Genomic DNA, 56605 nt, shown 5'->3' on the forward strand with positions numbered 1-56605 from the left:
AGTTCAAAAATTTCGACGACGCCGTCGAGCTCGGCACCCGCAACATCAAGGTGGCGCTGAAGCGCCTGCGCCGCTGGGTGCGCGAGGGTGCGGAGGAAGTGTTCGACCTGCCCGGCACCATCCATGCCACCGCCGAGCACGGCTATCTCGATGTGCAGACGCGCCCCGAACGGCGCAACGCCGTGAAGCTCTTGATGTTCTTCGATGTCGGCGGCTCGATGGACGACCACATCAAAAGCGTCGAGGAGCTGTTTTCGGCCGCCCGCGCCGAATTCCGCCAGCTCGAATATTTTTACTTCCACAACTGCGTTTACGAGGGCGTCTGGAAGGACAACCGGCGCAGGCATGCCGAGACCATCCCGACCTTCGATCTGCTTCACAAATACGGCCCCGACTACAAGGTGATCGTCGTCGGCGATGCCTCGATGAGCCCTTACGAGATCGCGCATCCCGGCGGTTCGGTCGAGCATTGGAATCCGGAAGCCGGCAGTGTCTGGCTTGGCCGCCTCATCCAGCAATGGCCGAATGCGGTCTGGCTGAACCCCGAAAACCAGAAAAACTGGGGCTTCACCCATTCGATCGCGATGATCCGCGATCTCTTCGGCGGCCGCATGTTCCCACTGACGCTGGCCGGGTTGGAAGCCGCGACGAAGCAGCTCTCACGCAAGCATTGATATGAGAGGAAAACCGATGACCTGCTTTCTTTGCCCGCAATGCGGCGTCCAGTTCGCGGCAACGCAGACCCCTCCAGAAAATTGCCCGATCTGCGAGGACGAGCGGCAATATGTGCGCTGGGAAGGCCAGGCCTGGATCACGGGGGAAGAACTCTCTGCCGGGCATAGGCTTGTGATGAAGGACGATGCCGGCGTTCTCGCTTTCGGCATCGAGCCGCGCTTTGCTATCGGCCAGCGGGCGCTGCTGGCGCAGACGCCGCACGGCAATGTGCTGTGGGATTGCATCTCGATGGTGAGCGACGAGGCGGTAGCCGAAATCAACCGTCGCGGCGGCCTGGCCGCGATCGCCATTTCGCACTGCCACTATTATTCGGTGATGGTCGAGTGGAGCGAGGCGTTTGGCGGCGTGCCGATCTATCTCCATGCCGACGACCGCCAGTGGATCATGCGGCCGCACAACGCCATCGTCAGCGCGGCGGGCGAGACGCTGGCCATAAACCCGTCGCTGACACTCGTGCGTTGCGGTGGCCATTTTGCCGGCGGCCAGGTGCTGCATTGGAAACGCGATGGCGGTAACGCCCTGCTGTCCGGCGACATATTGCAGGTGACGCCGACGCGTCGCCATGTCAGCTTCATGTACAGCTATCCGAACTACATTCCGCTCAATGCGCCGGCCGTGCGACGCATCGCGGCGGCACTTGAGCCTTTCGAATTCGACGACATCTACGGCGCGTGGTGGCAGCAGAACATCATCGGCGGCGCAAGAACGGCATTTCATGCGTCGATCGCCCGCTATCTTCAGGCGATTGGGTAGGAACTCGGCTGAAAATGCGAGCAAAACACGTAACAAACGCCTATCTCTAAGCGAATATTGCTTGCAACCAACAACAAGCCGCCAAGGCTGAGGAGATCAAATGGACACCCACACCTACCCTGTCACCCGCACCGACGCCGAATGGCGCGCCCGCCTGACGCCCGAGCAATATGCGGTCATGCGCGGCCATGGCACCGAACGGCCCGGAAGCTGCGCCCTGCTCTACGAAAAGCGCGCCGGCACCTTTTCCTGCGTCGGCTGCGACCAGCCGCTGTTCGAATCCAAGCTCAAGTTCGAGAGCGGCACCGGCTGGCCGAGCTTCAATGATCCGGTGCCCGGTTCGGTCGAAAACACCGTCGACCGCAGCTACGGCATGGTCCGCACCGAATGCCACTGCGCCCGCTGCGGCAGCCATCTCGGCCATGTCTTCGAGGACGGCCCGCCGCCGACCGGCCTGCGCTATTGCATCAACGGCGTGGCGCTGAAATTCGAGCCGGCGCCTTAAGCCGCAGCTTGACCACCATCTTCAAAGGGCGGCTTCGGCCGCCCTTTTTCGTGTCAATCTTCTCAGACAACCACCACCAGGATCAGCCAAAGCGTAGCCCCGAGCGTCATCAACGAAGCCTTGGCGCCACTGGATTTTTCCGTGGTTCGCCAGACGGCAAAGGTCAGAAAGATGTTGTAGGGCACGGGCGCGAAATGCACCGCCAGGACGACGGCGAGCGGCAGCTTCAAGCCGAGCAGAATGAGCGCGGCCACCGACGAGGCGATGTTGATCGCCGTGCCGACAAGCACTAGATCGCGCCAGAACAACCGCTCGACCGGCACCGCGCCTTGCCAGCGCGAGTCGAAGAAGGATCCGATGCTTTGCACCAACACCTGATAGCTATCCCTCTCCCAGCACGTCGGTGACGGCGCGCTCGAAGCGCGAGCATTCCGTCACCAGCCAGTCGGCCATGGCCGGCCAGTTGTCCTCGGCATAGCAGTTCACCCGCCACATCGAATTGATGCCGAGGCCCTCGCAGCTCTGCTCCGGCCTGAGCTTCAGCCAGTCTTCGATTGCCGGTTGGAACGGCTTCAGCCGCGACCAGACCCCGGTCGCGCCGAACTTCTCGTTACGGCCGAAAAAGACGCCAACTTGGCTTTGCGCCGGCGCGACATACATGGACAGGACCAGAGCGAAGTCAGGCAGCCCGCGCTGCCAGAACCAGGGTCCGCGCCGCGCCATGGAAGCGCGTTCCTCCGGATGCCGTTCGGCGAACAGCGCCCAGAAGCTGCGTTGGCGGAATTCAGAGGCGCGGCGGGCGCCGAAGTCGAATTCGCTCATGGTTCGATGCCCGTTCCAGCATCATTCCTTGGCCCGAGACTGTTTCGAAATTCGCTCCGGCGATATCAGCCGGAGTAGAATTTCCAGACAGCCTTACACCATGCCGAGCGCGGCCTTGTAGAGATCGAGGATGGTTTCCTCTTCCTGGCGCTCGGCCTGGTCCTTCTTGCGCAGCCGGATGATCGACCGCATCGCCTTGGTGTCGAAGCCGGTGCCCTTGGCCTCGGCGAACACTTCCTTGATGTCGTCGGCGATGGTCTTCTTTTCTTCCTCGAGCCGCTCGATGCGCTCGATGAAGGCGCGCAACTGGCCGGCGGCAACAGTCTGGCTGGTATCTGTGATGTCGTCGGCCATGTTTTTTCTCCGCTACTTTTTAAGCACCGCGATTCTGGCGCGGTAAATTGGGAGCGGGTTCGATGCCCGAGCAGGCGCGGCGGGTCAAGCCATTATCGGCGCTTCGTGAACGGCTGCTGCCAGCCGTCCCCAGTGTGATGGATCCGCGCGTCAGCCAAACGCGATCAACAGATCCTTCGCATCGATCTGATCGCCGGCCTTGACCAGCACTTCGGCCACTGTGCCGTCGCGCTCGGCATGCAGGGCCGTCTCCATCTTCATGGCTTCGATCGACAACAGCACGTCGCCGGCCTTGACCGCTTGGCCGGCGGCAACCGAAAGGGCGGAGACCACGCCCGGCATCGGCGCGCCGACATGCGCCTCGTTGCCGGGCTCGGCCTTGCGCCGAGCCTTGGCCGCCGAGGCGCCATGCGCCCTGTCCGGCACCCGGACACGGCGCGGCTGGCCGTTGAGCTCGAAGAACACGGTGACCATGCCCTTCTCATCGACGTCGCCGATCGCAAGGCAGCGCACTACAAGCGTCTTGCCTTTTTCGATGTCCAGGAAGATCTCGTCTTCGGACTTCATGCCGTAGAAATAGGTCGGCGTCGGCAGCACACTGACCGGCCCGTAGGTTTCCTGCGCGGCGGCGAAGTCGGTGAACACCTTCGGATACATCAGCCAGGAGGCGAATTCGTACTCCGAGAGCTTGCGCTCCAGCTTCTGCTCGATCTCCTTGCGGCTGGCCTTGAGGTCGGCTGGCTTGAGCAGCGAGCCCGGGCGCTCGGTGATCGGCTTGCTTTCCTTCAGTGCCTTCTTCTGCAGCTTCGCAGGCCAGCCGCCGGGCGACTGGCCGAGATCGCCGCGCAGCATCGAGACGACCGAGTCCGGGAAGGCGATGTCCTTGGCTGGGTTTTCGACGTCGGCAACGGTCAGATCCTGGCTCACCATCATCAGCGCCATGTCGCCGACCACCTTGGACGACGGCGTCACCTTGACGATGTCACCGAACATCAAATTGACGTCGTGATAGGCTTGTGCCACCTCGTGCCAACGCGTTTCCAGCCCCAGCGAACGCGCCTGTTCCTTGAGGTTGGTGAACTGGCCGCCCGGCATTTCGTGCAGATAGACTTCCGAGGCTGGCCCCTTGAGGTCGCTTTCGAAGGCGGCATACTGGTTGCGCACCGCTTCCCAGTAGAAGGAGATTTTGCGGATCCATTGCGGATCGAGGCCGGGATCGCGCTCGGTTCCCTTCAGCGCCTCGACGATCGAGCCCAGGCAAGGCTGCGAGGTGTTGCCGGAGAAGGAATCCATCGCCGCGTCGATGGCGTCGACGCCGCTTTCCACGCCGGCCAGCACCGTCGCCGCCGACAGGCCTGACGTGTCGTGGGTGTGGAAATGGATCGGCAGGTCGGTCGCCTCGCGCAGCGCCTTGAACAGCACGCGGGCGGCAGCCGGCTTCAAAAGCCCGGCCATGTCCTTGACGGCGATGATATGGGCGCCGGCGGCCTGCAATTCCTTCGCCAGCCCGACATAGTATTTAAGGTCGTATTTGGCGCGCGCCGGATCGAGGATGTCGCCGGTGTAGCAGATCGCCGCTTCGACCAGCTTGCCCTCGGCGCCCACCGCGTCCATGGCGACGCGCATATTCTCGACCCAATTCAGGCAGTCGAATACGCGGAACAGGTCGACGCCACCGGCCGCTGCCTGGCTGACGAAATGTTGCACGACATTGTCGGGATAGTTGGTGTAGCCGACGCCATTGGCGCCGCGCAGAAGCATCTGCAGCAAAAGGTTGGGGGCCGCTTCGCGCACTTTGCTCAACCGCTCCCACGGATCCTCGGTGAGGAAGCGCATGGCGACGTCGAAAGTGGCGCCGCCCCAGCATTCCAGCGACAGCAGCCGCGGCAGCGCGCGCGCATAGGTGCCGGCAATGCCGGCAATGTCATGCGTGCGCATGCGGGTGGCGAGCAGCGACTGGTGACCGTCGCGCATCGTCGTGTCGGTGACAAGCACCTCTTTTTGCTCACGCATCCAGGCAGCGAATTTCTCCGGCCCCAACGCGTCTAGCTTCTGCTTGCTGCCATCAGGCACATTGCCGTTGAGATAGGGCACGACAGGCGCTGCCGCATCGGTCTTGGGCATCGGTCGGCCGCGGGTTTCGGGATGGCCGTTGACGCTGACGTCGGCCAGATAGTTGAGCAGCTTGGTGGCGCGGTCCTGCCGCTTCACCTGCGCGAACAGCTCCGGCGTCGTGTCGATGAACCTGGTCGTATAGGAATTGTCGGCGAAGCGCGGGTGGTTGATGATTGCCTCGAGGAAGGTGAGGTTGGTCGCCACGCCGCGGATGCGGAACTCGCGCAGGGCCCTATTCATGCGGGCGATCGCCTCGGCCGGTGTCGGCGCCCAGGCAGTCACCTTCTCCAGCAGCGGATCGTAGAAGCGGGTGATGACCGCGCCCGAATAGGCGGTGCCGCCGTCGAGGCGGATGCCGAAACCGGCGGCTTCGCGATAAGCGGTGATGCGGCCGTAGTCCGGAATGAAACTATGCTCCGGATCCTCGGTCGTGATGCGGCACTGCAGCGCGTGACCGTTCAGCCTGATGTCGGCCTGCGCCGGCACGCCCGACTCTTTCGTGCCGATGGCAAAGCCGTCCAGTATGTGGATCTGCGCCTTGACGATGTCGATGCCGGTCACCTGCTCGGTGACGGTGTGCTCGACCTGGATGCGCGGATTGACCTCGATGAAGTAGAATTTGCCTGTGTCGGCGTCCTGCAGGAATTCCACCGTACCGGCGCCGATATAGCTGGTCTCGCGCGCGATCTTGAGCGCATAGCCGCAAAGCTCCTGGCGCAATGCCTCGCTGAGATAGGGCGCCGGCGCCCGTTCGACGACCTTCTGGTTGCGGCGCTGGATCGAGCAGTCGCGCTCGAACAGATGTACAGCGTTGCCATGCGTGTCGCCGAGCACCTGGACCTCGACATGGCGAGCGCGCTCGATCAGCTTTTCGAGATAGACCTCGTCCTTGCCGAAGGCGGCCTTGGCCTCGCGCTTGCCTTCCATCACCTCGCGGGCGAGGTCGGCTTCCGCGCGGATGGCGCGCATGCCGCGCCCGCCGCCGCCCCATGATGCCTTGAGCATCACCGGATAGCCGACTGTCTTGGCGAGCTGCTTGACTGCTTCCATGTCGTCCGGAAGCGGTTCGGTTGCCGGCACCACCGGCACGCCAACCTCGATGGCCAGATTGCGCGCGGCGACCTTGTTGCCGAGCCGGCGCATCGTGTCGGGCTTCGGTCCGATGAAGGTGATGCCGGCCTCGGCGCAGGCATCTGCGAATTCAGGGCTTTCCGACAGAAGGCCATAGCCTGGATGGATGGCGTCGGCGCTGGACAGCCTGGCGACGCGGATCACTTCCTCGATCGACAGATAGCTTTCGATCGGCCCCATGTCCCTGGCCAGATGCGGCCCGCGCCCGACCTGGTAGCTTTCATCGGCCTTGAACCGATGCAGCGAATATTTGTCCTCCTCGGCCCAGATCGCCACGGTTTTGAGGCCGAGCTCGTTGGCCGCGCGAAAGACGCGGATGGCAATTTCGGACCGGTTGGCGACGAGGATCTTCGTGATGGCCAAGGAAGCAGGCTCCGGACAGGAGGGTGGGGCAGAGGCATGATTAACGCGAAAATGCTGCAGTGCAACCAAAATCGGGGAGAGGTTAAACCGATTTAAATGCGATTCTAGCACCACCGCTCGAAAAGATGCGTGCGATTGGCGTCGCGAGGTGACGCTAATTGTCGTGCCCGCACAAATTCGACCCGGCTAGCGGCTTATCCAGCCACCCTCGCTGCCGCCCTGTCACCAAAGAAAAAATGCCCGGCGCGAGCGCCGGGCATTCCATAGAGCTGTGTTCCAAATTACGACTTCGGGAACCAGGAGATCTTGCCGTCCGGACCCTTCTTCCATTCGTACATGATGTAGCCCGGGAGCTTCGGATCGCCCTTCGCGTCATAGGCGAGATCGCCCAGAACGGTCTTGAACGGGCCCTTCTCGTGCAGCGCCTTGGCCACTTCCACGGGGTCGTTCGACTTGGCCACGGCAGCGGCCTCGGCGATCACCTGCATGGCGGCGTAGGAGTAGAGAGTGTAGGCTTCCGGCTCGAAGCCCTGGGCGCGGAACTTCTCGACAAGTGCCTTGTTCTCGGGGATCAGGCGCGGATCGGGACCGAAGGTGTTGAGCGTGCCGATAACCGCATCGCCGGCGATCGCAGCCAGCTCGTCGGTGACGATGCCGTCGCCCGACATCAGGGTGGCCTTGAGGCCCTGGTCCGCCGACTGGCGGATGATCAGGCCGGCTTCGGTATGCAGGCCGCCCCAATAGATCAGGGTAACACCGGCGTCCTTCATCTTGGCAATCAGCGCCGAGAAGTCCTTGTCGCCGACATTGACGCCTTCGTACATGACTTCGGTCAGGCCGGCTGCGTTCATCGCCTTCTTGGTCTCGTCGGCAAGGCCCTGACCATAGGGGGTCTTGTCGTGGATGACGGCAACCTTGGCGTCCTTGAAGTTGGTCGCGATATAGCCGCCGGCGATGCCGCCCTGCTGGTCATCGCGTCCGCAGGTGCGGAACACGTTCCACAGGCCGCGCTCGGTGAATTTCGGGTTGGTCGCCGCAGGCGTCACTTCGACGATGTTGTTGTCGACGTAGACTTCCTGCGAAACCGGGATCGAGACGCCCGAGTTGAAGTGGCCGATCACGAATTTCACGCCGTCGCCGACGAACTTGTTGCCGACCGAAATGCCCTGCTTCGGATCCGAGACGTCGTCGCCGACTTCGAGCTTGATCTGCTCGCCGTTCATGCCGCCTGCTGCGTTGATGTCTGCAACGGCCGCTTCCGCACCCTTCTGCAGCTGCGCACCGAAGGCCGCATTCGGACCGGTGATCGGACCTGCGACGCCGACGATAACGTCAGCCCATGCATTGCCACCGAACGCGACAAGCGCGGTCAGGGCAACGGCGGACAAAAGTGATTTCTTCATTTAAACGCTCCCATTTACGAGGTGGGCGTGGATGAAACTTTCATGCGATGCCCACCCTTATCGCAGAAAGCGTACTTTGCCGATTTTCAGGCCCTTGTCACGCCGATTCATCCCCGGAACGGCGTTAATGATGAACGTCAACCTTTCGGTTTCCAGCTTAAGATCGAAGCCCGTTCGTAAAGCCAATTATACTGCGTCACCATCTGGTTCGTACGCGTGTATTGATAGCCGACAAATCCCAATATCATGAGCACGATTGTGTCCACGACATAGTATTGCAGCGAAAACATCGTGCCGCCGAACAAGGCATGATGGATGAACCTGATGCCTATGCCGAGACCCAGCAGATAGGCGAACAGCGCCGGCAGGCTGCGCCATGTCTGGGCGCTGGCCTTGCCGGTCATCCATGCCGCCCAGCCGCCGAGCAGACAGGTGACGAAGAAGAACTGCCAGATGGAAGGTTCCTCGTGAAGAATGCCTTGCATGATGAAGACTCCCTAGCATGATCCCGAAAAGTTGCAGACTTTTCGGACAAAGGTCATGCGACAAACAAACAAGTAGGAGCGGAATACCGTATGCATACATTCCGCTCCAAAATCAGTGATGGCCGCCTTCGAGATAGGCCGCCCGCACTTCCGGATTGGCGAGCAATTCCTTGCCTGTGCCGCTCATGGTCACGTTGCCGTTGACCATGACATAGCCGCGCGTGGCGAGTTTGAGCGCGCCGAAGGCGTTCTGCTCGACCAGGAACACGGTCAGCCCTTGCGTGCGGTTCAGCTCGCGGATGGCATCGAAGATCTGCTTGACGATCAGCGGCGCCAGACCCAGCGACGGCTCGTCGAGCAACAGCAGCTTAGGCCGCGCCATCAGCGCACGTCCGATCGACAGCATCTGCTGCTCACCGCCCGACAGCGTGCCGCCGCGCTGGGCAATGCGCTCCTTGAGGCGCGGGAACAGCGCGAACACCTTCTCAGCATCTTCGTCATAGTGCTTGAGATTGTCGAGACCGGCGCCCATCTGCAGGTTTTCCATCACCGTCATGCGCGGGAAAATGCGCCTGCCTTCCGGCGACTGCGCAATGCGCATGCGGGCGATCTCGTGCGTCGGCATCTGGGTGATGTCGGTGCCGGCGAAAGTGATTGAGCCGGCACGAGCGCGCGGCGCACCGAAGATGGTCATCATCAGCGTCGACTTGCCGGCGCCGTTGGCGCCGATCAGCGCGACGATCTCGCCCTGGTTGACGTGGACATCGACGCCGTTCAGCGCCTTGATGTTGCCGTAGTAGGTCTCGACGCCCTTGATGTCGAGCAGCGTTGTCTCGGCCATCACTTACGCCCTCCGCGCGGCTTGCCTGTCGGGGATTTGGTGGCCGCCGGTTTGGACTTGGCCGTTAGACGCTCGGACGGTGCTCTTGGCGCGGAGTTGGCTCTTGTATCGTATTGGGTGGCCTTTGAAGCTCCCTTCGACACTGTGACCCGCTCGCCCTGGCTGTGGCCGATCGTGTCGCTTACCGGGCCGGCGAGATAGGAAGACGATGTGCCTGGTCCGTGAGCCGAATCCGGCCCGATGTCCAGCTGCTCGATGACGTCTTCATCGCCAACCTCGGTCAGCACCGTCTCGACCTCCTCGTCGTCGACGCCGAGATAGGCGGCGATGACGCGCGGGTCGGTACGCACCGATTGCGGGCTGCCGTCGGAAATCTTGCGGCCATATTCAAGCACCACGACATGGTCGGAAATCTGCATGACCACCGACATGTCATGTTCGATCAGCAGGATCGAGGTACTGCTCTTGATGTCCATCAGCAGCGAATTCAGCGCAGCCGACTCCTTCGGATTGAGACCGGCCGCAGGCTCGTCGAGGCACAGAAGTTCGGGCCCTGTGCACATGGCGCGCGCAATCTCGAGGCGCCGCTGCGCGCCATAGGGCAGGTCGCCGGCCGGATCGTCGGCGCGATCGACAAGATCGGCCTTCTCCAGCCAGTGCTTGGCAAGCTCCACCGATTCAGCCGAGGCCCTGCGGTAGCCGCCGATCCCGAACAGGCCCAGGATCGTATAGCCGGATGCCTTCATCAGCTTGTTGTGCTGGGCAACCAGCAGATTCTCCAGCAGCGTCATGCCCGAGAACAGGCGGATGTTCTGGAAGGTGCGCGCCACCTTGGCGCGCGCCGGGATCTCATGATTGGGCAGCCGTTCGAGCAGGAAGCTCGAGCCGTCGGCCCGGTTGAGCGTAATCATGCCTTCCGACGGCTTGTAGAAGCCGGTGATGCAATTGAAGACGGTGGTCTTGCCGGCGCCATTGGGTCCGATCAGAGCGGTGATCTCGCCGCGCTTGGCCTGGAACGACAGATCGCCGATGGCGATCAGGCCGCCGAACTTCATCGAAAGATGCTCGACCTGGAGGATGGCGTCTTTCATACCCGGATTGGTCTTCTGAATGGAGGTCGCGCTCATCAGCCGTGCCCTTCCTTGGTGAAGGAGGAGGAGACCGCTTTTCGTTCACTGAGGAAGGCCGTCGGTTCACGGCTGCCGACAAAGCCGCGCGGCTTCCACAGCATGACGATGACCATCGCCATGCCGAACAAAAGCATGCGGTAAAGCTCCGGGGTGAAATCTTTTCCGAAGACACTTTTCAGGAAATCGAGTTCGCGCAGCGCCTCGGTGCCGCCGATCATCACCAGCGCGGCGACCGCGATGCCGACCAGCGAGCCCATGCCGCCGAGCACCACGATGGCCAGGATGATCGCCGATTCCAGGAAGACGAAGGATTCAGGGCTGACGAAGCCTTGCCGTGCGGCGAAGAAGGCGCCGGCAAAACCGCCGAACATGGCGCCGGTGGCAAAGGCGGTGAGCTTGGTGGTGGTGGTGTTGATGCCAAGCGAGCGGCAGGCAATCTCGTCCTCGCGCAGCGCCTCCCAGGCGCGGCCGACAGGCATGCGCCTGAGCCTGATGGTGACGAAGGCGGTCAGCAGCGCCAGCCCGAGAATGAGATAGTAGAGGAAGATCTTGTAGTAGGCGCTTGACTGGGCGATGTGCAGCACCTTGCCGATATAGTTCGGGTCGGTCGAATTAAACGTCATCAGGCCGAAGAAGGTGACCTTCGGGATGCCGGAGATGCCGGCCGAGCCGTTGGTGACTTCACGCCAGTTGATCAGCACCAGGCGGATGATCTCGCCGAAGGCCAGCGTCACGATCGCCAGGTAATCGCCACGAAGCCTGAGCACCGGAAAGCCGAGCATAACGCCCCAGAAGGCGGCCATGGCGCCGGCGGCGGGCAGCAGGATCCAGAACGACAGGCCGTATTGCGAACCGAGCAACGCATAGGCATAGGCACCGACCGCGTAAAAGGCGACGTAGCCGAGATCGAGCAGGCCGGCGAGGCCGACGACGATGTTCAGCCCCCAGGCCAGCATCACATAGATCAGGATCTGGATGCCGAAATTGTCGACCCACTTCAACGAGCCCTGCAGGCCGCCGGTTATCGACCACGCGTAGATCGACAGCACCACGACGACGAGGATCGGGTATAGCACCAGCGCCGCAATCCCGAGCTTGGTGAAATTGGCGTGGATGAAGGAGCGGAAATAGAAGATCACGCAAGCGAGCGCGTAAATGACGGCCAATGCGCGCAGGAACTGAAGGTAGCCGGCCAGATCGGGTCCCACCAACACCGGCAGGGCGCTGCCGAACGCAACGAGGACAACCGCCAGCACAACGGCGACGATGAAGGCCGGAAGCAGGAAGAAGCGCGACGCGACGCTCGCCGGCAACAGGCCGGTGGCGACATTGGTGATCTTCTGATTGGCCATGAACGGCTGGCCATATGCAATGTAGAAGAAGCGGCCAAGCATGGTCAGCACGACCACGGTGATGAGCAGCAACCAGCGCTGCACCAGGATCAGCTGGTTGCTTATGTTCTGGTCGGTCTTCAGGCCGATGAAGAGAATGAACAACCCCAGCGAGATGGCGCCGGCATAGAACGCTTCGCGCAATGCACGCTGCACGGGGGAGGCGACGGTGTCGCGCTCCGAGGATACGGAAACCGCCATTGTCTCAGACCTTTTCGACTTCTGGCCGGCCCAAAATGCCGGAAGGCAGGAAGATCAGCACGATCGCCAGGATCGAGAACGCCGCGACGTCCTTGTAGTCGATCGAGAAATACGCCGACCACATGCTCTCGATGAAGCCGATCAAAAGCCCGCCAAGCACCGCGCCCGGCAGAGACCCGATGCCGCCGAGAACGGCCGCGGTGAAGGCCTTGACCCCCGGCACAAAGCCGTCGGAAAAGGCGATGACGCCGTAATACATCAGGAACAACGTGCCCGCGACGGCCGCAAGCGCTGCACCCATGATAAAGGTGATCGAGATCGTACGGTCGACATCGACACCGAGCAGCGCCGCCATCTTGCGGTCCTGCTCGCACGCCCTTTGCGCCCGGCCGAGGGAAGTCCTGTTGACCAGGTACCAGAACAGCGCCAGCAGCAGGGCGGTGACGACGACGATGATGATCTGCTTCAGCGACACGCTGATGCCGTTGATGTTGTAGACTTGGCTGACCATCGGCGGGATCGGCTTGTTGCGCGGACCTTGCGTCACCTGGATGAAGTTCGACAGCGCGATCGACATGCCGATGGCGGTGATCAGCGGCGCCAGCCGGAACGAACCGCGCAGCGGCCGGTAGGCCACCTTCTCGATCGTCCAGTTGTAGAGGCTGGTGAGCAGCATCGCCACGATCATCATGATCAGCAGCGCCAGGACGACCGGGACCGAATAGAACAAGGAGCCGAGGATGAGGAAGACAACGAGGGCGGCGAATGCCCCGACCATGAAAATGTCGCCGTGGGCGAAGTTGATCATGCCGATGATGCCGTAGACCATCGTGTAGCCGATTGCGATCAGCCCATAGATCGATCCCAGCGTCAGCCCATTGATAAGCTGCTGGACAAAGTACTGCATGTGTACATGGCTCCCCTGGAATGTCGCCCATGCAGACGCATTCCTTTTCGTATTTCCCCTAGTCGTAAAGTTTCGAGCCCGGATTGCAACGTGATTTTTCAAACGTCGAGCGTGTTTTGCCGGCACGCCTTCCGATTGCCCGTTTTTTTGCTCCCGACCCCTGGACTATCGCGGACCCTATCATTGGCATAACGCAATGTCTTTGACGATTCAGCCGGACCAGCGACCTCATTTCGAAGAAATCCCGGTCAAAATTAGGTGATGAGACGAATCTTTGCGTTGTTGGCGGGTTTCGTTTTTTAGCCACATTCCGTACTGACCAGCTGCAACATGGGTTACTTCCGACTATGGCGGTGGATGCCTCGCCCAACGCGCTAACCTTTCGCTGACTGGTTTCGCCAAGAGGTCCCGCTCTGGGTCCAAGTCTTCGTCTCGGTGGATGATCGGCAGCCTACCGTATCACTTAACCACAAAACCGTGCGCGAACGGATCGCGGTCGTCGATGAATATGGTGTTCAGGCCGGTCATCCGCGCCCAGCCGCCGATCGAGGGAATGATGGCCGGCTTGCCGGCAACAGTGACGTCCTTCTCGACCTTGCCCTTGAACAGCGAGCCGATGATCGATTCGTGGACAAAACTGTCGCCGGCCTTGAGCTTGCCCTTGGCATGGAGCTGCGCCATGCGCGCCGAGGTGCCGGTGCCGCAAGGTGAACGGTCGATCGCCTTGTCGCCATAGAAGACGGCGTTGCGTGCGTCGGCCCCCTCCACCGTCGGCTTGCCCGTCCACAGCATGTGGGACAGCCGGTTGATGCCGGGGTTTTCCGGATGCACGAACGAGTACTTCTCGTTAAGCCGCTGCCGCACCACAGGGCTCCAGGCGATGAAATCGCCGGCGGAATAATCAGCCATGTCGCGAAAATTCGCCTGCGGCTCGACGATGGCGTAGAAATTGCCGCCATAGGCGACATCGACAGTGATCTCGCCAAGCTGCGGGCAGTCGACCGTCAGTCCCTCGGCATAAAGGAAGGACGGTACATTGGTGATGCGCACCTCCTCGACATAGTCGCCGACCTGTTTGTATTCGGCGATAACCAGCCCGGCCGGTGTGTCGAGCCGGAGCACGCCGGGTGTCTTCGGCTTGATCAGCCCATGTTCGATGGCCATCGTCACCGTGCCGATCGTGCCGTGGCCGCACATCGGCAGGCAGCCCGACGTCTCGATGAACAGGATGGCTATGTCGCAATCCTCGCGCGTCGGCGGATAGAGGATCGAGCCCGACATGACGTCGTGGCCGCGTGGCTCGAACATCAGCCCGGTGCGGATCCAGTCATACTCCGCCAGGAAATGCGCCCGCCGCTCCATCATCGTCGAACCCTCGAGCAAGGGACCGCCGCCGGCGACCAGCCGCACCGGATTGCCGCAGGTATGGCCGTCGATGCAAAAGAAGGATTTTTTGGCCATGATTTCCTCGGACTCAAAACCGTTGCGGGCTGAAGGGGGCAAGATCGATCGGCGAAGTCTGCCCGAGAACAAGATCGCGGATCAAGCGGCCGGTGGCCGCCGCCTGGGTCAGGCCGAGATGGCCATGGCCGAAGGCGTAGACAATGTTGGGCGCGGTTCGCGCCGTGCCGATCACCGGCAGCGAATCCGGCAGCGACGGGCGATAGCCCATCCACTCGCGGCCGCCTGACGCGTCCAACCCCGGAAGGAACTGTCTGGCTTTTTCCAGCATGGCCTTCGAGCGCGCAAAATTCGGCGGCCGGTCGAGACCGCCCAACTCGACGGCGCCGCCGACGCGCAAGCCCGTGTCGAGTGGCGTGATGACGAAGCCATGGCCGGAAAAGATCAGCATTCGCTGCACGTCGAAAGCGGTCTTCGGCAGTGTGGTGTTGTAGCCGCGCTCGGTTTCGAGCGGGATGGTGTCGCCAAGCGCCTTCGCCAGCAGATGCGACCATGCCCCGGCGGCCACGACAAGATGTCTTGCCTGCCTGGTCGTGCCGTCGGTCAGCGTCAGCGTCGCGCCATCAGGTTTGGCGGCGACGCGCTCTATGCGCGCCTTTTCGAAACGCGCGCCCAACCCTTCGGCATAGGCCCACACCGCCTTGCCGAGCAGTTTCGGATCGGCGACGGTCTTCCAGCCCGGCACGAAGGTGCCCTTGATGAAGCGCGGCGACAGTCCCGGCTGCAGCCGCGCCAGTTCGTCGCCTTCGACATGGCGAAAGTCGATGCCGAAGCGCTGGCGCGCCGCCCAGCCCGGCAGCCCGGCCTGAAACTCGGCCTCGCTTTCATAAAGTTCCAGCGAACCGTCCTCGCGCAGCATCGGCCGCGTGCCGGAACGGTCGAGCAGTCCCATCCATTCGGCCTCGGCGAGCTTCATCATGTCTGCCTGAGCAGCAAGGCTCGCCTCATATTTTGCCGGTGCGCCGGCGCGCCAGAAGCGGAACAGCCAAGGCAACAGTTTCGGCAGATAGGCTGGCGGGATGCTGAGTGGCCCGAGCGGATCGGCAAGCCATTTCGGCAAGTGCCGCATCATGCCCTTATGCGCCAGCGGCAGCACGTCGGAGAAGGCGAAGGCGGCGGCATTGCCGGAGCTCGTCTCCTCGCAGATGCCGGTGCGGTCGAAGACCGTGACGCTGCGCCCGGCCTCGGCCAGCATGGCCGCCGCGCAGATGCCGACAATGCCGCCACCGACAATGGCGATATCTACCCCTTCTCCCCGTTCACGGGGGTGAGGAGTGGTCCGCGAAGCGGTGGAAAAGCCGACTGCTTGGCTTTCCGAACGACGAACGCCCGGAGCGCCAGCGAAGGGCTGCGGGGCCCGAAGGGCGGATGAGGGGCGGCGGCCCTCCTCTGTGTCCCTGGAATTTCCTTGCACGTCGGCGCTGCCCCTCATCTGGCTGCCGCCATCTTCTCCCCGTGCACGTGCACGGGGAGAAGAAAGCCTTCAGAACTGCGGCAGCTTCGGCCGTACCGCCAGCGCGTCCTTGACGATCTTCTCGACCGCTTTGCGGCGCTCGCCCGACAGCGGCTGGCGCGGCATGCGCACGCGGTCATTTGTGTCGATCGCGAGCACTTCGGCAAGCTTGATGTTTTGGACCAGATAGGTCGAGACATCGAGATCGAGCAGCGGCCGGAACCAGCGGTAGATCGAAAGCGCCTCCTCGCGGCGGCCCTGCTTCATCAGCTGGTAGATGGCGACGGTCTCGCGCGGGAAGGCGACGACCAGACCCGCCACCCAGCCGATGGCGCCCACCGACAGCGCCTCGAAGGCGAGATTGTCGACGCCGGTGAACAAATCGTAGCGGTCGCCGAAGCGGTTGATGATCTCTGTCGAGCGGCGGATGTCGTCGGAGGACTCCTTGATGGCGACGAAGCGCTTGTCGGCGGCCAGTTCCTCCATCTGGTCGACGGTGACGTCGACGCGGTAGGCGAGGCGGTTGGAGTAGATCATCACCGGCAGGTCGCCGGCCTGAGCGACGGCGCGCAAGGCGGCGACCGTCTCTTCCGGGTTGGTGTGATAGATCGGGCTCGGTACCACCATCAGCCCGTTGGCGCCTTCCCGGCTCGCGCGCTTTGCGATGCTCGCCGCCTCGCGGGTGCCCGCCTCGTTGACCGTCAGCAGCACCGGCTTGTTGCCTGCAACTTTCTGGGCAGTCTTCAGCACCTCGATCTTCTCGTCATGCGACAGCATCGGCCCTTCGCCGAGCGAACCGCAGACGATGATACCGTCGCAGCCTGCCTCCATCTGCAAAGCAAAGCAGCGCTCCATCTCGGCATGATCGAGGCGGTCGTCATCAGTAAACTTGGTCGTGACGGCGGGGAAAACTCCGGTCCACATGATCGTCTCTCCATCTGATATATCAGCCGTATATCTATTTGAAAACCGGCTGTCAACGCGGAATTCGTTATGATATATGTGAGATATATCAGGAGCCCACCTTTGATATCCAGTGAGACAGCATACCCCGAGCCGGCCGCCGCCAAGGCCTACCATGTACTCGAGCATATGATCGTGACGTTGGAACTGGCGCCGGCGAGCTTTGTCACCGAAGGCGCCCTCATCGAGAAGCTGGCGCTAGGACGCACGCCGGTGCGCGAAGCGATCCAGCGCCTCGCCTGGGAAGGACTGCTGGATGTCAGGCCACGCGCCGGCATCGCCATTGCCCCGCTTCATCCCGGCGACTGGCTGCGCGTGCTGGATGCCAGGCGCGGCGTCGAGGTGGTGCTGGCGCGCTCGGCCGCCCGCTTCGTCACCCGTGAGGCCGCCGACCTGTTTCATGAGGCAGCCCTTGCCATGCAGAAGGCCGTCATCTCGGGCAATGTGCTGGCCTTCATCCAGGCCGACAAGGCGCTCGACGAGGCCTTGGCGATGGCCGCCGACAACCCGTTTGCGGCCCGTCTGGCCGCGCCCCTGCAGACCCACAGCCGCCGCTTCTGGTTCCGCTACAGGGCCGACACAGGACTGGCCGAATCGGCTGAGCACCACGTCGCGCTAATCCGCTCGATCCTGGCTGGTGACGAAGAGGCTGCCGCCAAGGACGCCAAACGCCTTATGGCACTCCTGCGCGGCCATGCCGAAGTGGCCGCCACACGCTGAACTCCGTCTCTGCTCCAGACTTCCGACCGGTCTTTATCAGGTGCCCGGCAAGACTGCGGCCATGGTCGCCCCGTCCCAGCCTTCGCCAGCCGTGATGATGCAGCTTTGGCCGTGTGTGTCGGTGGCCAGGATGGTCCAGGTGCCCTGGTCGGAGACGAATATCTCAAGCACCACATTCGGGTTCACCAGGCCACGAGCGGCTTGGTTTTCGTGGAACTTCTCGCCGAGCGCCTTGACCAAGTCGGTCCGCGCCGCGCATTGATCGGCTTTGGCCTCGGCGATGCCGGACATCGCGAACACCGCAAAGAATATCGCCGCCACAAGACGTCGTGTCATCTGACACCTCCTTGCGCCAGACGAGAACCCCGGCTGCAACCGGCGCTATTTTGATGGCCTGCACACGGCAGGAATGCAATTTAAGGCAGATGACAGGCTCTTGGTTCCATCGCTTGAACGTGATCGCCAATGTCGGTTTCGTACAAAGAAAGGCCCGGGACGTTGAACCCGGGCCTTCTTGCCGATCTTCGAAATCGTCCGGTCAGTTCATCGTCGGGATGACGAACTCGGCACCGTCCTTGACGCCGGAGGGCCAGCGCGAGGTCACCGTCTTGGTCTTGGTGTAGAAGCGGAACGCGTCCGGACCATGCTGGTTGAGGTCGCCGAAGGACGACGCCTTCCAGCCGCCGAACGTGTAGTAAGCGATCGGAACTGGGATCGGCACGTTGATGCCGACCATGCCGACCTGGACGCGCGAAGCAAAATCACGAGCAGCATCACCGTCACGGGTGAAGATGGCGACGCCATTGCCCATCTCATGATCGTTGGCTAGCTTGATGGCGCTCTCATAGGTCGGCGCACGCACCACCGACAGCACCGGGCCAAAAATCTCTTCCTTGTAGATGCGCATGTCGGCGGTCACATTGTCGAACAGGCAGCCGCCCATATAGTAGCCATCCTCGTAGCCCTGCATGGAGAAGCCGCGGCCATCGACGACCAGCTTGGCGCCTTCCTTGACGCCGGTGTCGACATAACCCTTGACGCGTTCCAATGCCTGCGCCGTCACCAGCGGGCCGAAATCGGCGGACGAATCCGTCGACGGGCCGACCTTGAGGCTTTCGACACGCGGGATCAGCTTTTCCATCAGCCGGTTGGCGGTGTCGTTGCCGACGGGAACGGCAACCGAGATCGCCATGCAGCGCTCGCCGGCCGAGCCGTAGCCCGCGCCGATCAGCGCGTCGACGGTCTGGTCCATGTCGGCATCGGGCATGATGATCATGTGGTTCTTGGCGCCGCCGAAGCACTGCACGCGTTTTCCCGCGGCCGTGCCGCGCGAGTAGATGTAATGCGCGATCGGCGTCGAGCCGACAAAGCCGATAGCCTTGATATCAGGATCGTCGAGGATGGCGTCGACGACATCCTTGTCGCCATTGACGACGTTGAGAACGCCAGCCGGCAGGCCAGCCTCGAGGAACAGTTCGGCGATGCGCATCGGCACGCCAGGGTCACGCTCGGAAGGCTTCAGGATAAAGGCGTTGCCGCAGGCCAGCGCCGGGGCAATCTTCCACAACGGGATCATCGCCGGGAAATTGAACGGGGTGATGCCGGCAACGACGCCAAGCGGCTGGCGCATCGAATAGACATCGATGCCGGGGCCGGCGCCGTCGGTGAACTCGCCCTTCATCATGTGAGGCGCACCGATGCAGACTTCGACCACTTCGAGGCCGCGCTGGATGTCGCCCTTGGCGTCGGCGATGGTCTTGCCGTGCTCGCGCGCCAGGAGATCGGCCAGTTCGTCATAGTCGCGAGCAACCAGTTCAAGAAACTTCATCAGCACGCGCACACGCCGCTGCGGGTTGGTCGCAGCCCATTTGATCTGTGCTTCCTTGGCGTTCAGCACAGCCGCACGCAGTTCCGCCGGCGACGCCAGCGCCACCGTGCCGCGCACCGAGCCGTCCATGGGCTGCATGACGTCCTGCTTGCGCCCGCTGGTCCCGGCGACATGCTTGCCGCCGATGAAATGACCGTATTCGATCATGGTTTCTCTCCCTGAGTTTGTGATGAAGCATTCAACGCCTTTGCAGGCGCGAAGGCAACGCGAGGGGAAACGCAACCGTTGTGCAAGAAATAGACAACGAAGGACGAGTGTGCATTAATTGCCGCAAATTACAGATTGCTGAAAGGCCCGAAGGTTGCGCTCCGTCACACCCCCCTCTGTCCTGCCGGACATCTCCCCCGCAAGGGGGGAGATCAGATGTGGCCGCCGCCTTCGCAAATCTTCAACGCAGCAAAAGAGACGCAGGTGGCGGAGCTGCCAATCTCCCTCCTTGCGGGGGAGATGGCCGGCAGGCCAGAGGGGGGTGGGCGGGAACGCCGCGTTCGCCGCTAGCCCGGACCACCCCCATGAACTGGGATGACGTCCGCATCTTCCTCGCCGTGGCCCGCGCCGGGCAGATCCTTGGCGCCGCCAAGCGGCTGGAACTCAATCACGCCACCGTCTCGCGCCGCATCGCAGCGCTTGAGGATGCGTTACGGACAAAACTGTTTCGCCGGCTTACCACCGGCAGCGAGCTGACGCCGGCCGGCCAGCGCTTTCTCGACATTGCCGAGCGCATGGAAGCCGACATGATCGCCGCGCGCTCCGCCGTGTCGGGCGAAGGCGACGATATCTCAGGCACCGTGCGCATCGGCGCGCCCGACGGGTTTGGCGTCGCATTCCTCGCCACGCGTCTTGGCGCGCTGACCGCGCTGCACCGCGAACTCACCATCCAGCTGGTGCCGGTGCCGCGTTCCTTCTCGCTGTCGCGGCGCGAGGCCGACATCGCCATCACCGTCGAGCGGCCGAGCGAAGGCAGGCTGGTGGCGGGAAAGCTGGTCGACTACACCCTCGGCCTGTTTGCCTCGCGGGACTATGCGCAGGCGCACGGCTTACCCGAGACCGCTGCCGAACTCGGCCAGCATACGCTGATCGGCTATGTCCCAGACCTGATCGTCAGCCCGTCGCTCGACTATGCGGCGGAGTTCAGCCCGGACTGGCGCACCAGCTTCGCCATCTCCTCAGCGCTGGGCCAGGCCGAAGCGGTGCGGTCGGGCGCCGGCATCGGCATCTTGCACACCTTTGTCGCCCGCTCGATGCCGGAGCTGATCCCCGTCAACATCGTGACGCCGATCCGCCGCGCCTACTGGCTGGTCTATCATGAATCGGTCCGGCCGCTGCGCCGCGTGCAGATCGTCGCCAACTTCATCACCAAGGCGGTCGAGAGAGAGCGCGGGCTGTTTGTCTGATGGCCGCGCCGCCTTGCCTTCGCCACAAAATCGGCCAGTGTGGCAACAAGCGCGATGTCGCCTATCATTAAGGATTGGCTGCGCCGGGTGGGACACTTTTTTGCAAAGCTGGTGCGGATCAAAATGCGAGCGGTGCTCGCCATCTTGCCGCTTGTCGCGCTTTCCGCCTGCGCCAATCCATGGACCGAAGTTCCGGAAGCCGAACTGCCCAAGCCGGTCCGTATCGCAATGGCCCGCCCGTCGCCTTTCGTCTTCGGCAATTATTGCGGTCCCGGCACCCGCACCGGCGACCTCTCGGCTCGCCCTGTCAATCGCCTCGACAGCGCCTGCCAAATCCATGACGCCTGCTACATCGCGCGCCATAATCATTGCGACTGCGACGGCGCGCTCGTCGCCTCGGCAAAGGCGATCCGTGATGACAAGACAGCGCCGAAAAAGATGCGCGGCGAGGCCGAGCTTTTGATCGCCACTTTCGCGCTTCCCGTCTGCAAGGTGTTTCCGCAAGGCTTCCTGCCGCCGCGCGATCCGGCTGAACTGAAGACGATGAACGGTGCGACCGGATGAACCGCGCCATCTGCCTGGCCTTGGCCGGGCTGGGGCTGGCGGCCCTTGCCGGTTGCGCCGCCCCGATCCGGCACAGCTGCGATTTCTTTCCCGATGCGAAGGATTGCGGCCGGCCGTCGCTATCGGCCGACACGCCGGGACCGCAGACTGCAGCAGCAGCGTTTTTCGGCGATGCCGGCGCCCGCGACTATGAAAGGCAGTTTCTGGCGCTGCTCGCCCACAACCAGATCGGCGCCATCGACAGGGCGAACGGCACCGGTCCGTTCGGACATGACCGCCACGCCATCGCCAACCGCGATTTCCAGGCCACCTACCGGACGCTGGAACGGCTGGCGAAGCCGGTTACCGCCGAACAGATGCCGGCAGTGAGCGGCACAGCCGGCGAAGGCCATTTCAACGGCCGTTGGCGCGTGTCGCGGCAGACGCTCTATGTCAACGCCGCCGCGCGGCCCTCCGCGCCAAAGACGTTCAGCTTTTCCGGCCTGCAGGCGCGCTCGGTCGAGATCGTGATGCGCCAGGCGGGAAAGCAGCCGGTTGAGATATCGGGCGCCTGCGACGGGGCGCTGGCGATTCGCGCCGGCGGTGGCTCGCGCAGCGTGGCGAGCGGTGCCGCCTTCCGCCTCCGCCTGTCGGCCGGGCAAACCGCCAGCCTGTTCCCCAGCGATGGTTTGAACCGCTGCAGTCTCAAGCTCAGCTCCAGTCTGGCGCCGGCAGGCGCCCCGCTCACCATCCTGCGCGAAGAGGTTGCCTATCCGGCGATAGCCGCGCTCGACAGCCGCTACGAGCGTTGTCCAGTGCCCGGTCCATCCGGCCTGGATGAACTCGCCCGCGTCTTCTATGCCGGCCGCTGGCTGTCGCAGAGCTGTTCGCTGCCGCTCGGGTCACCGCGCCTGTTACGCAAGTCGCGCGACGGCTTCAACGCCAAGGTCGAAGCGCTGCTCGGCGCGCCTTTACCCGACAGCGCCTTCGACAAGGCCGACCCCGAACTGCCGCTCGATTTCTCGCGCGCGCCGAAACTCAAGCTGGTCTATCTGTCGTCGCTGGAGTTCAAGGCCGATTTTTCCGGCCGCGTCATCGAGCGGCTGATCCGCCATCACGCAGCCCTCGGCACCAAAGTGCGCATCATGGTCACAGACGTGCTGGAGCGCGACAAGGACGATGCCCTGCTGCACCGGCTGGCGGCCGATTATCCCAATGTCGAGTTGCAGGAATATCGTTGGCGGGCCGACCACGGCGCGCCGGTCGACGAGCAACTGTCACAGCTGCACAAGACCCATCACGTCAAGATGCTGGCGACGCTTGCCGAGGATCCCGCCCGCTCGCGCGTCATCATCGGCGGCCGCAACATTCATGACGGCTTCCTGTTCCACAAGCCGATCGACCTGTCGCGCTATCCGAACCTCGAGCAATACGGCAAGACCGACGGCCTCTCGCTCAACTACTATTCGAACTGGAGCGATTTCGACATCGAGTTTGCCGACCCGGCCACGGTCGAGACGCTGGCCGCGCATCTCTCGACATTGTGGCTGCGCGACGCCGACACCAACATCGCAAGACCCTTCTCCATTCCGGTGCGCTCCGACAGCCGGCGCCCGCCGGGCACGGTGCGCCATTTCATTTCCGTGCCCTACGAGGACAACCATGCGCTCGAGACCTATTTCGTCGAGCTGATCGACACTGCCCGGCACCATATCGAGATCGTCAATCCCTACCTTAATCTGACGCCGAAGCTCAGCCTGGCCATCGAGCGGGCGCTGGCGCGCGGCGTCAGGATCGACATTGTCGGCCGCATCGACCTCAAGGGCGATATTGGCGGCAAGCTGCTGACCGCGCTCAACAAGCTGTTCGTGGAGAAATATTGCGACCGCATCAACATCCGCGAATTCAAGGCGCCCGATGTCGTGCTGCACTCCAAGATCATGATGATCGACGAAAGGCTGGTGACGATCTCGTCGGTCAATCTCAACAACCGCAGTTTCTTCCACGATCTGGAGAACGGCATGACGGTGCTCGACCCTGCCTTCTACGCCAGGATGCAGCCGGTCTATGACGACTATGTCGCCCATTCGAACCCGGTATCGACCAAGGTGACGATACCGTGGGCCTACCGATGGCTGTTCTCGAAGGGTTGGGTGAAAGAGGCGTTTTGAGGGGCTGGCGACGCTGAAGGAATGCCGTTCTGTAGCGATCCTTTACACCCCCTCTGTCCGGTAGGACAGAGGGGGTGCTGGCCCGCCAGCTTTAAAAAGCACCCCTACCTCAAATACCGCTCCGGCCCCAGCTCCCGCACATCGATATCAGGCACCTTGCTGGAGATGATGTCGGACAGCACCTTGGCCGAGCCGCAGGCCATGGTCCAGCCAAGCGTGCCGTGCCCGGTGTTGAGATAGAGGTTGGAGAACTCGGTGCGGCCGACCAGCGGCGGCCCGTCCGGCGTCATCGGCCGCAGCCCGCACCAGAAGGACGCCGCCTTGAGGTCGCCGCCATCCGGGAACAGATCGCCGACCGAATGTTCGAGGGTGCGCCGGCGCGATTCATGCAGCCTGAGATCGAAGCCGGAAATCTCCGCCGTGCCGCCGACGCGGATGCGGTCGCCGAGCCTGGTGATCGCCACCTTGTAGGTTTCGTCCATTACCGTCGACACCGGGGCGGCGACCGCGTCCTTGATCGGAACGGTGATCGAATAGCCCTTGACCGGATAGACCGGGATCGGGCGCCTGAGCAGGCGCATGAAGCGCGCCGAATAGCTGCCCAGCGCCAGCACATAAGCGTCGGCCGCGCGCGAGCGCTGGTCGGTGCCGACGCTGACGATGCGATTGCGGTTCTTGGAGAAGCGCCGGATCTGCGTACCGTACTCGAACGTGACGCCGCGCGCCACGCAGAGCTCGGCCAGCCGATCGGTGAACATCTTGCAGTCGCCAGTTTCGTCGCCGGGCAATCTCAGCCCGCCGACAAACTTTTCCCGCACGCCGGCCAGCGCAGGTTCGGCGCCAATGCAGCCTTCGGGATCGAGCAACTCGTAGGGAACGCCATATTTCTTCAGCACCTCTACATCGCCGCCGGTGCCGTCGAGCTGCTTTTGCGTGCGAAACAGCTGCAGCGTGCCCTTGGTCCGCTCATCATAAGCGATGCCGGTCGCCTCGCGCAGCGCCTTCAGCGTGTCGCGGCTGTATTCGGCGAGCGGCACCATGCGCGCCTTGTTGATGGCATAGCGATCCGCGGTGCAATTGCGCAGCATCTTGATGAGCCATGTCCACATATACGGATCGAAGGCCGGCCGCACCACCAGCGGGCCGTGCTTCATCAACAGCCACTTGATTGCCTTCAGCGGAATGCCGGGGCCGGCCCAGGGCGAAGCATAGCCCGGCGAGATCTCGCCGGCATTGGCGAAGCTGGTTTCCAGCGCCGGCCCTTTCTGGCGGTCGAACACCGTCACCTCGTGGCCGGCCTCAGCGAGATAATAGGCAGTGGTGACCCCGATAACGCCGCCGCCCAACACGAAGATCTTCATCGCATCACTCTCCACGACGACTTCCGTCAGAGGGCCGCCGCCTCCTGTCTGCCGGATTCTGCGGCGTCCGCCAAGGGGCGGCGTGTCGCGGCTCTATTCGTTGATATAGCGGCGGTGGAAGCGGGGGCCGAGACTGGTCAGGATTTCATAACCGATCGTGCCGGCATGACCGGCGGCGTCATCGACGCTCTGCGAGGGGCCCAGGAGTTCGACAAGGTCGCCCTCGCGCAGCCGGCCGGCCGGCAGGGCCGAGATGTCGAGTATGATCGAATCCATCGACACCCGCCCGACAAAGGGCAGTCGCACGCCGTCGAGCCAGGCAGCCGAAGCCGCGCGCCGGTGCCAGCCATCGGCATAGCCGAGCGAGATCGTGGCCGCGCGCAAGGGACCGCTGGCCAGAAACGCATGTCCGTAGCCGACGCCCGCGCCCTTATCGATGCCGCGTGTCTGGATGATCTTTGCCTCGAGCCGCACCACCGGCAGCATCGGGTTCGCCTCATCAGGCGTCGGATTGATGCCGTAGAGCGCAGCGCCAGGACGCGCGAGGTCGTACTGATAGCGCGGCCCAAGAAAGATGCCGGAGGAATTGTCGAGCGACGCCGGCGCCTTGGGCAGCATTTTGCGCAGCCGTTCGAACTCTTTGAGCTGCGCGTCATTGGCCGGATTGCCCGGCTCGTCGGCGCGGGCCAGATGGCTCATGACGAGGACGACATCGACGCCGGCGAAAGCATCGGCCGTAAGCGCCTCGACCTCTGCCGGCGCCATGCCCAGCCGCGACATGCCGCTGTCGACCTGGATGGCGGCCTTGAGCTTGCGGCCGGCCTTTTGGCCTGCCTCGCTCCACGCCTTCAGTTGCCCGGTGCTGTTGATGACGGGAACAAGGTCGGCGGCCACCGCTTCAGGTTCCGAGCCCGGCGGCAGGCCGTTCAGCACATGGATTTCCAGCTTCGGTCCGAGTGCGTCGCGCAGCGCGACACCCTCGGTGAGATGCGCGACAAAGAAGCTGTCGCAGCCTTCGGCAACCAGTGCCGCCGCCACTTGCCGCGCGCCGAGCCCGTAACCGTCGGCCTTGACGACGCCGGCGCAGCGCGCGCCGCCGAGCTTTGCCTTCAGCCGCCGGTAATTCTCCCTGACCGCGCCGAGATCGATGGTGAGAATGGCGCCGGCCGCCGCTTCGCTGATGGTATCTTTGGCTTTATGCATCGCAGATCCGACGAAGTCGGCGCTGCCCCTCATTGTCCTGCCGGATATTTCTCCCCGGCCCTGTACGGGGAGTTGAAGAGCGGTCCGCGTAAGGCGGACGAAAAGCCAACTGCTTGGCTTTTCGAGTGACGAAAGCCGGCAGGCAGGTGAGGGGCAGCCCATACGCTGCGCTAAGAGGCCATTGCCCGGCGTCGTTCATATGGATCTCGTGGCTGCGGGTGTCCCGATCAATAAAGCACGAATCAGGTGCCGTGCGAACCGTCACATCCAGCTAGGCAAGATGACGGAACGTCGCCACCACATCCTCATAGACGTTGCGTTTGAACGGCACTATCAGATCGGGCAGGTCCTGCATTGGCCGCCATGCCCATTCATCGAATTCGGCGGTGTGGCCGCCGGGCGGCGGATTGATCTGGATCTCGCTGGCCTCGCCGTGAAAGCGGTAGGCGAACCATTTCTGCGTCTGGCCGCGATAACGCCCCTTGAGGGCTATGCCGACCAGATCGGGCGGCAGGTCGTAATTGATCCAGTGCGGCGCCTCGGCCAGCAGCGTGACCGAGCGCATGCCGGTCTCTTCATAGAGCTCGCGCCCGGCCGCCTGCAGCGGCTCCTCGCCCTCGTCGATGCCACCTTGCGGCATCTGCCAGAGCTGCGTGGTGCCGGCGAATTCGCTGTCCGGCTCGGCGATGCGGTGCCCGACCCAGACCAGCCCGTCGCCATTGAGGATCATCAGCCCGACACAGGGGCGGTATGGCAGCGTCTCGGGGTCGATCTTTTTAGCCATCGGAGTTTAAAGCCGTTCTGAGATTCGCTCCGGCGAGGCAGTGGCGAATGATTTCGAGAACCGGAGCGGAGCGTACTCAAAGTAGGCTTGCCCCGGAAGCGGAAAACTTGGGTTCGTTCCAGTCACTGCCACCCGGCCCCGTTGCCGCCGTTGCGGTCGAATGGCAGAGTAATCCCATGAAAAATATTCAAATCATCGACGGCGCCTTGAACGCAACCTTCAGCGTGTTCGAGGCAACAGAGGAGGAGTACGCCGCCATCTTCCCGGATGGAAGAGACATGGAACTGGCCGAAGATTTATTTGAGCGGCTTGGTGAAGACGAGGCAGGTCGCGTGCTGGCGCCGCTTTGGGGTCGTCCCATCCTGAAACGCGATGTGCTCGGAATCCACGGCACCCTGTTCTACAACAACGAATATCGGCGGAGACACATCCCGCAATCAAAGCGCGAGGTCGACTGGGATGATGGTTCAATCAATCAGGCCCAGAGAGAGCTCTTTTCTCGGCATCGTTGAAAATCGCCACAAGCGCCGGTCAGCCCTTTTCCGGGTCGATGGCCACCGCCGAGATCGGCACGATCTCGATGCCGCGCTTTTTCGCTTCGACCGCCCAGAACGCCACGGTGTCGACGGTGAGGTCGAAAGCCGAGCCGATGCCGACGGCGGAGCCTTTGGCACGCGCGGTCGCTTCCAGCGCGTCGAGCTTTTTCAGGATGGCGCCGCGGTCCTGCACGGCGTCGATTGCCGTATCGCCGGCGACGAACGGCACACCGTCCTTCAAGGCGAGATCGGACGCCAGGCTCCGCGCGGACGAGCCGTCATCGACATAGGCAAGGCCGCGCTTGCCAAGCTCGGCCATGAACGGCCCCATCGCTGTCGCGTCGGCCGAAAAGCGCGCCCCCATATAGTTCATGACGCCGGTATAGTTGGTGGTCCGCGACAGCGCCCAGCGCAGATTCTTCAGATTGTCGTCCGGGCTTGCCGCCACTGTCAGCGTGTTGCGGCCGGGATTGACGTTGGGATAGTCGAACGGTTCGAGCGGCACCTGCATGACCACCTCATGCCCGCGCTGCCGTGCCGCCTGCATCCAGCGGCCGATGCTGTTGCCTTGCGGCGCAAAAGCCAGCGTCACTTCGGCCGGCAGCTTGGCGATCGCGGCCTGCGTGCCGGTCTGCGACACGGCAAGCCCGCCGATGACGATTGCCACTCGAGCGCCACGCGAACCCGACCACGGCCGCGCATAGACATCGAACGGCCGCCGGCCGTCAGCGGCGCGAACCGGGAGTGGGCCGGTGTCGCTGGCCTCGATCAGCGCCCTGTCGGGGATATGCGCGATCTTCAGGTTCTGGCCGATCGTCGACGGGTCGTGGATGACGATGGCTGCATTGGGCGGGCCGTCACCCTCCTGGGTTTGCACATGGATGATCTGCGGACCGCTGGCCTTGGGCGTTTCCGCCTTCGGCGCTGCCGCCGTCGCTTGAGCAGTGGGTGCTGCGGCCGCGGGCTCGGCCGCCGCCGTCACCTTTGGCGTCGAGACCGCGATTGCTTCCGGTTTGCGGAACGGCTTCTCGCGCAGCGCGATCGCGCCGGAGATGCCGACCGCGGCCAGCACGACCAGCGTCGCCGCGACGGCGCCAGCGCTGATCCCGCGCGACGCAGCACGCGGTCGGGCGGCCTGTCCGAGTGGGCGTTCGATGTCCTTGCCGATGTCAGCCAAGCCGCATCCCCGGGCGCATGATCGGCGAAATCTTTTCGCCATGCGCAGATCCAAAACTGACGGCGCGTCCCCTGCGCCTTTTGAGGCGCAGCGCCCAGCGGTCCCCGAATCAAACTGCCGGAACCTCACGGTCCCGGCAGCATTGCATCGCTTCGATTGGGCAGCCAGAGCTACCAGTCGATTTCACTGGTTAAGCACTGCCTTCTCCGGATTCGGCGGGAATGCCGGATCGGTCTTCTGGCCGCGCAGCAGCTGTTCGGCATAGATCAGCTGCAGATCGTCCTTCGGATCCGGCGGCACATAGGCAGCCGAGCCCGAGCCGGTATCGCTCTCGTCGGCGCCCTTGATATGGCCCTTGAGGTCCGATTCGCCGCGCGTCAGGTCCCTGCCCTGCAGTTCGGGCGGCAGCGGCTGGTCGACCTTGATGTCGGGCGTGATGCCCTTGCCCTGGATCGACTTGCCGGACGGCGTGTAATAGAGCGCCGTCGTCAGGCGCAGCGCGCCGTTCTCGCCAAGCGGGATAATGGTCTGCACCGAGCCCTTGCCGAACGACTGCGTGCCGACCACTGTGGCGCGGCGCAGATCCTGCAGCGCGCCGGCGACGATCTCGGAGGCGCTGGCCGAACCGCCATTGACGAGCACGATCAGCGGCTTGGCGCCGATGTCGTCGCCTGCCTTGGCGTCGAAGCGTGTGACGTCCTTCGGGTCGCGGCCGCGGGTCGAGACGATCTCGCCACGGTCGAGGAAGGCGTCGGACACGCTCACCGCCTGGTCGAGCAGGCCGCCCGGGTTGAGGCGCAGATCGAGCACATAGCCCTTGAGCTTGTCGTTCGGCACCTGCTTCTTGATGGTGTCGATGGCGTTCTCGAGGTCGTCATAGGTCTTTTCGGTGAAGGAGGTGATCTTCATGTAGCCGATGTCGTTCTCGACCCGGAACTTGACCGCCTTGACCTTGATGATGTCGCGCACCACCGTCAACTCGATCGGCTTGTCGGCGCCCTGGCGCAGGATGGTCAGCTTGATCGGCGTGTTGACCAGGCCGCGCATCTTTTCGACTGCATCGTTGAGCGTCAGGCCGCGAACCTCTTGGCCGTCGATCTTGGCGATATAGTCGCCGGCCAGCACGCCTGCCTTGGCAGCCGGGGTGTCGTCGATCGGCGTGATCACCTTGACCAGATCGTTCTCCATGGTGACCTCGATGCCAAGGCCGCCGAACTCACCCTTGGTCTGCACACGCATGTCCTGCGCCTGCTCGGCATTCATGTAGGAGGAGTGCGGGTCGAGCGAGGTGAGCATGCCGTTGATGGCGTTTTCGACCAGCGACTTGTCGTCCGGCGGCGTCACATACTGCGCCCGCACGCGCTCGAAGATGTCGCCGAAGATCGCCAGTTGCTTATAGGTCTCGGAGCCTGCAGCGTTCGCCGTCGAGCCGGGCGCGCCATAGACCAGGCTCATCGCTGACGCGCCCATCAGCGCACCGGCAATAAGAAGCGACAGTTTCCGCATCATTTCACGTCCTTCCAGAGAAGCGGTCCGCCCACCATGGGGTCGGATCGACGGGTTTTCCATCCTTGCGGAACTCGACATAGAGTTCCGGCGTGGCATTTCCATTCTTCGAGGCCGAGGTGCTTGCCACCCGGGCCTCTCCCATCGCGCCGACCGGCTCTCCTGCGAGCACCGACTGGCCAGACGCGACGCTGATTCTGCTCATCCCCGCCAGGACGACATGATAGCCGTCTCCCGCATTGAGGATCAAGAGTTGACCATAGGAGCGAAAAGGCCCCGCATAAAGCACATTTCCGTCCGCCGGTGCCGTGACGATGGCTCCCGATTGTGTCGCAACCATGTCGCCAAGCATCACCGCGCCGTTACCGTCATCGGCCCCGAAACGCAGCTTGATCTTGCCGGTGACCGGCAGCGAGACTTGTCCCTGAAGTGCCGAAAACGGCGCGGCGGCGGTGAGGCGGTTGCCTTCCGGCACGGGCAGCGAAGCCAGCTCCGTCGACGCGGTTGTGCCTGCATCGGCGTTATCGGCGTCCGGCTTATCGCTGTCGGCCGCTTTCTGTTCGCCTGCCTTGACGGCATCCGCCGCCTTGCGGCTCTTGTCGGCTTCAAGCGAAGCGATCAGCTCTTTCAGGCTGCCGGCCTTGGCCGCAAGCGCCTGGGACCGCTGCTTTTCAGCGGCCATCGCCGTCCACGTGTCCGCCTCGAGCTTCTGCTTGGCTTCGAGCAGCATGGAGAGGCGTTTCTTTTCCGCCGTCTGCTCGCCGACCGCCGCCGTCAGCCGCGTCCGCTCGGCCTCGATCGAGGCCGTCACCCGGGTCTGTTCCCTGAGGTCGGCCAGCAATTTGTCGGTCTGCTGGCGCAGTTCCGGAACCACTGCGCCGAGCAGGATGGCGCTGCGCACCGACGACAGCGCGTCTTCCGGCTTGACCAGGATCGCCGGCGGCGGATTGAGCCCCATGCGCTGCAGCGCCCCCAGCACCTCGGCCAGCACGTCGCGCCGCGCCGCCAGCGAGACACGGATCTTCTGTTCCTCGCCCTTCAGTCCTTCGAGCCTGGCGCCGATATCCTCGATGTCCTGGCCGAGCTTCTGCTCGGTCATAGCCGACTGGATAAGCGCCGCGGTGATCGAGGCATGGTCCTTCTTGACCGAAGCAATGTCGGCGGCGAGCTTGGCCAGCCGTTCGGACGACAGCGTGATCTCGGCCGACACCTTCTCATATTCGGCACGGCTCAGATCGGGGTCGGGCGCCACGTCCAGCGTATTTTCGGCCCGTGCAAGCCCGAGCGACAGCAAAACCACCGCCGCAGCGATGCCGCAGCGCGCGTGCCGGAAGCCCGTTCGTGATTTCCCGTTGTCAGCCATTGAAGCCCGACTCTATGCGTGGCTTCGTTAACGAACCATCAACCATGATCGAACCGAAGCCTAGCACAAAACAGCCGCGCATTGGGGCGGAAATCCGGACGATTGACCCTCGACCCACTGATTTACGAACGGTGGTAGGGATGTCCCGAAAGAATCGTTGCCGCCCGATAGAGCTGCTCGCCCAGCATGACACGCACCAGTTGGTGCGGCCAGGTCGCCGCGCCGAACGAGACCATCAGCTCAGCCTGATCGCGAATCGACTGGTCGTGCCCGTCGGCGCCGCCAATGGCGATGACCAACGCCTTGCGTCCGCCATCGCGCAGCTGGCCGATACGGCTGGCGAAATCGTCTGAGGACAGGTTTTTGCCGCGTTCGTCGAGCAGGAACAGTGCCGTGCCCGGCTGCAGCTGTGCCTGCAGCTTCTGGCCTTCCTCGCGGCGGCGCTCATTGGCGTTCTGGGCTCGTCCCTCGGCGATCTCGGCGACACCAGAGAATTCGAACCCGATCGCCGGGCCGCTCTTGGCGAAACGCTCGAAATAGCGGTCGGCGAGCTCTCTCTCGGGGCCGGCCTTCATCCGGCCCACGGCATGAACTGCTATCTTCATCCCTGCCTCGGCGAGCTTTCAATCCATGTCGCACCCAGGATGGTTACGACATGAGACGGAGCTCAGTGCAAGGTCTCTTCCTCGAGGTCCGGCGCCTGCCACATCTTTTCAAGATTGTAGAATTCGCGGACTTCTGGGCGGAAGACATGGACGATGATGTCGCCTGAATCGATCAGGACCCAGTCGGCGCCGGACAGCCCCTCGACGCGCGCCGTGCCGAGACCGGCATCCTTGAGCGCCTTGAGGAGGTGGTCGGCGACAGCCGAGACATGACGGTGCGACCGGCCCGACGCGATGACCATATAGTCGCCGAGGCTCGATTTCCGCTGAATGTCGATTGAGACAATATTTTCGGCCTTGGAGTCTTCCAGACTGGCAAGGACTGTCTTGATGGCACGGGACACGGCGTCATCTACGCTGATCCTGGCCGGCGAAGGCATGATGTCAGCCTTCTTCCGCAATGCTGTTCTCAGTGTATTTCCTTTCGCAGCAAGAACAACCAAATCACCCACGAAATCAGGTGACACCCTATAGATAGGCAGAGTTCCCTTGCAGTTTCAAGACGGGAGGCCCTGCCAGCGCGAACGCAGTGCAAGACTTCCGGTTCCGGAGCCTTGAGAAAAATCGGAACCCATGGCCGCGGCAGGGGTTATCGACACACCCCCCAAACGGATTCTCCTGATGCCAATCGACCCCCAGAACACGTTTCTCACCGTGCAGGCTGGCCTTGCGCAACTCAGCACGCTGATCGTTTCCTATTCCTTCTCCGCCATCGGCGCCATCATCCTGCTGGTCGTCGGCTATCTCGTCGCCGGGCTAGCAGAACGATCGATCTCAGCCGGCCTCGGCCATATCCATGGTTTCGACGCGACGCTGCGCCATTTCTTCTCGAAGATCGTGCGCTACGCCATCCTGATCCTGGTCGTCATCATGGTGCTCGGTCAGTTCGGCGTGCAGACGGCTTCGATCATCGCCGCCATCGGCGCCATCGGGCTGGCCATCGGCCTGGCGCTGCAAGGCACGCTGCAGAACATCGCCGCAGGCATCATGCTTCTGGCGCTCAGGCCATTCCGCATCGACGAATATGTCGAGGTCGGCGCCATTTCCGGCACCATCGAGGAAATCGGCTTGTTCGCCACCAAGCTCCGCACGACAGACGGCGTCTATGTGCTGGCGCCCAATTCGACGCTGTGGAACCAGCCGGTGCGGAATTTTACCCGCAACGGCGTGCGCCGCGGCGACATCACGCTGACCATCGGCTCCTGGAACGACATCGACCTGGCGCAGAAAACCATGCTCGGCGTTGCCGGCGGCGAGCGCCGCGTCAAGCGAGAGCCGGCGCCGATCGCCTTCGTCGCCACGGTGGGCGATGCCAGCGTCGCCATCACCTTGCGCTACTGGACCACGGCGGCGGATTTCTTCGCCACCCAGATCGATCTCACCAAACGCGTCAAGCAGGCGTTCGACGCCGAAGCCATTTCGGTTCCCGCACCTCCGCCGGAGGCTCGACAGGAAACTGCCGCCACCAGGCAGTAGGAGCTGTGAAACCGTTCAGCGCTGATCTTCCGGGGCGTAGGCGAGCTCCACCGGCAGCGGCGCCTGCGCCGACATCGGCGCGAAACTGCTGGTCTCCGTAGCGGGGACGGCGCGCGTGGTGGCCACTCGCCACAGCACGAACAGGCAGAAGACGGTGGCGATGACGATGGCCACATAAATGAAGGCCTGCGTGCCATAGACAGCCGACAGGGCCGTCACGATACCCGGCACGATGAACCCCGACAGCGACCAGGCAAACAGCAACGAACTCGACAGCGCCACCATGTCGTCCTTGCCGGCGCGATCGGCGGCGTGTGCGCTGGCCAGCGAATAGATCGATTCCGAAGCGCCGTCCCAGATCACATAGATCACCACCAGCACCGCCAGAGCGCCACCGTCAAAGCCGATAGCCAGAATACCGGCAACGATGGCCAGTGCCGCAGCGCCGGCCAGCACGTAACGGCGATCGGTACGATCCGAAATCCAGCCGAGCGGGATCTGCAGGATCAGCGTGCCGACGGGCATGGCCGACAAAAGCAGCGCCACATCGGCCTGGCTGTAGCCCTTGGCCGTGGCATGGATCGGTGCGAACCCGGCGATCGCCATCGACAGGCCGCCGACGGCCAGCATGCCGGCCACGCCGACCGGCGAGATCCGCCAGGCGCGGCCAAGCGCCACGGAGGCTGCGCGAGGTGGCGGCGGTTGAGCCAACCGCGTCATGCCGACCGGCAGGATCGACACCGCGGTGAAGGCAATGCCGATCAGCGGCGCCTGCGCCGTCGCGATGTCGACCGCCGCCAGCAGGGCATAGCCGACGCCAAGTCCGGCGACATAGGCGACGTAAAACACCGCCATCACCCGGCCGCGAATGGCGTTTGCGACGGCATCGTTGAGCCAGCTCTGGGCGACGATGAACAGGCCGCATATTGCAAAACCGTAAAGCGCGCGCGCCGCGATCCACAGCAGCGGGTAGGTGCCGGCGCCAATGGCAGCATTCGACAGCGCTATCAGCGCCGACAGCACCATGAAGGCGCGGGCGTGCCCGACGCGGCGCACCAGCGGCCCGGTCAGGATACAGCCGGCAAGTCCGCCGGCAGACAGGCCGGTGATGATCAGCCCGGCCCAGGTCGGATCGAAGCGCTCGACGCCAAGCCGGACCGGGATATAGGCGAACATCAACCCATTCCCGACCGCAATCAGCGCCATCGACACGATTACGCTGGCAATGGCGATCACGGGCGCCGGCGGGGTGCCATGATCGGGGCCGATGTCGGTCTGGTTCACTGAAGTGGCCATATCCAGCGCAGCATCGCCCAGCCAATCGCGAAAGGCCGCCGTAAAAGCGACATCGGCGATCTGGTCTTACGGAGTTACCTTGGCTTGCTGGCGAATAGCACTCGATGACAGCGACGAGCGTGGGCCGTGGATGAAGGTCCAGGCCGGCGCCTTCATGCGGGCGAGCCGGGGCGCGTCACCCTCGTCGACGCGGGCATAGTCGAAGGTCTTGGCCACGACCGAGGACAGGAAGGACAGCGTCGCGCCCGGGCGGTCGATGACGGCGATCGGGAAGGTCATGACGATCTGGCGCCAGCGCTGCCAGCGATGGAAATCGCGAAGTGAGTCAGCGCCCATGATCCAGACGAAGTCGACGCCGGGATTGCGCGCCTTGACCAGAGCCAGCGTGTCGGCGGTGAAGCGAATATGATGCGCCGCCTCGAAGGCGGTGACCTTGATCTTCGGGTTCTTGGCGACCTGCTCCGACTGGAGCAGCCGGTCGCTCAGCGGCGCCAATTCCCTGGTGCTCTTCAGCGGATTGCCTGGCGTCACCATCCACCATAGCTGGTCGAGCGCCAGCCGCCTGAGCGCGATTTCCGCCACCAGCGCATGACCGGCATGCGGCGGGTTGAACGAGCCGCCGAACAGGCCGACGGCAAGGCCCTTTTCGGCATGCGGCATGCGGAGGTAGTGCGAGGAAAGAGGCGCCCCACCCTCCCCCTTGTGGGGAGGGTCGATCCGCGAAGCGGAGCGGGGTGGGGGGATTGCAGAATTCAGCGTCGTACCCCCACCCGGCTCGCTGCGCTCGCCACCCTCCCCACAAGGGGGAGGGTAAGGCCAGCGCTCAAGGCCTCACCTGTCCCGACCCGCGCACGCGGTATTTGAACGAGGTCAGCTGCTCGACACCAACCGGTCCGCGCGCGTGCATCTTGCCGGTGGCGATGCCGATCTCGGCGCCCATGCCGAACTCGCCGCCATCGGCGAACTGGGTGGAGGCATTGTGCAGGAGAATCGCCGAGTCGATCTCGCTGAAGAAGCGCTGCACAGCCTTTGCATCCTCGGCGATGATCGCCTCTGTGTGGTGTGAGGAGAACGTCTCGATATGGTCGATGGCGCCGGCAATCCCGTCGACCAGTTTTACCGCGATGATGGCGTCGAGATATTCGGTCACCCAGTCGGCATCGGTCGCCGGCTTGGCGTCGAAGAACAGCTTCATCACTTCCTGATCGGCATGGATCTCGCAGCCGGCGGCGCGTAGCGCGTCGAGGATCGGCACCAGATGTGTGGAGGCCACCATGCGGTCGACCAGCAAAGTCTCTGCAGCGCCACAGACACCGGTGCGCCGCATCTTGGCGTTGACGGCGATCCTGACCGCCATGTCAAGATCGGCCGAGCGGTCGATGTAGAGATGGCAGATGCCTTCAAGATGGGCAAAGACCGGCACCCGCGCCTCGCTCTGGACGCGCCCGACCAGGCTCTTGCCGCCCCGCGGAATGATGACGTCGAGATTGCCGCCAAGCCCTTTCAGCATCTCGCCGACGGCGGCGCGGTCGGTGGTCGGCACCAGCTGAATGGCGTCTTCCGGCAGGCCGGCGGCCTTCAGCCCCTCGACCAGGCAGGCATGAATGGCGGCGGACGAATTGAGCGAGTCCGAGCCGCCGCGCAGGATCACCGGATTGCCGGCCTTGAGGCAGAGCGCGCCGGCATCCGCCGTCACATTCGGCCGGCTTTCATAAATGACGCCGACAACGCCGAGCGGCGTGCGCACGCGCTCGATCTGCAGGCCGTTGGGGCGATCCCAGGCGGCAATCACATCGCCGACCGGGTCCCTGAGCTCGGCGATTTCACGTATGCCATCCGCCATGGCACGGGTGCGCGCCGGATCGAGCTTCAACCGGTCCATGAAGGAGCCGGACAAGCCCGATTCGTGTCCGTTAGAGACATCGATGGCGTTGGCGTCGAGAATGTCCTGCTCACGCGAAATGATCGCGTCGGCCATGGCGACGAGTGCGGCATTCTTGGCGTTGGTCGTGGCGATAGCCAGCGGTCGGGCGGCGGCGCGCGCATTGCGGCCCATCCGTGCCATCAAACTGGCTACATCTTCGCCTTGGTGTTTGTTCAACATCTGACCGCTCCGGTGAAGCCTGGTGGATTTACACGCGGCCGGCCTTCGCGGCAATGGCCGCAAATTCGGGAGAGCAGAGTGAAGAGCGCCGCAGTCTTGTTTGCTTTGGCCACGATGCTGGCGCCCACCGGCCTTCGCGCAGCCGATTACTGCGATGACAAGATCGAACTCGGCGAGAGCCCCGATGGCCGGGCCATGACCATGGTAGGTTCGATGATGTCCCTCGTACTCGCTGAGCGCTATTGCGGCGCGCTACCGACGCCGTTTTCCCAAATCTACGTCGTAGTTGAGGAGGGACATGGATGTGGGCCGCGTGTGAGGCTTGAAGCAGAATTCAAGAAAAAGATGGAGGAGGAAAAAGCGACAGACGCAATGATGGCCGACTCAGTCATGCACGACCTCATCGCAGACGGGACGGACCTCCCCCAAGCCGAAATGGATGAACGTGCCAAGGCTATCATTGAAGGACAGTTGGGAGGTTGCAGCAAGCTTCTGAAAATTCAACGGGACGTTCAGGAGAGGTATCGCAACCCGCCCAAATGGCCGCGTGAACCTGACAAGTAGCGCGCCGTCAATCGCAGGGCCGCGCCTCACTCGGCCGCGCCGCTCACTACCAGATCGTCGCGGTGGATCATCGCCGAGCGCGCCTCGTAGCCGAGCACGGTTTCGATCTCGGCGGTCTTCAGGCCTGCGATCCTTACGGCATCGGCGGCATCGTAGGCAACAAGCCCGCGCGCGATCTCGCGCCCTTCCGGCGACAGGATCGCCACCGTGTCGCCGCGCGAGAAATTGCCGCTGACCAGCCTGACGCCGGCCGGCAGCAAAGATTTGCCGGACAGCAGCGCACCGATGGCGCCGGCGTCGACGGTGAGCCGCCCGGCCGGTTCGAGCTGGCCGGCGATCCAGGTCTTGTAGCCTTTCACCGGATTGGCGCTCGGCCTGAAGAAGGTGGCGCGCTCGCCACGCTCGATCGCCATCAGTGGCGACAGCCTGGTGCCCGAGGTGATGATCATGGCGGTGCCGGCGGCGGTGGCGATCTTGCCGGCATCGAGCTTGGTGCGCATGCCGCCGCGCGACAGTTCGGATGCGGCCGCCCCGGCCATAGCCTCGATATCGGGCGTGATGCGGTCGACCACCGGAATGAATTTCGCATCGGGATCGCGCGCCGGCGGCGCCGTATAGAGCCCGTCAATGTCGGAGAGCAGCACAAGCAGGTCGGCGCCCATCATCGTCGCCACCCGGGCCGCCAGCCGGTCATTGTCGCCATAACGGATTTCGGAGGTCGCCACCGTGTCGTTCTCATTGATGACCGGCACCGCCTTCATCTTGAGCAGCGTCGAGATCGTCGCGCGGGCATTCAGATAGCGACGGCGCTCTTCGGTGTCGCCGAGCGTCAGCAGGATCTGGCCTGATTTCAGCGCGCCCTTGCCCAGCGCGTCCGACCACGCGCCGGCCAGCGCAATCTGCCCAACGGCGGCCGCCGCCTGGCTCTCCTCGAGCTTCAGCGCCCGTTTGCCGAGACCGAGAATGGTGCGGCCGAGCGCAATGGCGCCGGACGAGACTACCAGGATCTCGGCGCCACCATTGGCCAGCACCGCGATATCCTCGGCAAGCGAAGCCAGCCAGTCGCGCTTCAGGCCGCTGGTGCGGTCGACCAGCAAGGCCGAACCGATCTTGACCGTGATGCGCCGGTATTTTGTCAGCGACCGCGCCGTCATCGCTATCGGTCCCAGCGGGTCTCGACGGGAGCGGCAGCCCTGTCGCGCGCTTCGCCGACAACCGCCATCAGCGCGCGCAGCACCGCTTCGACGCCCTCACCGGTGGCCGCCGACAGCAGCATCGGCGCGCGGCCGGCAGCGCGTTTGAGCGACGCAACCTTCTTCTTGCGCTCATCGGCGTCTAGGATATCGACCTGGCTGAGCGCGACGATCTCGACCTTTTCGATCAGCCCATTGCCATAGGCGTCGAGTTCGGCGCGCACGGTCTTGTAGGCCTTGCCCGGGTTTTCCTCCTGCGCCGAGACCAGGTGCAGAAGTACACGCGTGCGCTCGACATGGCCGAGGAAGCGGTCGCCGATGCCGACACCCTCATGCGCGCCCTCGATGAGGCCCGGAATGTCGGCGATGACGAATTCGCGCGCATCGATGCGGGCAACGCCGAGACCTGGATGCAGCGTGGTGAAGGGGTAGTCGGCGATCTTCGGCTTGGCCGCAGTGACGGTTGCCAGAAAAGTCGACTTGCCGGCATTGGGCAGCCCGACCAGGCCGGCGTCGGCAATCAGCTTCAGCCGCAGCCAGACATTCATCTCTTCGCCGGGCTGGCCCGGATTGGCGCGGCGAGGCGCCTGGTTGGTCGAGGTCTTGAAATGCTGGTTGCCGAAGCCGCCATTGCCGCCCTTGGCCAGCAGGAAGCGCTGGCCGACCACGGTCAGGTCGCAGATCAGCGTCTCATTGTCCTCGGCAAACACCTGGGTTCCGGCCGGCACCTTGAGCGTCACATCGGCGCCCTTGGCGCCGGTCATGTTGCGGCCCATGCCGTGGACACCGGTCTTGGCCTTGAAGTGCTGCTGGTAGCGATAGTCGATCAGCGTGTTCAGCCCATTGACCGCTTCCAGCCAGACATCGCCGCCGCGGCCACCGTCGCCGCCATCCGGGCCGCCGAACTCGATGAATTTTTCGCGCCGGAACGACACAGAGCCGGCGCCACCGTCGCCGGAGCGGATATAAACCTTGGCTTGATCGAGAAATTTCATTGGACTACGCAGTTTCTGTTGGCCTTGCGGCTTTGCTTTAGATCTTGCGCCTTGCTCTAAACCAAGGCGCGGCCAAGGGCGAGGCCGTTTTGCGACTAAAGCGCCGGATGCCCTTTTGCCGGGGACGCGGTAGCAGTGTTCGCGGACGGAGCTTGAGGGGCGCGGGAATGAAGGTTGTAAGCTACAACATCCAGTACGGTATCGGTCTGGATGGCCGCTACGATCTCGGCCGCATCACCGAGGCGGTTCGCGGCGCCGACGTGATCGCGCTGCAGGAAGTGACCCGCAACAATCCGAGGAACGGCAACCGCGACATGGTGGCCGAGATCGGCGAGGCGCTGCCCGAATATTTTGCCGCTTACGGCAGCAATTTCGAGGTCAATGTCGGCTCGCGCCTGGAGGCCGGCCGCGCCATCACCACCACTTTCCAGCTCGGCAACATGGTGCTGTCGAAGACACCGATCCATCTGTCGCGCAATCTGCTTTTGCCGCGCAGCCGCAGCCTTGAGGCGATGAACTTCCAGCGCGGCGCACTCGAGGCGCTGGTCGAGACCCCGCTCGGCTTCATCCGCTTCTATTCCACGCATCTCGACCATCGCAGTCCGGTTGAACGCGCCAGCCAGATCCGTTTCCTGCGCCAGCGCCTGTTGAACTATGCCTTCGAGGGCGGCGGCCTCTCCGGCATTCCCGAGATCGGCCTGCCGGACCTGCCCTATCCCGAAGCCTTCATCGTCATGGGCGACTTCAACATGCTGCCCGGCTCGCCCGAATATGTCGAACTCGTCGGCCGCCCGGACCATGAATTCGGTATGCCGCTGACCGCCGATCTCGCCGTCGACGTCGCCCAGCGCCTGAACACACCAGACGTCGTCACCTGGGTCGATCCCACGCGACCCGAAGACACAAGCCGCCACAAGCGCATCGACTACATCTTTACCTCGGCCTCGCTCGCCGGATCGCTGAAGCGCCTGTGGGTCGACCCGCAAGCGGTCGGTTCGGACCATCTCCCGATTTGGGTCGAGATGGGCTGAGTTGAGCCCGATCCACAACCAACGTTTCCAAACCTGTCGTTTGGAGGCACGCGCCTAGGTGTGTTGAGATTCAGGTCAGGCCGAGCCGAAAACACTGGTTTTCGAGAACCGGAGCGGAGTGTACTTAAGTACGTGCACCGGAAGCGTATAAAACCCGCGTTTGCAGGCCGGCCTCACCTGAATATCAAAACACCTAGAAATGCACCCAGTTGCGCAGGCTGATCCAGGTCTTTCTGTCCAGCCGGTACCGCTCGACCGGCACCTGGCCGGCGACGATCGAGTTCAGCATGCCCTGGCCGGCATACTGGAAGCCGCATTTGTGGATGACCCGGCGCGAGGCCGGATTGATCACCCGCGTCGAAGCCTGCAGCACCTGGATCGAGGTCCGTTGGAAGGCGAGGTCGACCAACGCGTGCGCGGCCTCCGTCGCATAGCCGCGCTTCCAGTAGGGCTCGCCGATCCAGTAGCCGAGCTCCAGCCCGCGATCGGTCATGTTGAGGCCGGCGCAGCCGACGAAAATGTCGGTGCCGGCGAGCGTCAGGGCGTAGGCGATGCCGGCCCGGCGCGACCGGGTCATGGCCAGGAAGGCGCGTGCCTCGGCCTCGCCATAGGGGTGCGGCATGCGGGCCAGCATCTCGGCGACATGACGGTTGTCGGCAAGCTCGACCAGTTGCGCGATGTCGGCTTCGCACGGGGCGCGCATCACCAGCCGCTCCGTGGCCAGCACCGGGCAATCTATCGCGTAACTTTCGTCTTCGGTGTCTTCCGCTTCGGCAACCATTCGACGTCCTCCAGGCAAGAAAAAAGGGGAGATGGAAAACCCATCTCCCCTGATCCTTTTCCTGGCTCCATTCACTGGTTTGGCCAGACACCGGTTCCCGAGATGGGCGCCGGTTTTATAGTGCGGAACCGGCTACTCCGCGGCTTTGGTAATCGGGTTGACCGATACGTAGGTTCGGCCGTTGGCTTTTTTGTTGAAGGTGACTGCGCCGGTCTCGAGCGCAAAAAGGGTGTGGTCCGTGCCCATGCCGACATTGACGCCGGGATGCCAGGTGGTGCCGCGTTGACGGATGATGATGTTGCCCGGGATGACGGCTTCGCCGCCGAACTTCTTCACGCCCAGACGCTTGGAATGCGAGTCGCGACCGTTGCGCGACGAGCCGCCAGCTTTCTTGTGTGCCATCTAACTAACTCCGATGCGCCCTGGGGCGCTTGAATGGTCTTATGAACGCGTTCGCGTTCCGTTTCAAGTCCGATCCGGCGACCTTGTCGCCGGTTCGTTTTACTTCTTCGCCAGTTCCTTGGCCTGCTCGCGCCAGTCGTTGATCTGGTCGGTGCTGAAGGGCATGTGCGCGTCGATCTTGGCCACGTCCTTGTCCGACAGCTTGGCAAGCTGGGCGAAGGTGGTGATGCCCTGCTCGTGCAGCTGGCCGGCGGCAACCGGGCCGATGCCCTTGATCACGGCCAAATCGTCCGGCTCGCCCTTCGGCGCCTTGAACAGCGGCGCGGCGACGGCGGTCTCCGTCTTGGCTTCATCCTTCGGAGCAACCTCGGCTTTGGCTTCCTTCTTCGCCTTGGCTTCCTTCGGCGCGGCCTCGGCCTTCGCCTCGGGCGCTACGTCAGCCTTGACTTCCTTGGCTTCCACCTTGGCTGCGGCCTTCTTGGAAGGCTTGGCGCCACCCAGCAGGATCTCGGCGATCCGCACGGTGGTCAGAAGCTGGCGGTGGCCGATCTTGCGGCGCGAATTCTGCCGGCGGCGCTTCTTGAAAGCGATGACGGTGCGGTTCTTGCCCTGCTCGACGACTTCCGCCGTGACCAGAGCGCCATCGACGAACGGGGCGCCGAAGGTGACATTTTCGCCTTCGCCATGGGCGAGGACGCTGCCGATTTCGACGATATCGCCGACATTGGCTTCGAGCTTCTCGATCTTCAGGAGATCGTTGGCGGCAACGCGATACTGCTTACCGCCCGTTTTAATGACTGCGAACATTTTTTGCCTTTCGCTGTTCGGTCGGCCTCGATGAGCCGCGTCACGCGGTTCGGCCGTCTTTTTGTCAGTCTGCGGGTTCGAAAAACAAGCGGCGTGGAAGAACCCTCCACGCCGATTGCGCGCTTCCCCTAACCGAAGGTTCGCTACGAGTCAAGGCAAACGGCCGGATTCCTTGGCCATGCGGCCTCCTTGCCGCGCCCGATCCCTCTGGTCGAGACCGGTTGGTCTATCTGCCGACGTGGCCGCGGCGCAGCCCTCCCGGCAAAGCCCGCACAGGAAGCTGAATTTCCCCGCGGATTTGGCCTTGTAACCTGCCCGCCCAGCCGTTATCTAGTGCGCCGCGCCGGCAACGGCCGACCATGACCGCGGAGAGGTGGCAGAGTGGTCGAATGCACCGCACTCGAAATGCGGCATGGGTGCAAGCCCATCGGGGGTTCGAATCCCTCCCTCTCCGCCACCCTACGCCCTGCGGGCTTCGGGTGGCAGGCAACCCGGAACCGCATCTGGGCGTAGGAGTGTCGCCCGAAGCTACGAAGTAGCGTAGGGGGACCGGAACGAAGCAGGATGCCCTCCGAAGCTTCAGCGTAGAGGCTGCCGCTAGGCAACAAGGCCTTGCCTCATTTGGTTTACCTCTTCGATCGGGACTGGATGCCCGGTGAGGAAGCCCTGCATCAAATTTACCCCCAGGCGCTGCAGCAATATGTACTGCTCCTCCGTTTCGACGCCCTCGGCGAGCACGACATGGCCGAGATTGCGAAGCAGCCCGACCATGTCCCGCAACAGGCTCAAGCCACGAGACGTCTGGCAATCGTGGAGGAAGCTGCGATCGATCTTGACCACGTCGAATTTGAAACGGCGGAGCCATGTCAGGCCGGCAAATCCCGTTCCGAAATCGTCCAGCCAGATCTGAACGCCGAGTTTTCGCAACCGCTCCACGTTTCTGACCGCTTGCGCCTCCAGAAAGATGTCACTGCCTTCGGTGATTTCGATGGCCAGTTTCTGTGGCGCAAGGCCGTGCCTGCCAAGGATTTCGGTGATCCGGAGTGAAAAGTTGGGAGCCTTGAGCTGAAGAACGGAGACGTTCACCGTCACGACCGAGCCCAATCCGTATTCCGCCATGTCACCGCAGGCTCGATCGATCAGCCACGTACCCAGTTCCACGATCGCTCCGGTCTGCTCGGCAACGGGTATGAACACGGACGGACTGATCATGGTGCCGTCGAAGTCGCATACCCGCATCAGACTCTCGTGGCCCAGCACGCGTCCCGACGCCAGCTCGCGAATTGGCTGGTAGGCGACAGAAACGAGCTGGTTGGAAACTGCCACCTTCAGCAGTTCTGAAAGATTTTCGCCGGAGCGATCCTGGCTGGTGGCGTGTGGGTCGTAAATCGTGAACGTAGCCCGACCGGCAAACTTGGACGCGTAGAGTGCGCGGTCAGCTTCCTGCAGCAGGATTCTAAGCTCTATGCTCTGATCGGCGCGCGTCAACGACGCTCCGGCACTGATCGTGACGATGTTGAGCTTGTCGCCCCGGTCAGGGTGGTAGATATCCAAATCCTCTACAGCGCGACAGAATTTCTTCGTTATCTCATGAAGGTGAGCCCGCCCGGTGACCTTGCAGAGAATGACGAATTCTTCTCCGCCATAGCGGGCCGCGATGGCGTTGTTGGCAGCCGCCATCTCGGAGAGGACATGGGCGAGTTTGATCAGGCAATCGTCGCCGGCCTGATGACCAAGTCCGTCATTGAACCTTTTGAAGTAGTCGACGTCGATCAGAATGAGCCCTATCTCGTCGTCGTCCGCGGCCCAGTCTTCGCGCAGCTCCGAGAATTCTCGAATGATCGCCCTGCGGTTCTTCATTCCCGTGAGCGGATCGGTGTCGGCGATTTCGGTTAGCTTTTGCCCCTTCTTGATAGCAGCCTGCTCCTGGAATTGTGCCCGAAGCGCGTGCAGGAAGGTCTGGTAACGCTCCAGGCTCAGCCGCCACGAAAGATAAAGCGACAAGACGAGGCAGTTCACGAAATAGGCCGACAACACGACCCGACCGGCGATGTCGGCCTGAAGGGAGAACATCGCGGCGTACACAAAGCTTGCGGCGACCGTCGCGGAGGCAAGGGCTGAAAGCCAAAAACGGAAGTTGAAGAACAGATTCGCACCCAGGATGAACACGGTGCCAAAAACCATGAAATGGGAGAGGGCATCCTGATGCTCTGTTCCAACAGCGGAGACGAGCCACCCAAGGGCACCGGAGACAATCGCCAGCGCTGCTACAAGGTGCAAGGTGGCAAGGGCAAAGCCCCGTCGGGCGACAAATTCGACAAGCGCAAGGGAAGTGATCCCTAGCGTAACGCGCGTCAAAACAAGCCGGCCGGCGATATCCGGAAAAAGAAACCAATCGAAAAGGCCATAGGCCACATAGCTGAATACAGCAGCCGCAATACCCCATCGCACAAGACTGCGATTCTCATCGGCATCCTTCTGCAGGAACAGTGCCAGCAGTTCCGGATCGGCGGAATGCCACCGCGGACGTCCAATCGCTGCCGCCACCTTCTGGGCAACGTCCTCGCTCAGTTGCATCGCAACGCTCCTCCGCGATCTGCAGTAGCGAATGCAACAGCCGACGTCGCCTGCGGTCGGGGAATGAAGACGCCCCTGTCCGCAGGAAAAGTCAGATGTCGCTAACCGAGGGTAAACGGGTGGTTCGGATTTAGCCAGTTTTGCAGAATTGATGGCCGCTCCATCGATTAAAATTTTATTAAAATTTTATTAAAATTGTTAGCATTGGTTGGCGGCGCACCTATGCTGCTGGCCGGGGACCGGGGCGGTAACCGGAGAGTAAACGGCATGCCTATCAAGCCAAAACTGCAGCTCGACCAATACAGCCTGGTCACCACCAGGCTGATGAAGAAACATGTTGCGACCTCCGAAGAGGCAGCTGACTCCGACGAGTTGAGGGACAGCACGGCCCAGCTCGCCCTGATACTGGACCTTGCTCATCAAGCCTTTGCGCGACACAAACCGGCCGCCCCCATTGTCCATCGTTTGGCGGGGCGACTCCACAAGCTCCGCCGGCAGGTTGCTCCCGCGGTTTGGCAGAAACTCGTTCCTTTGGCTCAGCAGCATCGGGTTGCGGAATATTTGCTCCAGGACCCGTTCACGCGGTGGTCGGTCGAAAAACCGCGCGGGTATTCAGGCGATGCAGGCCTGCTGGATATTTACTACAAGCATCCGATCGCCGACGAAATCGTGGCCTCGTCGACCTTACTTGGTCGGCAAATCTATGCGTACACCAGTGAAGCTGCCAGTTCGGTGGCGGGGCGCGAGCGGCGGGATATTCTGGCCAGGACCGTGGACGAAACGGCCAGCAGTGTGGAAAAGGCGGAGGTGCTGGCGATTGCCTGCGGCCACCTCAGGGAAGCCGAACGCTCCGACGCGTTGGCCAAGCATAAACTGCAACGCTGGATCGGCCTGGATCAGGACTCCGTCAGCGTAGCCACCGTGAACAACGACTTTGCCGGCACGGCCGTCGAGGCACTCCAGGGCTCCGTACGCGGCATCCTGCGCCGCGCTTACGCCCTTGGCACATTCGATCTCGTCTACGCATCGGGGCTTTACGATTACCTGCCGCGCGCCATCGGCGTCCGCCTGCTTCAAAGAGCCATGGAACTCGTCAAACCCGGTGGCGAATTCCTGTTTGCCAATTTCAGCGACGAGATCACGACGGATGGTTACATGGAGACTTTCATGGATTGGCCGCTCATCCTACGTTCGGCCGACGATATGTGGGACATCATCAATGCCGCCCTCGGCGGGAGTCCTTTCGACGCGAAAGTCTACTATGGCTCGAACCGGAATATCGTTTACGGCAAGGTGAGGAAGGGCGATCTCTAACTAGGCGCGGGAATCGCGCGCGCATCCCCGTAACAAGGTAGGTCTGCCATGACGAGGCCATGTCTTCGCCGGCTTTACGGCGACGGGCGAGCAGGTCGTCCGGGCTGCGGGCGGCCTACGCCGTGTTCGTTCTGCTTGCCGCCATACAGATGTGGCGGCGGTTCCAGCAGCACGACGGTGCTGCCCGCTCGGCGGGCTGCGTCTGGCCGTGTTGCTGGCACTGCCGCTGATCGCCAGGCTGTCGGTCGTGCAATGCAACGCGACTGGCCGGCCTGATCAGGCCTCGAAATAGCGGGCACGATCGAGATCGGCGATAAGCCCCGGCCCGGTCAGCTGCCATCCCAGCGCAGTGCGGGTCTGCTCACTTGACGCCGACAGGTCCCTGCCGATGAAATGCCCGAGAAAGCCGAAATGCGCAGCCGCGTCCTCGGGGCCTATGGAAACGACCGGCAGGCCGACCCGGCGGCCGATGATCTCGGCGATCTCTTTGCTCGCCACGCCCTGTTCGGCAACCGCATGATAGCTGACGCCGCCCGCCCCCTTCTCCAGTGCCAGCCTGTACAGGGTGGCGGCGTCGAACCGGTGCACCGCCGCCCAGCGATTTGCGCCGTCGCCGACATAGGCCGAGACGCCCTTTTCACGCGCAATGGCAATCAGCATCGGCACGAAACCGTGATCGCCCTCGCCATGGACGGTCGGCGCCAGCCGCACCGTCGATGCGCGCACCCCGCGCGCTGCGAGCACCACGGCCGTTGCTTCCGAAGCGCGCGGCATGGAGGCCGATGGAGGCGCGGGTTTGTCGTCTTCGGTTGCCGGCCTTCCCTGCGCAAAACCGGCGAGGCCGGAGGTGACAAGCAGCGGCCGCTCGGAACCCTCGAGCGCCGCGCCGAGCGTTTCGATGGCGCGCTGGTCAACTGCGCAACTGGCGGCGAATCTCGAAAAGTCGTGGTTGAAGGCCGTGTGGATGACGCCATCCGATTGGGCAGCGCCGCTGCGCAGGCTGTCGAAATCCTCGATATCGCCGCGATGCGCCTCGGCACCCGCGGCCACGATCGACTCCGCACCTGCTTCCGACCGCGCGAGGCCAAGCACCTGATGGCCCGCCCCGAGCAATTCCCGCACAACAGCCGAACCGACAAAACCGGTAGCCCCGGTAACGAACACACGCATGATGATTTCTCCTTGGTTTTTGTCGAGGGCCGTACAGGCAGCCCGTTGCGAAGGAGATAGAAGTTTGAGATCATACGATCTATACTGTAAAATCCGAGATATCTTCGCAATCGTCCGAGAACGCTCATGGATCCGCTGTCAGACGTGCTGTCGCTACTGAAGCCGCGCAATTACCTGTCGGCTGGGCTGGAAACCGGTGGCGACTGGGCGATCCAGTTCCCTGACCAGCAGGCCGCCATCAAATGCGGCGCCGTGGTGTCCGGCCGGTGCTGGCTGTCGGTCGAGAGCGTCGCTGAGGCGGTGCGCCTTGACGCCGGCGACTGCTTTCTGCTGCCGCGCGGCCGACCCTTTCGGCTTGCCAGCGATCTTGGCCTGCCGACGGTCGATGCCCGCACGATCTTCTCTCCGGCGCGCACTGGCGGCATCACCGTCCATAATGGCGGCGGCGATTTCCTCCTGGTCAGCAGTCGCTTCACGCTGTCCGGCGACCATGCCGGCATCCTCTTGCGGATGCTGCCGCCCATCGTCCACATCCGCGGCGAGAGCGACCATTCGGCGCTTCGCTGGCCGGTGGAGCGGATGATGCAGGAATTGCGCCAGCGGCGTCCCGGCGGCTTTCTCATCGTCGAGCACCTCGCCCACATGATCCTGATCGAGGCCTTGCGCCTGCATATGACCGCGCAAGGCAATGTCGGCTGGCTGTTCGCACTGACCGACAGGCAGATCGGCGCGACGATCGGCGCCATGCACGAGGACCCTGCACATGGCTGGACATTGCAGCAACTGGCGGAGCGCGCCGGCATGTCGCGATCGACTTTTGCGCTCAGATTCAAGCAGACGGTCGGGGCCTCACCCCTGGATTATCTGACGCGCTGGCGCATGATGCTGGCCGGCGACAGGCTGATGCATTCCGGCGATCCCGTCTCCGTCATCGCGCTGGCGCTCGGCTACGAATCCGAAAGCGCCTTCAGCACGGCATTCAAGCGCGTCATGGGCTGTTCGCCGCGGCAGTACAGCCGCCGGGAGCCGGACCTGACTGCGCAGGCCGAACGCGAAGCCGCCTGAGGCGGCGATCCGAGCGCCTTGATTACCTTGCCCTTAGAGGCTGTAGCGCGAACGAAACTCGGTGAACGACATCGCCAGATTGTTCTCGTCCACATGGCCGGTGATTCCGTCCACACTGCGCGAGTCGAGTTGTAGCGGGCGAGCCAGAGCGGACAATTGCCGAAGCCGCTCGGATTTCCCAGCGCGCTTCGACCGCTGCGGCCCTTCTGCTCAAATCGATCCCTTGCTTGCTCCATGGCATGCGCTTGACAATCGACTGATTCGCAACCCTTCGGGGATATAAGTATTCCAGTTAACTTAGGGATAATCGGCAGGAGGAACTAGATTTCAGACGCTCAATTGGCACGAGCAAAATCGCGTTTTTCATGCTTTCAGAATGACTTGCTCGCGTGCTGGCGGTTAACCGGCACCAACTTCTCCGATTTCCTTGCCTCTACGGCTGGGTAGCGCAATAGGGTTAATTGCGCGATTGCTAATATGCCTATATCTTAGGCGGCGCGGGGGGCCTCATATCTTCCCGCAGTGGCCGGTGCGGTGAAGCCCCACAAGCATGCCCAACCTGCACCGGCCATTCCCTATGGCTGGGTATGGTCTTCGCGCTCGGCAACTTTTCCAAGAGCTTCCGTGAAGCCTCTAGGACGCGTCGCGTTTCGGCGATGGTCGATTGCAGGGAGTCCAGTTGGCTCTCCGCTCGGAGCTGGCTACGGCGGGCGCTTTCAATGAACTGGTGGTCAGGTTCCCACCGGTCTTTCATCAGGCTTAGCCTCTCTGCAGACGAACGAACTTGTCGAGATGCAGGCGTATCCGCTGGCCCTCAGCATAGGACAGCGCAAACGGTTCAATCACGAATGATCGGGTAATTTCCTGGTCTTCCTTGGCCACAGGAACGGACCATTCGCCGCCGGTTCGACCACTTCCACGCAAGGCAATGCTTTGCGGATTGGACCCACGTTTCCACCACAGCCTCTATACGAAAAGCAATGGTAACCTCGAGTTTTATACTCCCGTCGAAAGCGGGTTTTCAACAACAAAGATGGTCTGAATCATACCATTCGGCTCAGCGGATCGCGGCTGCCGACGTAGCGTCTCCAAGGCCGAGAAAACCGCCACCCGCGCGCAACAGCGGGTTTCCATAATCACGGCTACATCCGAGAATCGACCGCTTAGATTCAGGAATGTGTGGTTTGTCGTCACGGTTCCATACAATTTGGAAGGCCATTCCCCTACGGCAGGGTAGCGCCAAAATGAAAGGATAAGCGGGCGGGCAAGTTGAAGGCGTACTGATGCCGGATCGGGCTTTGGTCCAGCAACACCCTTTCAGCCTGGCGTCTCGGAAAGGTGCGCGGCAATGGCGCTGACAAAAATCGCGCCGAACTCCTTGAGCTTGGCGGCGCCGACGCCATTCACCCCGGCGAAATCGTCGAGGTCTTGCGGACGACGCTCGGCCATGTCGATCAGTGTACGATCCGAAAACACCACATAGGCCGGCACCTGGCGTTCCTTGGCCAGACGCAGCCGCAGCGTCTTGAGCGCCGCGAGCAGCGACGCATCTACATTTTCGCTCTGGGGGCTCTGCCCGGCGCGAGCCGCGCGGCGCGCGGCGCGCGTGCGCATCTCGACCCGATACTGGAACGGCACCTCGCCCCGGCCGAGTGCGTGGCCCTTGTCCGCGATGGCCAACCCGCCATGGCCGGCCGGGTCCGGCATCAGGAAACCGTTCGCGACCAGCTGGCGAATCATAGATTGCCAAAAATCCTTCTTGTGCGCGGCGCCATTGCCGAAGGCTGCCAGCCTGTGATGCCCCCTTGCCGCGATCTTTTCAGTCTCGTGGCCGATGAGGATGTCGATGACATGGCCGGCGCCGAAGCGCTCGCCGCTCTGCGCCACCGCCGCCAGGATGAGGCGCGCCTCGGCGGTGCCGTCGGTGCGCGGCGCCTGTTCCAGGCAATTGTCGCAATTGCCGCAAGGGACCGCCTCTTCACCGAAATAACCGAGCAGCACCTGGCGGCGGCACTCGGCCGTCTCGCAATAGCCGATCAGCGTATCGAGCCGGCCATGCGAGCGGCGCTTGTGCTCGACAGCGGCGTCCTCGTCGTCGATGAACATGCGGCGCATGCGGATATCGCCGAGGCCGTAAAGCATATGCGCCTCAGCCGCCCGCCCGTCACGACCGGCACGGCCGATCTCCTGGTAATAGGCTTCCAGGCTGCCGGGCAGATCGGTGTGGAAGACATACGCGACATCAGGCTTGTCGATCCCCATGCCGAAGGCGATGGTCGCCACCATGACGACGCCCGACAGGGTCATGAAGGCGTTTTGATTCGCATCGCGCGCCTCCTTGCTCATCCCGGCGTGATAGGCGAGCGCGGCGACGCCGTTCTTTTCGAGGAAGGCCGCCATCTCTTCGGTCTTCTTGCGCGACAGGCAATAGACGATGCCGCTACGCCCCTGATGGCGTTCGATGAAGTTGAGCAACTGCCGCTTGCTGTCCTGCTTGGGCTCGATAGCGAGCTTGATGTTGGGCCGGTCGAAGCCAAGCACCTGCGTTTCGACACGCCCGCCAAACAGCCGTGTCTCGATGTCTGCCCGCGTCGTCTCGTCCGCCGTCGCCGTCACCGCAATGATCGGTACGTCGGGAAAGATGCCACGCAGCTGCGACAGGTCTTCATATTCGCGCCGGAACGCCGGCCCCCACTGCGAAATGCAATGCGCCTCGTCGATGGCGATCAGGCTGACATCGAGCCTGGCAAGCGCATCCAGCATCCGCTCGGTCATCAGCCGTTCCGGCGCGAGGTAGAGCAGCCGCGTCTGGCCCGACGCGACGCGGCGCCATGCCGCGACATTGGCATCACGATCGATCGAGGAATTGATCGTATCGGCGGCGACGCCGGCGAGGCGCAGTGCCGCGACCTGATCCTGCATCAGCGCCACGAGCGGCGAAACGACAATGGTCAGCCCACCCTTGACCAGCGCCGGAACCTGGTAGCAAAGCGATTTGCCGGCACCCGTCGGCATGACCGCCAGCACGTGGCGGCCGCCAAGCAGTGCCTCCATCACTGCGGCCTGTCCGGGACGGAAATCGTCGAAACCGAACACGTCCTTGAGGACACGTCGTTTGGGATCGTGCGTCGGTACGCTCGTCGTCGATATCTGCATCACTGATGTTTTCGATCGGCCGCCCGAAGCAGCGGCGTGGACAGAACGATTAGCGCAGCCCCTGCGTGACCACAACAAGCAGCAGCAACACCCCACCGGCGATCGACCTGGTTGGCATCGTTAAACCTATCTTCACCATGTTGCGGCACCGTCAAACCCTGCGGCGATGTTTCGAGTACCGCTGCGCCACGAGCGCACAGGCAACAGCCCGCGCCTCCCCAGGAGGCGCGGGTTTCCTGTTTCTGGAATTGCCGAAAAGGTTCAGGCCAGGAAATCGGCGCGGTGCGGGGTAAAGCTGTCGACCAGGCGCCCGGCCTCCAGCGCCTTGACGCCGTGCACCAGATTGGACGGCACGATGAAGCTGCCGCCGGTCTCGATGGTCGCGGTGCGGCCGTCGATGGTCACCTCGAAGCGACCTTCGGCGACATAGCTGGCCTGGACATGCGGGTGCGAATGCAGTGCGCCGACGCCGCCCTTGTCGAAGCCGAACTCGACCATCATCAGCTCATCGGTGGAGACGAGAACGCGGCGTCTGTTGCCGTCCGGCGTCGGCGTCCAGGCGCTCTCGCCGGGCTGTGCGAAAATCTTGGCTTCAATCATGACCATCTCCTCATCGCGCCAGCCAGCCGCCGTCCACGGGAACCACCGCGCCATGCATATAGTCGGACGCTGGCGCCAGCAGGAACACGGCGGCATCGCCTATGTCTTCCGGCCCGCCCCAACGTCCCGCCGGGATGCGTGCCAGGATGGCAGCACTGCGGTCGGGATCGGCGCGCAACGCCTCGGTGTTGTTGGTTTCGATATAGCCGGGCGCAATGGCGTTGACGTTGATGCCTTTTGCCGCCCATTCGCAGGCAAGCAGCCGGGTTATGCCGAGCGCGCCATGTTTCGACGCGGTGTAGGACGCGACACGAATACCGCCCTGGAAACTCAGCACCGAGGCGATGTTGACGATCTTGCCGCGCTGCCCGGAATCGGCCAGCACGCGCCTGGCAAAACCCTGGCTGAGGAAGAACAGCGTCTTCAGATTGACGTCGATGACGTCGTCCCAATCGGCCTCGGAGAAATCGACCGCATCGGCGCGGCGGATGATGCCGGCATTGTTGACCAGCCCGTCGATCGGGCCGGTCTTCTCCCACACCTGGTCGAGCATGGCCTTGGCGGCAACATGATCGGCAAGATCGCATCGCACCGCCTCGAACTGGCCACCGGCTTCCGCGACTTGTCTTTCCGTGTCGTCCATCGCCGAGCGGCCGACACCGATGACGGTGCCGCCGGCGCGCGCGATCGAGACGGCGATGCCTTGGCCGATGCCGGTGTTCGCGCCGGTGACCAGGATACGCTTGCCGGCCAGGCTGAAGGAGGAAGGGCCGCTCAACGCAATTCACCCAGCGGCACCGGGTCGACATCGGTGTAGTCGACATTGTCGCCGGCCATCGCCCAGATGAAGGCATAGTTCGAGGTGCCGGCCCCCGAATGGATCGACCAGCCCGGCGACAGCACCGCCTCCTCGTTAGCCATCACCAGATGCCGCGTTTCGTCCGGCTCGCCCATGAAATGGAAGACGCGCGCCGTCTCCGGCAGGTCGAAATAGAGATAGGCCTCCATGCGCCGGTCATGCACATGGCAAGGCATGGTGTTCCACACCGAGCCCGGCGCCAGCTGCGTCATGCCGACGACCAGCTGGCAGGTCTTGACGCCATCGGCATGGATGAACTGGAAGATCGAGCGCTCATTGCAGGTTTCCTTGCTGCCGAGGTCGAGCCGCTTGGCGTCGCCGATGCGGATCAGCCGGTTGGGATGGGTGTGATGCGCCGGGGCGCTGAGCAGATAGAATTTGGCCGGCGCTGCCTTGTCGGCCGACGCGAACGACACGTCGGTGCTGCCCATGCCGAGATAGAGCATGTCACGTGCCTGCAACTGGTGGGTCTCGCCATTTGCCGTCACCGAGCCGGCGCCGCCGATGTTGACGATGATCAGCTCGCGGCGGTCGAGAAAATTCTTGGTCCCCGTCGGCTTGATCGCCTCCAGCGGCAGCGCTGTCCCTTCCGGCACGGCGCCGCCAACGATCATGCGGTCATAATGGGTGTAGGTCAGGCTGATGCGTCCCTGCTGGAACAGGTCGTCAATATGGAAATTGTGACGCAGTTCGTCGGTGCCCATGGAAGCAGCGGCGACCGGGTCGATGGCGAAACGCGAGGTGAAATCGGTATGCGGGTGACTTTGAGTCATTGCTGCTCCAGCTGAATGAATGGCTATTTGGTTGCCGACGCCTTGACCGAGTCGGCGTAGTAGACCTGGCGGGCGTGCAGCCGCTCGCGGTAGCGCTCTTGGCTGGCGGTTAGATGAGCGCGCATCGCCTCGCGCGCGGCTTCGGCGTCGCCTGACGTGATCGCATTCAGGATCACCAGATGCTCGCGCTGCAGCCCGCGCTGATAGCTGTCGGATTGCACAAGTTCCGTCGACCAGGGCGAGGTCACGTCGCAGGGAATGGCGCGGCGTCCGAGCACATCGAGCATCTCGACATAGAACGGGTTGTTGGTGGCGCTGGCGATTGCCCGGTGGAAGGCGAGATCGGCCGGACCGGTCGGCTCGCTGTTGAGAAGCAGCCGTTCGAATTCGAAGAACGCTTCCTGGATCGCTGCTTCCTGCGCGGCGTTGCGGCGAATGGCGGCGAGCCCGGCCGATTCGATTTCGACGGCCAGGCGCACTTCGAGCACATTGAGCGCGATGGAATCCTTGCTGCCCATGTCGGCGGCGAGCGCGCCGAACATCGTTGAGATGTGCTCGGTGACGAACACGCCTGCGCCCTGGCGCGCCTCGACCAGCCCGTCGGCGGCGAGCTTGGCCAGCGCTTCGCGGATGACGGTGCGGCTGACGCCGAAGGTCTCGGTCAGCTGGCCCTCGGTCGGCAATTTGTGGCCGGGCAGGATCTCGCCCGCCTGCAACTGCTTGCGGATCGCCGCAACGACGGTCTCCGACAGTTTGGGTTTTCTCTCGACCCTGAGATCAACAGCGCTATCCGATGCCATATCGCACCCCTGTTTGAAGACGCCTATTTGAACACGCTCGGCAACCAGAGCGAAATCGCCGGAATATAGGTCACCAGCCCCAGAACCACGATGCCCGCGCCATAGAACGGCCAGATCGAGCGCATCGCTTCCCAGACCGTAATCTTGCCGACGGCACAGGCGACGAACTGCACCGTGCCGACCGGTGGCGTGTTGAGGCCAATGCCGAGATTGAGGATGGTGATGACGCCGAAATGCACGGGGTCGACGCCGTAATGGGTGACCAGCGGCAGGAAGATCGGCGTGCAGATGATGATCATCGGCCCCATGTCCATGAAGGTGCCGAGCAGCAGCATCAAGACGTTGAGCAGAAGCAGCACCACCAGCGGATCGGTGGAGATGGCGTTCATGCCTGCGATCAGCAACACCGGCACTTTGAGATAGGCCATCAGCCAGCTGAACGAGGCCGCCGTGCCGATGATCAGCAGCACCATTGAGGTCGTGCGCACCGCGCCCTTTGTGGCATGGACGAAATCGCCCCAGGCCATCGACCGGTAGACGAAGACGGTGACCAGCAAAGCGTAGATGATGGCGATGCAGGAGCTTTCCGTCGCCGTGAAAATGCCCGAGCGAACGCCGCCGAAGATGATCCCGATGAGCAGAAGTCCGGGGATGGCGATGACCGCCAGCTGGCCGACACGCGAGAAGCCGGGAAAAGCCTCGACCGGGTAGCCGCGGCTGCGGGCGACGAAATAGGCGGTGACCATCAGCGAAGCGGCGAACAGCAGACCAGGCAGGATACCGGCGGTGAACAGGTCGGCGATCGAAATCTTGCCGCCGCCGGCGATCGAATAGATGATCATGTTCTGCGACGGCGGCAGAAGCAGCGCGATCAGCGCCGCCATCGAGGTGACGTTGACGGCATAGTCGGCTCCGTAGCCGCGCGCTTTCATCTGCGGGATCATCAGCCCGCCGACGGCAGCGGCTTCCGCCACAGCCGAGCCGGAAATGCCGCCGAACAACGTCGCGGCGATGATGTTGACCTGACCGAGCCCACCGCGGACATGACCGACCAGCGAGCCGGCAAAGGAAACGATGCGCTGCGCGATGCCGCCGCGCACCATCAGGTCGCCGGCAAAGATGAAGAACGGGATCGCCATCAGCGAGAACGCCGACATGCCCGACTTCAATTGCTGGAACACCACCAGGGGCGGCAGGCCGAGATAAAGCACGGTGGCGAAGGACGCCGCACCCAGGCAAAAGGCGATCGGCGTGCCGGCAAACATCAAAAGCGTGAAGACGCCAAACAGGATCCAGAGTTCCATCTAGGCCTCCTGCA

Annotated in this window: 52 protein-coding genes, 1 tRNA gene and 1 pseudogene (2 of these 54 cut by a window edge); 14 read left to right on the forward strand and 40 right to left on the reverse strand. The window is 63.1% G+C overall.

Going from position 1 to position 56605, the window contains the following annotated elements:
- The 3 genes from NKJ57_RS19925 to msrB form a co-directional block, all read left to right on the forward strand.
- Window positions 1–674, forward strand: the 3' portion of a protein-coding gene (locus tag NKJ57_RS19925; RefSeq protein WP_352444851.1) for a vWA domain-containing protein. It extends 517 nt beyond the left edge of the window; the window shows 674 of its 1191 coding nt (coding positions 518–1191); its start codon lies beyond the left edge, outside the window; its stop codon occupies window positions 672–674.
- Between the two features lie 16 nt (window positions 675–690).
- Window positions 691–1488: an MBL fold metallo-hydrolase gene (locus tag NKJ57_RS19930; protein ID WP_352512194.1), complete on the forward strand. Its 798-nt coding sequence runs from the start codon at window positions 691–693 to the stop codon at window positions 1486–1488.
- A gap of 100 nt (window positions 1489–1588) precedes the next feature.
- A complete protein-coding gene (gene msrB / locus NKJ57_RS19935; RefSeq protein WP_023668725.1) occupies window positions 1589–1993 on the forward strand; it encodes a peptide-methionine (R)-S-oxide reductase MsrB in 405 nt (134 codons plus the stop codon).
- A 62-nt stretch (window positions 1994–2055) separates the two neighbouring features.
- Here msrB and NKJ57_RS19940 read toward each other — a convergent pair whose 3' ends face one another.
- The 13 genes and pseudogenes from NKJ57_RS19940 to NKJ57_RS20000 form a co-directional block, all read right to left on the reverse strand.
- Window positions 2056–2367, reverse strand: coding sequence for a hypothetical protein (locus NKJ57_RS19940; RefSeq protein WP_023829292.1), 312 nt, complete (start codon window positions 2365–2367; stop codon window positions 2056–2058).
- Between the two features lie 7 nt (window positions 2368–2374).
- Window positions 2375–2815, reverse strand: coding sequence for a hypothetical protein (locus NKJ57_RS19945; protein WP_023668723.1), 441 nt, complete (start codon window positions 2813–2815; stop codon window positions 2375–2377).
- A 93-nt stretch (window positions 2816–2908) separates the two neighbouring features.
- On the reverse strand, window positions 2909–3169 hold the full coding sequence (locus NKJ57_RS19950; protein WP_023668722.1) for a DUF2312 domain-containing protein: 261 nt from the start codon (window positions 3167–3169) through the stop codon (window positions 2909–2911).
- 150 nt (window positions 3170–3319) lie between these two features.
- Entirely contained in the window at window positions 3320–6778 is a 3459-nt protein-coding gene (gene pyc / locus NKJ57_RS19955) for a pyruvate carboxylase (RefSeq protein ID WP_352512192.1), read from the reverse strand.
- Between the two features lie 281 nt (window positions 6779–7059).
- A complete protein-coding gene (locus NKJ57_RS19960) occupies window positions 7060–8181 on the reverse strand; it encodes a branched-chain amino acid ABC transporter substrate-binding protein (RefSeq protein ID WP_023668720.1) in 1122 nt (373 codons plus the stop codon).
- 137 nt (window positions 8182–8318) lie between these two features.
- The gene (locus NKJ57_RS19965) at window positions 8319–8666 is read right to left on the reverse strand and encodes a DUF6867 family protein (RefSeq protein ID WP_023668719.1); all 348 of its coding nucleotides are present in this window, start codon (window positions 8664–8666) and stop codon (window positions 8319–8321) included.
- Window positions 8667–8778: 112 nt separating this feature from the next.
- A complete protein-coding gene (locus NKJ57_RS19970; RefSeq protein WP_023668718.1) occupies window positions 8779–9507 on the reverse strand; it encodes an ABC transporter ATP-binding protein in 729 nt (242 codons plus the stop codon).
- A 20-nt stretch (window positions 9508–9527) separates the two neighbouring features.
- Window positions 9528–10634: pseudogene (locus NKJ57_RS19975) on the reverse strand (ABC transporter ATP-binding protein); the annotation flags it as partial.
- The gene (livM, locus tag NKJ57_RS19980) at window positions 10634–12229 is read right to left on the reverse strand and encodes a high-affinity branched-chain amino acid ABC transporter permease LivM (protein WP_023668716.1); all 1596 of its coding nucleotides are present in this window, start codon (window positions 12227–12229) and stop codon (window positions 10634–10636) included. The pseudogene NKJ57_RS19975 and the gene livM, both read right to left, overlap by 1 nt.
- Window positions 12230–12233: 4 nt before the next feature.
- Complete coding sequence (locus NKJ57_RS19985) at window positions 12234–13136, reverse strand: branched-chain amino acid ABC transporter permease (RefSeq protein WP_023668715.1); 903 nt, start codon at window positions 13134–13136, stop codon at window positions 12234–12236.
- 459 nt (window positions 13137–13595) lie between these two features.
- Window positions 13596–14597 carry a 4-hydroxyproline epimerase gene (locus tag NKJ57_RS19990; protein ID WP_023755542.1) on the reverse strand — a complete coding sequence of 334 codons (1002 nt, stop codon included), beginning with the start codon at window positions 14595–14597 and terminating at the stop codon, window positions 13596–13598.
- A gap of 13 nt (window positions 14598–14610) precedes the next feature.
- Window positions 14611–16029 carry an NAD(P)/FAD-dependent oxidoreductase gene (locus NKJ57_RS19995; RefSeq protein WP_280940085.1) on the reverse strand — a complete coding sequence of 473 codons (1419 nt, stop codon included), beginning with the start codon at window positions 16027–16029 and terminating at the stop codon, window positions 14611–14613.
- Window positions 16030–16080: 51 nt separating this feature from the next.
- Entirely contained in the window at window positions 16081–16974 is an 894-nt protein-coding gene (locus NKJ57_RS20000; protein ID WP_023700249.1) for a dihydrodipicolinate synthase family protein, read from the reverse strand.
- A 69-nt stretch (window positions 16975–17043) separates the two neighbouring features.
- Between NKJ57_RS20000 and NKJ57_RS20005 the strand changes: the two genes are divergently transcribed.
- Window positions 17044–17733 carry a GntR family transcriptional regulator gene (locus tag NKJ57_RS20005; RefSeq protein WP_050589759.1) on the forward strand — a complete coding sequence of 230 codons (690 nt, stop codon included), beginning with the start codon at window positions 17044–17046 and terminating at the stop codon, window positions 17731–17733.
- 36 nt (window positions 17734–17769) lie between these two features.
- On the opposite strand, the gene NKJ57_RS20010 is transcribed toward NKJ57_RS20005, so the two are convergent.
- The gene (locus NKJ57_RS20010; protein ID WP_023684132.1) at window positions 17770–18069 is read right to left on the reverse strand and encodes a hypothetical protein; all 300 of its coding nucleotides are present in this window, start codon (window positions 18067–18069) and stop codon (window positions 17770–17772) included.
- Between the two features lie 202 nt (window positions 18070–18271).
- On the reverse strand, window positions 18272–19768 hold the full coding sequence (locus NKJ57_RS20015; protein WP_023684131.1) for a CoA-acylating methylmalonate-semialdehyde dehydrogenase: 1497 nt from the start codon (window positions 19766–19768) through the stop codon (window positions 18272–18274).
- Window positions 19769–20133: 365 nt separating this feature from the next.
- Here NKJ57_RS20015 and NKJ57_RS20020 point away from each other — a divergent pair, with 365 nt between their 5' ends.
- The 3 genes from NKJ57_RS20020 to NKJ57_RS20030 all read left to right on the forward strand — a co-directional run bounded on the left by NKJ57_RS20020 (window position 20134) and on the right by NKJ57_RS20030 (window position 23729).
- Window positions 20134–21015, forward strand: coding sequence for a LysR family transcriptional regulator (locus NKJ57_RS20020; protein WP_023668708.1), 882 nt, complete (start codon window positions 20134–20136; stop codon window positions 21013–21015).
- 123 nt (window positions 21016–21138) lie between these two features.
- On the forward strand, window positions 21139–21579 hold the full coding sequence (locus NKJ57_RS20025; protein WP_023684130.1) for a phospholipase A2 family protein: 441 nt from the start codon (window positions 21139–21141) through the stop codon (window positions 21577–21579).
- Entirely contained in the window at window positions 21576–23729 is a 2154-nt protein-coding gene (locus tag NKJ57_RS20030) for a phospholipase D-like domain-containing protein (protein ID WP_023815251.1), read from the forward strand. Before NKJ57_RS20025 ends, NKJ57_RS20030 begins: the two co-directional genes overlap by 4 nt.
- A 104-nt stretch (window positions 23730–23833) precedes the next feature.
- Here the strand turns inward: NKJ57_RS20030 and NKJ57_RS20035 are convergent, their stop codons facing one another.
- From NKJ57_RS20035 to NKJ57_RS20045, 3 genes are all read right to left on the reverse strand, one after another.
- Window positions 23834–25090: a D-amino acid dehydrogenase gene (locus NKJ57_RS20035; RefSeq protein WP_023668705.1), complete on the reverse strand. Its 1257-nt coding sequence runs from the start codon at window positions 25088–25090 to the stop codon at window positions 23834–23836.
- Between the two features lie 93 nt (window positions 25091–25183).
- Window positions 25184–26293 carry an alanine racemase gene (gene alr, locus NKJ57_RS20040; RefSeq protein ID WP_352512189.1) on the reverse strand — a complete coding sequence of 370 codons (1110 nt, stop codon included), beginning with the start codon at window positions 26291–26293 and terminating at the stop codon, window positions 25184–25186.
- Between the two features lie 271 nt (window positions 26294–26564).
- A complete protein-coding gene (locus tag NKJ57_RS20045; RefSeq protein ID WP_023824279.1) occupies window positions 26565–27077 on the reverse strand; it encodes an RNA pyrophosphohydrolase in 513 nt (170 codons plus the stop codon).
- Window positions 27078–27253: 176 nt separating this feature from the next.
- Here NKJ57_RS20045 and NKJ57_RS20050 point away from each other — a divergent pair, with 176 nt between their 5' ends.
- Complete coding sequence (locus tag NKJ57_RS20050; RefSeq protein ID WP_023688909.1) at window positions 27254–27589, forward strand: DUF8220 family protein; 336 nt, start codon at window positions 27254–27256, stop codon at window positions 27587–27589.
- Between the two features lie 19 nt (window positions 27590–27608).
- Here NKJ57_RS20050 and NKJ57_RS20055 read toward each other — a convergent pair whose 3' ends face one another.
- The 5 genes from NKJ57_RS20055 to rsfS all read right to left on the reverse strand — a co-directional run bounded on the left by NKJ57_RS20055 (window position 27609) and on the right by rsfS (window position 32704).
- On the reverse strand, window positions 27609–28790 hold the full coding sequence (locus NKJ57_RS20055) for a divergent polysaccharide deacetylase family protein (RefSeq protein WP_352512187.1): 1182 nt from the start codon (window positions 28788–28790) through the stop codon (window positions 27609–27611).
- 183 nt (window positions 28791–28973) lie between these two features.
- Window positions 28974–30299 (reverse strand): S41 family peptidase, encoded by a 1326-nt coding sequence (locus NKJ57_RS20060; RefSeq protein WP_023668701.1) that lies wholly within the window; start codon window positions 30297–30299, stop codon window positions 28974–28976.
- 1 nt (window position 30300) lies between these two features.
- Window positions 30301–31659 (reverse strand): murein hydrolase activator EnvC family protein, encoded by a 1359-nt coding sequence (locus NKJ57_RS20065; protein ID WP_023668700.1) that lies wholly within the window; start codon window positions 31657–31659, stop codon window positions 30301–30303.
- Window positions 31660–31781: 122 nt separating this feature from the next.
- Window positions 31782–32264, reverse strand: a complete 483-nt coding sequence (gene rlmH, locus NKJ57_RS20070; RefSeq protein ID WP_023668699.1) for a 23S rRNA (pseudouridine(1915)-N(3))-methyltransferase RlmH — start codon at window positions 32262–32264, stop codon at window positions 31782–31784.
- Window positions 32265–32326: 62 nt separating this feature from the next.
- A complete protein-coding gene (gene rsfS / locus NKJ57_RS20075; protein ID WP_023668698.1) occupies window positions 32327–32704 on the reverse strand; it encodes a ribosome silencing factor in 378 nt (125 codons plus the stop codon).
- Between the two features lie 241 nt (window positions 32705–32945).
- On the opposite strand from rsfS, the gene NKJ57_RS20080 reads away from it, so the two are divergent.
- The gene (locus tag NKJ57_RS20080; protein WP_352512186.1) at window positions 32946–33800 is read left to right on the forward strand and encodes a mechanosensitive ion channel family protein; all 855 of its coding nucleotides are present in this window, start codon (window positions 32946–32948) and stop codon (window positions 33798–33800) included.
- Window positions 33801–33815: 15 nt separating this feature from the next.
- Here the strand turns inward: NKJ57_RS20080 and NKJ57_RS20085 are convergent, their stop codons facing one another.
- From NKJ57_RS20085 to NKJ57_RS20095, 3 genes are all read right to left on the reverse strand, one after another.
- Window positions 33816–35096 carry an MFS transporter gene (locus tag NKJ57_RS20085; protein ID WP_352512184.1) on the reverse strand — a complete coding sequence of 427 codons (1281 nt, stop codon included), beginning with the start codon at window positions 35094–35096 and terminating at the stop codon, window positions 33816–33818.
- 66 nt (window positions 35097–35162) lie between these two features.
- Window positions 35163–35756 (reverse strand): nicotinate-nucleotide adenylyltransferase, encoded by a 594-nt coding sequence (locus NKJ57_RS20090; RefSeq protein WP_352512182.1) that lies wholly within the window; start codon window positions 35754–35756, stop codon window positions 35163–35165.
- Window positions 35757–35919: 163 nt separating this feature from the next.
- Complete coding sequence (locus NKJ57_RS20095) at window positions 35920–37200, reverse strand: glutamate-5-semialdehyde dehydrogenase (protein WP_352512180.1); 1281 nt, start codon at window positions 37198–37200, stop codon at window positions 35920–35922.
- A 78-nt stretch (window positions 37201–37278) separates the two neighbouring features.
- Between NKJ57_RS20095 and NKJ57_RS20100 the strand changes: the two genes are divergently transcribed.
- Window positions 37279–37764, forward strand: coding sequence for a hypothetical protein (locus tag NKJ57_RS20100; RefSeq protein ID WP_352512179.1), 486 nt, complete (start codon window positions 37279–37281; stop codon window positions 37762–37764).
- Window positions 37765–37790: 26 nt separating this feature from the next.
- On the opposite strand, the gene proB is transcribed toward NKJ57_RS20100, so the two are convergent.
- Both proB and obgE read right to left on the reverse strand, forming a co-directional pair.
- On the reverse strand, window positions 37791–38918 hold the full coding sequence (proB, locus tag NKJ57_RS20105) for a glutamate 5-kinase (protein WP_023668692.1): 1128 nt from the start codon (window positions 38916–38918) through the stop codon (window positions 37791–37793).
- A 2-nt stretch (window positions 38919–38920) separates the two neighbouring features.
- Window positions 38921–39952, reverse strand: a complete 1032-nt coding sequence (gene obgE / locus NKJ57_RS20110) for a GTPase ObgE (protein WP_023668691.1) — start codon at window positions 39950–39952, stop codon at window positions 38921–38923.
- 167 nt (window positions 39953–40119) lie between these two features.
- Between obgE and NKJ57_RS20115 the strand changes: the two genes are divergently transcribed.
- Window positions 40120–40983, forward strand: coding sequence for an endonuclease/exonuclease/phosphatase family protein (locus tag NKJ57_RS20115; RefSeq protein ID WP_023668690.1), 864 nt, complete (start codon window positions 40120–40122; stop codon window positions 40981–40983).
- Window positions 40984–41176: 193 nt separating this feature from the next.
- Here NKJ57_RS20115 and NKJ57_RS20120 read toward each other — a convergent pair whose 3' ends face one another.
- The 3 genes from NKJ57_RS20120 to NKJ57_RS20130 form a co-directional block, all read right to left on the reverse strand.
- Window positions 41177–41764, reverse strand: coding sequence for a GNAT family N-acetyltransferase (locus NKJ57_RS20120; RefSeq protein ID WP_023688901.1), 588 nt, complete (start codon window positions 41762–41764; stop codon window positions 41177–41179).
- Between the two features lie 132 nt (window positions 41765–41896).
- On the reverse strand, window positions 41897–42166 hold the full coding sequence (gene rpmA, locus NKJ57_RS20125) for a 50S ribosomal protein L27 (protein ID WP_015315190.1): 270 nt from the start codon (window positions 42164–42166) through the stop codon (window positions 41897–41899).
- A 99-nt stretch (window positions 42167–42265) separates the two neighbouring features.
- Complete coding sequence (locus NKJ57_RS20130; RefSeq protein ID WP_352512177.1) at window positions 42266–42973, reverse strand: 50S ribosomal protein L21; 708 nt, start codon at window positions 42971–42973, stop codon at window positions 42266–42268.
- 367 nt (window positions 42974–43340) lie between these two features.
- Here NKJ57_RS20130 and NKJ57_RS20135 point away from each other — a divergent pair.
- Window positions 43341–43430: transfer RNA gene (locus tag NKJ57_RS20135), tRNA-Ser, on the forward strand.
- 140 nt (window positions 43431–43570) lie between these two features.
- Here the strand turns inward: NKJ57_RS20135 and NKJ57_RS20140 are convergent.
- Window positions 43571–45550, reverse strand: coding sequence for a putative bifunctional diguanylate cyclase/phosphodiesterase (locus NKJ57_RS20140; RefSeq protein WP_023829305.1), 1980 nt, complete (start codon window positions 45548–45550; stop codon window positions 43571–43573).
- Window positions 45551–45817: 267 nt separating this feature from the next.
- On the opposite strand from NKJ57_RS20140, the gene NKJ57_RS20145 reads away from it, so the two are divergent.
- Entirely contained in the window at window positions 45818–46864 is a 1047-nt protein-coding gene (locus tag NKJ57_RS20145) for a class I SAM-dependent methyltransferase (protein WP_352512174.1), read from the forward strand.
- Between the two features lie 276 nt (window positions 46865–47140).
- Here NKJ57_RS20145 and NKJ57_RS20150 read toward each other — a convergent pair whose 3' ends face one another.
- A complete protein-coding gene (locus tag NKJ57_RS20150) occupies window positions 47141–48034 on the reverse strand; it encodes an SDR family oxidoreductase (RefSeq protein WP_352512173.1) in 894 nt (297 codons plus the stop codon).
- Between the two features lie 126 nt (window positions 48035–48160).
- Here NKJ57_RS20150 and NKJ57_RS20155 point away from each other — a divergent pair, with 126 nt between their 5' ends.
- Window positions 48161–49099, forward strand: a complete 939-nt coding sequence (locus tag NKJ57_RS20155) for an AraC family transcriptional regulator (RefSeq protein ID WP_352512171.1) — start codon at window positions 48161–48163, stop codon at window positions 49097–49099.
- Window positions 49100–50416: 1317 nt separating this feature from the next.
- Here the strand turns inward: NKJ57_RS20155 and recQ are convergent.
- The 7 genes from recQ to NKJ57_RS20190 all read right to left on the reverse strand — a co-directional run.
- Window positions 50417–52255 carry a DNA helicase RecQ gene (gene recQ, locus NKJ57_RS20160; RefSeq protein ID WP_023752651.1) on the reverse strand — a complete coding sequence of 613 codons (1839 nt, stop codon included), beginning with the start codon at window positions 52253–52255 and terminating at the stop codon, window positions 50417–50419.
- Window positions 52256–52516: 261 nt separating this feature from the next.
- Complete coding sequence (locus NKJ57_RS20165) at window positions 52517–52855, reverse strand: cupin domain-containing protein (RefSeq protein ID WP_023684110.1); 339 nt, start codon at window positions 52853–52855, stop codon at window positions 52517–52519.
- Window positions 52856–52865: 10 nt separating this feature from the next.
- Complete coding sequence (kduD, locus tag NKJ57_RS20170; protein ID WP_023684109.1) at window positions 52866–53633, reverse strand: 2-dehydro-3-deoxy-D-gluconate 5-dehydrogenase KduD; 768 nt, start codon at window positions 53631–53633, stop codon at window positions 52866–52868.
- Window positions 53630–54487, reverse strand: a complete 858-nt coding sequence (gene kduI, locus NKJ57_RS20175) for a 5-dehydro-4-deoxy-D-glucuronate isomerase (RefSeq protein ID WP_023732977.1) — start codon at window positions 54485–54487, stop codon at window positions 53630–53632. The genes kduD and kduI overlap by 4 nt, the downstream gene beginning before the upstream one ends.
- Window positions 54488–54510: 23 nt before the next feature.
- Window positions 54511–55287 carry a FadR/GntR family transcriptional regulator gene (locus NKJ57_RS20180; RefSeq protein WP_023700229.1) on the reverse strand — a complete coding sequence of 259 codons (777 nt, stop codon included), beginning with the start codon at window positions 55285–55287 and terminating at the stop codon, window positions 54511–54513.
- Window positions 55288–55310: 23 nt separating this feature from the next.
- Complete coding sequence (locus tag NKJ57_RS20185; RefSeq protein WP_023684106.1) at window positions 55311–56591, reverse strand: TRAP transporter large permease; 1281 nt, start codon at window positions 56589–56591, stop codon at window positions 55311–55313.
- A protein-coding gene (locus NKJ57_RS20190) for a TRAP transporter small permease (RefSeq protein WP_502901361.1) crosses the window boundary here: on the reverse strand, window positions 56592–56605 show its 3' portion. It continues 550 nt past the right edge of the window; the window shows 14 of its 564 coding nt (coding positions 551–564); its start codon lies off the right edge, out of view — the gene reads right to left on this strand; it ends in the stop codon at window positions 56592–56594.

The sequence above is a fragment of the Mesorhizobium sp. M0077 genome (genome assembly GCF_040322955.1).
Lineage (GTDB): Bacteria > Pseudomonadota > Alphaproteobacteria > Rhizobiales > Rhizobiaceae > Mesorhizobium.

Coding starts and splice junctions, on each gene's coding strand:
- NKJ57_RS19945 (WP_023668723.1), bottom strand. CDS start 2,815: ATGAGCGAATTCGACTTCGGCGCCCGCCGCGCCTCTGAATTCCGCCAA.
- NKJ57_RS20180 (WP_023700229.1), bottom strand. CDS start 55,287: ATGGCATCGGATAGCGCTGTTGATCTCAGGGTCGAGAGAAAACCCAAA.
- NKJ57_RS20140 (WP_023829305.1), bottom strand. CDS start 45,550: ATGCAACTGAGCGAGGACGTTGCCCAGAAGGTGGCGGCAGCGATTGGA.
- alr (WP_352512189.1), bottom strand. CDS start 26,293: ATGCATAAAGCCAAAGATACCATCAGCGAAGCGGCGGCCGGCGCCATT.
- NKJ57_RS20030 (WP_023815251.1), top strand. CDS start 21,576: ATGAACCGCGCCATCTGCCTGGCCTTGGCCGGGCTGGGGCTGGCGGCC.
- NKJ57_RS19960 (WP_023668720.1), bottom strand. CDS start 8,181: ATGAAGAAATCACTTTTGTCCGCCGTTGCCCTGACCGCGCTTGTCGCG.
- NKJ57_RS20150 (WP_352512173.1), bottom strand. CDS start 48,034: ATGCGTGTGTTCGTTACCGGGGCTACCGGTTTTGTCGGTTCGGCTGTT.
- NKJ57_RS20130 (WP_352512177.1), bottom strand. CDS start 42,973: ATGTTCGCAGTCATTAAAACGGGCGGTAAGCAGTATCGCGTTGCCGCC.
- NKJ57_RS19965 (WP_023668719.1), bottom strand. CDS start 8,666: ATGCAAGGCATTCTTCACGAGGAACCTTCCATCTGGCAGTTCTTCTTC.
- NKJ57_RS20010 (WP_023684132.1), bottom strand. CDS start 18,069: ATGACACGACGTCTTGTGGCGGCGATATTCTTTGCGGTGTTCGCGATG.
- NKJ57_RS20155 (WP_352512171.1), top strand. CDS start 48,161: ATGGATCCGCTGTCAGACGTGCTGTCGCTACTGAAGCCGCGCAATTAC.
- NKJ57_RS20020 (WP_023668708.1), top strand. CDS start 20,134: ATGAACTGGGATGACGTCCGCATCTTCCTCGCCGTGGCCCGCGCCGGG.
- NKJ57_RS20000 (WP_023700249.1), bottom strand. CDS start 16,974: ATGTGGACCGGAGTTTTCCCCGCCGTCACGACCAAGTTTACTGATGAC.
- NKJ57_RS20095 (WP_352512180.1), bottom strand. CDS start 37,200: ATGTTGAACAAACACCAAGGCGAAGATGTAGCCAGTTTGATGGCACGG.
- NKJ57_RS20060 (WP_023668701.1), bottom strand. CDS start 30,299: ATGATGCGGAAACTGTCGCTTCTTATTGCCGGTGCGCTGATGGGCGCG.
- kduI (WP_023732977.1), bottom strand. CDS start 54,487: ATGACTCAAAGTCACCCGCATACCGATTTCACCTCGCGTTTCGCCATC.
- NKJ57_RS19995 (WP_280940085.1), bottom strand. CDS start 16,029: ATGAGGGGCAGCGCCGACGTGCAAGGAAATTCCAGGGACACAGAGGAG.
- recQ (WP_023752651.1), bottom strand. CDS start 52,255: ATGCAGATATCGACGACGAGCGTACCGACGCACGATCCCAAACGACGT.
- NKJ57_RS20185 (WP_023684106.1), bottom strand. CDS start 56,591: ATGGAACTCTGGATCCTGTTTGGCGTCTTCACGCTTTTGATGTTTGCC.
- NKJ57_RS20035 (WP_023668705.1), bottom strand. CDS start 25,090: ATGAAGATCTTCGTGTTGGGCGGCGGCGTTATCGGGGTCACCACTGCC.
- livM (WP_023668716.1), bottom strand. CDS start 12,229: ATGGCGGTTTCCGTATCCTCGGAGCGCGACACCGTCGCCTCCCCCGTG.
- NKJ57_RS20015 (WP_023684131.1), bottom strand. CDS start 19,768: ATGATCGAATACGGTCATTTCATCGGCGGCAAGCATGTCGCCGGGACC.
- msrB (WP_023668725.1), top strand. CDS start 1,589: ATGGACACCCACACCTACCCTGTCACCCGCACCGACGCCGAATGGCGC.
- NKJ57_RS20025 (WP_023684130.1), top strand. CDS start 21,139: ATGCGAGCGGTGCTCGCCATCTTGCCGCTTGTCGCGCTTTCCGCCTGC.
- NKJ57_RS20090 (WP_352512182.1), bottom strand. CDS start 35,756: ATGCCGCATGCCGAAAAGGGCCTTGCCGTCGGCCTGTTCGGCGGCTCG.
- NKJ57_RS20050 (WP_023688909.1), top strand. CDS start 27,254: ATGAAAAATATTCAAATCATCGACGGCGCCTTGAACGCAACCTTCAGC.
- obgE (WP_023668691.1), bottom strand. CDS start 39,952: ATGAAATTTCTCGATCAAGCCAAGGTTTATATCCGCTCCGGCGACGGT.
- rsfS (WP_023668698.1), bottom strand. CDS start 32,704: ATGCCTTCGCCGGCCAGGATCAGCGTAGATGACGCCGTGTCCCGTGCC.
- NKJ57_RS19930 (WP_352512194.1), top strand. CDS start 691: ATGACCTGCTTTCTTTGCCCGCAATGCGGCGTCCAGTTCGCGGCAACG.
- rpmA (WP_015315190.1), bottom strand. CDS start 42,166: ATGGCACACAAGAAAGCTGGCGGCTCGTCGCGCAACGGTCGCGACTCG.
- NKJ57_RS20120 (WP_023688901.1), bottom strand. CDS start 41,764: ATGGTTGCCGAAGCGGAAGACACCGAAGACGAAAGTTACGCGATAGAT.
- NKJ57_RS19990 (WP_023755542.1), bottom strand. CDS start 14,597: ATGGCCAAAAAATCCTTCTTTTGCATCGACGGCCATACCTGCGGCAAT.
- NKJ57_RS20085 (WP_352512184.1), bottom strand. CDS start 35,096: ATGGCCACTTCAGTGAACCAGACCGACATCGGCCCCGATCATGGCACC.
- NKJ57_RS20165 (WP_023684110.1), bottom strand. CDS start 52,855: ATGATTGAAGCCAAGATTTTCGCACAGCCCGGCGAGAGCGCCTGGACG.
- NKJ57_RS19970 (WP_023668718.1), bottom strand. CDS start 9,507: ATGGCCGAGACAACGCTGCTCGACATCAAGGGCGTCGAGACCTACTAC.
- NKJ57_RS19950 (WP_023668722.1), bottom strand. CDS start 3,169: ATGGCCGACGACATCACAGATACCAGCCAGACTGTTGCCGCCGGCCAG.
- rlmH (WP_023668699.1), bottom strand. CDS start 32,264: ATGAAGATAGCAGTTCATGCCGTGGGCCGGATGAAGGCCGGCCCCGAG.
- NKJ57_RS20065 (WP_023668700.1), bottom strand. CDS start 31,659: ATGGCTGACAACGGGAAATCACGAACGGGCTTCCGGCACGCGCGCTGC.
- NKJ57_RS20115 (WP_023668690.1), top strand. CDS start 40,120: ATGAAGGTTGTAAGCTACAACATCCAGTACGGTATCGGTCTGGATGGC.
- NKJ57_RS20080 (WP_352512186.1), top strand. CDS start 32,946: ATGCCAATCGACCCCCAGAACACGTTTCTCACCGTGCAGGCTGGCCTT.
- proB (WP_023668692.1), bottom strand. CDS start 38,918: ATGACGGCGCGGTCGCTGACAAAATACCGGCGCATCACGGTCAAGATC.
- NKJ57_RS20005 (WP_050589759.1), top strand. CDS start 17,044: ATGATATATGTGAGATATATCAGGAGCCCACCTTTGATATCCAGTGAG.
- NKJ57_RS20145 (WP_352512174.1), top strand. CDS start 45,818: ATGCCTATCAAGCCAAAACTGCAGCTCGACCAATACAGCCTGGTCACC.
- NKJ57_RS19985 (WP_023668715.1), bottom strand. CDS start 13,136: ATGCAGTACTTTGTCCAGCAGCTTATCAATGGGCTGACGCTGGGATCG.
- NKJ57_RS20045 (WP_023824279.1), bottom strand. CDS start 27,077: ATGGCTAAAAAGATCGACCCCGAGACGCTGCCATACCGCCCCTGTGTC.